The following is a 57,671-nucleotide window of genomic DNA, read 5'->3' on the forward strand; positions in this document are numbered from 1 at the left end:
TTCCCGAGCAACAGCTCACCTTCGAACGACACATCACTTCCCCTCGGACCGCGCCTCCAACTGAAACCACCGCCAACCGATGCCGCTCCCAACTGCCCTCCGCAAGCCACACATTCGCGGACCCATCAAAACCACGCCCACCCTCACCGCAGTACGGCGGCCGTCGCCGCATGCGTCAGAACCAGTTCAAGAGGACCAACCTTGACCACCACCCCCGCACCCGACGGCCGTCCCGACACTCGCGCGCGATGCTCCGCCGACCCGCACCTGTCCCAGCAGGAGCTGCTTGCGCCTCCGACCGCATTGGCTCCTCGCGGGATGGGGCTTGTGCCCGCCCAGGCAGGCACTTCCCTAGAACAGGGCGGCACGCGACTGGCAGGCGACTCATCTCAGAGAGGCCGCGCGCCCCAGAGCGGCGATACACGTCAGGGATGCGACGCACCCAAGGGAGGGGACACTCCGCAGGAACCGGCGTCGGCGCAGGGAGCTGCCGATGCACAGGCCCTGATGTGTACGCCGATGCAGGCAGGCGCTCCGGACATCGAGCGGCTGCCTGGCGCTGCCGCCTCAGACCTCTTGGAGCACCCCGACCCACACACCGCAGCCCAGGCCGCGGCCGTGGAGAACTTGCTCCGCTGCTGGGTTCGCGAGACCAACGTCCCGGCACCCGACAACGGCATCCTCCGCATCCCCTTGCCCGCCACAGGTACGACCCTGCTGATCCCGGTCCACTACTGGTCCCCGTCGGGATGGCACCGCTTCGGCCTCCCACACCTGGCCGACGCCCCGGCTCCGTCCCCACCGACTGACGCGGTCACCCTTGCTGCCCTCCTCACCAGGGAGGCGCTGGCGCAAAGCAACCCCGCCGTCATGGTTTCGGTCGCCGACCCGTCGGCTGGGAGCAGCACCTCGACGAGCCCTGGGTGCGTAGCGGCTCGCCCGATTTCCGCGGGCGTTCGCCCTTCGCCGGCATGCGACCCATCGATTGCCTCTTCGCCGACGTCGGATACGTCGACTGCCTCGACTGACGCGACGCGACCTCCCCGGACCGCGTCTGCTCCTCGCCCCGGGGCGTCCCCAGACTCCGCGTTCGTTGCCTCCTCTGTCGCCAGGGCTTCCTGCTCCGACCCTGCCTGCTCCGGTTCTGACCTCGACTCCTCCACGGTCTCCGGCGCCGCTGCCGCTACCTCCATCTCTGGCCCAGACTCGTCCTGCGTCCCTGGACCCTCCGCCTCCACGCCCCCTGCCATGCCCCCTCAGAACGCCCCGACCTCCGCCGCTCCGAGGCCGCCCGCTGCCCTGCCTTTCCCCGCCATCTCCGGGGCCACTGACCTCGTTGCCCGTGTCGCCGACTCCGTCCGACGAACCGTCACCTTCATCAGCGAGCGCCGCGCTCACCCCGCCGACGGCCCTGACATCTTCCTCGCGGCCGAGCAGGCGCTCACGCTCGGACACCCGCTCCACCCGACGCCGAAGAGCCGCGAGGGTCTCTCCGAGGCCGAAGCACAGCTGTATTCACCCGAGTTGCGCGGCTCCTTCCCGTTGCACTGGATGGCTGTCGCCCCTTCCCTGCTCGCCGCTGACTCGGCATGGACCGAGCGCGGCCGTGTCGTCCCCGCGGCTCAGCTCATGGTCCGCCTCGCCGGGCCTGAGTTGGCGTTGCCGGACGGGTTCGCGGCCCTGCCCATGCATCCTTGGCAGCTCCGAGAGATCCAGCACCGTCCCGAGACCGCGGCCTTGCTCGATGCCGGACTGCTCCGGGACCTCGGCGCCCACGGTGAACCTTGGCATCCCACCTCCTCCGTACGGACCGTCCACAGATCCGATGCCAGTGCCATGCTCAAACTCTCCCTGGGCCTGCGCATCACCAACTCCCGCCGTGAGAACCTCCGGAAGGAGCTGCACCGCGGCGTCGAGGTCCACCGGCTCCTGCGCAGCGGCCTCTCGACGCGGTGGCAGGCCGCGCACCCGGGGTTCGACATCGTTCGCGATCCGGCATGGCTCGCCGTGGACGGGCCGGACGGCGTCCCCGTGGCCGGCTTCGACGTGATGATCCGGCACAACCCGTTCAGACCTTCCGACGACGTGTCCTGCGTAGCCGGACTCGTTTCACCCCGACCTCACGCACAAGCCGGCACCGCTGCGGGCCATCACCCCTGGGACACGACGCCCCCTCGGTCCCGTCTCGCCGAGCTCGTCACGCGTCTCGCCGACCGAACGGGACGCCCTCGCGGGGCCGTCGCTGCCGAGTGGTTCCTGCGCTACCTCGAACACGTCGTCCGCCCCGTGCTGTGGCTCGATGCCGAGGCGGGCATCGCTCTGGAAGCACACCAGCAGAACACGCTGGTCCTGCTGGACGGTGACGGCTGGCCTTCGGGCGGCCGTTACCGAGACAACCAGGGCTACTACTTCCGTGAGTCCCGGCGCGCGGCACTCGACGCCCGGCTGCCCGGCATCGGCGAGCACAGCGACACCTTCGTCTCGGACGAGGTCGCCGACGAACGCTTCGCCTACTACCTCGCGATCAACAACGTGCTCGGTCTCATCGGAGCGTTCGGCTCTCAGCGTCTCGCGGATGAACAACTGTTGCTCGCAGCCTTTCGCCGCTTCCTCGGCGAGGTGGCCTCCGGCACAGCCCGTCTGCGCACATCGCTGCCTGCCCACCTCCTCGACTCACCTGTCCTGCGCTGCAAGGCCAACCTACTCACCCGGCTGCACGGCCTCGACGAACTCATCGGCCCGGTCGACACCCAGTCCGTCTACGTCACCATCGCCAACCCCCTGCATTCCTGACCATCACGGTTGCCCCTTGTCACACCGCTCCGCACTTCTGACCGCGGTCAATCACCACCGACCCCCCCCTCGCTCCCGACCATCGCTGCGGCTCTCACCAACCCCCTTCATCCCTGAGGAACATGACCCACCCCGCCTCTTGAGAGGAGCGTCGCCGTGCCTCCCACCGACGCGAGCGCCAATGCCGGCACCGCCCCCGTCACCGATATCCGCACCGCCGCGAGCCCGGGTGCTCGTGCGTGCCGTATCGAGCCGGCTGCCGGCGCGGACGCAGACAGTGAGGACACGCTGGATCTGCAGTTGCCTGACGAACTCCTCGCGCTCTTCGCGGACGACGCCGCAGTCGATGGGGAGCGGAGCCCGGGCCCCGCAGGCACGGCAGCACCTCCCGCTCTCCTCCCGATCGGCGACGATCTGCTCGACCGTGTTGCCGCCTGGGGGCCGATCAGCACACCTGCAGGAGTCCTTCACCTTGTCCCCGTGCGGATCGAACGGGACCTTCCGATCATCTACCGGTGGATGAACGACCCCGCCGTCGCCGCGTTCTGGGGGCTCGCGGGACCCCAGAACGCGATTGAAGAGCATCTGCGGTGTCAGCTTTCCGGTGATGGACGCAGCATCCCGTGCCTGGGCATGCTGGACGGCACGCCGATGAGCTACTGGGAGATCTACCGAGCCGACCTCGACCCGCTGGCCCGGTACTACGCGGCGCGGCCCCATGACACCGGAGTTCATCTCCTCATCGGTGCCGTCGGCGGCCGCGGCCGAGGACTCGGTGGAACCCTGCTCCGATCCGTCGCCGACCTCGTGCTCGACAAGCGGCCCGCCTGCGCTCGCATCGTCGCCGAACCCGACATTCGCAACACCCCTTCCGTCGCTGCCTTCCTGAGCGCCGGTTTCCGGTTCTCCGCCGAAGTCGACCTGCCCGCCAAGCGGGCCGCCCTCATGGTCAGAGACCGGAGCCTGCGCCACCTGCTGTGACGCCGTGTGGTGACGCCATCACATTTGGTACACCGCTCGCGCCGATCTGGTTCCCACTCCCGACGAACCGAATTCAGGCCGAGCCGATCGCTCCCATGGCCGCCTCCATTCCCCGCGGTCGTGGTGCACACGGCCGACCCGGCCGTCGCACGAAAGCCGACCGGGATCCCGCCGACAGCCACCCCGGATCACACCTGCAACCGACCCCGCCCCCTCCTCGCAGCCCGAACCACCACCGCAGATGAACAAGCCGATCAACCCCACGAGGTGCCTGGCCAGGCACCAGGACCAGCCGATCTCGACCACGCACCCATTCGTCCCAGCCAAATCCGAACCGATCGCACCCACACGCGAACCGCCTCTGACCTCAATCGAACCGATCCCATACGCACCCGAACCGATCCGATCCCCACCCGAGGAACCCCCGGTCTTGATCCCGCCCCTCGTCCCCACCGTGATCGCCCGTTTGTCAGTGCCGGGCCGTAGGGTGGTCGCGCTATGACAAAGCCCTCTCTCCCCGAACTCCTGCATGCTGCCGTCACTGCCGTCGGCGGTACGGAGCGCCCCGGCCAGGTGACCATGGCCGAATCCGTCGCGGAGGCGATCGACGGCAGCTCCCATCTGCTGGTCCAGGCCGGCACCGGCACCGGAAAGTCGCTGGGCTACCTCGTGCCCGCGCTCGCGCACGGGGAGCGCGTCGTCGTCGCGACGGCCACCCTGGCCCTGCAGCGCCAGCTCGTGGAGCGGGACCTGCCGCGCACCGTCGAGGCGCTGCACCCACTGCTGCGCCGTCGGCCCGAGTTCGCGATGCTCAAGGGCAGGTCGAACTACCTGTGCTTGCACCGCCTGCACGAGGGCGTCCCGCAGGACGAGGAGGAGGGCCTCTTCGACCAGTTCGAGGCGGCCGCACCCACCAGCAAGTTGGGGCAGGACCTGCTGCGGCTGCGTGACTGGGCGGACGAGACGGAGACGGGCGATCGTGACAACCTGACTCCCGGCGTCTCCGACCGGGCCTGGGCGCAGGTATCGGTGTCGTCCCGGGAATGCCTGGGCGCCTCGAAGTGCGCATACGGCGCCGAGTGCTTCGCCGAGATGGCCCGTGAGCGCGCCAAGCTCTCGGAGGTCGTCGTCACCAACCACGCGCTGCTCGCGATCGACGCCATCGAAGGCGCTCCGGTCCTGCCACAGCACGAGGTCCTGATCGTCGACGAGGCGCACGAACTGGTTTCCCGGGTCACCGGAGTCGCCACCGGCGAACTCACTCCCGGCCAGGTCAACCGCGCGGTGCGCCGCGCCGCGAAACTGGTCAACGAGAAGGCCGCCGACCAGCTCCAGACCGCTGCCGAGGGCTTCGAACGGCTGATGGAGCTGGCCCTGCCGGGCCGCCTGGAGGAGATTCCCGAGGACCTCGCCTACGCGCTCATGGCGCTGCGTGACGCCTGCCGAACCGTCATCTCCGGGATCGGCGCCACCCGCGACAAGTCCGTGCAGGACGAGGACGCGGTCCGCAAACAGGCGCTGGCCTCGGTCGAGACCGTGCACGACGTGGCAGAGCGGATCACCAACGGCTCCGAGTGGGACGTCGTCTGGTACGAGCGTCACGACCGCTTCGGAGCATCCCTGCGCGTGGCCCCCATGTCCGTGTCGGGCCTTCTGCGGGAGAAGCTCTTCGCGGACCGCTCGGTCGTCCTGACCTCCGCGACCTTGAAGCTGGGCGGCGACTTCAATGGCGTCGGCGCATCCCTGGGCCTCGCCCCCGAGGGCACGGAGGGTGACGACCTCCCGCAGTGGAAGGGGGTGGACGTAGGCTCGCCCTTCGAATACCGCAAGCAGGGCATCCTGTATGTCGCCAAGCACCTGTCCCGGCCCGCGCGTGACGGCGACCGCATGGACATGCTCGACGAGCTGACCGAACTGATCCAAGCGGCCGGCGGACGTACGCTCGGCCTGTTCTCCTCGATGCGGGCCGCCCAGCTGGCCGCCGAGGAACTTCGCTCCCGCATCCCCGAGTTCCCGATCCTCCTTCAGGGCGAGGAGACGCTCGGCGAGCTGATCAAGAACTTCGCGGCCGACCCGAAGACCTGCCTCTTCGGCACGCTGTCCCTGTGGCAGGGCGTCGACGTACCAGGCTCCAGCTGTCAGCTGGTCGTGATGGACAAGATCCCCTTCCCACGCCCGGACGACCCCCTGATGAGCGCCCGCCAGAAAGCGGTGGAGGACGCCGGGGGCAACGGCTTCATGGCGGTCGCCGCCACGCATGCCGCGCTGCTCATGGCCCAGGGCGCCGGCCGCCTCGTACGGGCGTCGGGGGACCGCGGCGTGGTCGCCGTACTGGACCAGCGGCTGGCCACTGCCCGGTACGGGAGCTATCTGAAGGCGTCACTGCCCGACTTCTGGTACACGACGGACCGTAATCAGGTCCGGAAGTCCCTGGCTGCGATCGATGCGGCGGCACAGAAGGCGGAGGCCGAGACGGAGGCGGAACAGCCACGGTGATGCGGGACCCCGCACAGCACAACAGCACACGGGTCCGCACAGCACAGGGCCCCGGAACCGGCGCAGGGGTCCCGGGGCCCGGTCAGGGGGCGACGCCGTTCGGCTTCGCCCGCCGCAGCCGTCACACGCGCCGCAGCACTGCCACCACCTTGCCCAGGATGGTCGCGTCGTCGCCGGGGATCGGCTCGTACGCAGAGTTGTGCGGGAGCAGCCAAACATGGCCGTCCTCGCGCTTGAAACGCTTGACCGTGGCCTCGCCGTCGAGCATCGCAGCCACGATGTCGCCGTTCTCGGCGACCGGCTGGCGCCGGACCGTGACCCAGTCGCCGTCGCAGATCGCGGCCTCGATCATCGAGTCACCGACGACCTTCAGGACGAACAGCTCGCCGTCGCCGACCAGCTGCCGGGGGAGAGGGAAGACGTCCTCGACCGACTCCTCCGCGAGGATCGGGCCACCGGCTGCGATGCGGCCGACCAGCGGGACGTACGACGCGGCGGGCTTGCCGGTGGTGTCCGTGGGCTGCACGGCGGCCTGGTCGGAGCCGCGCACCTCGTATGCGCGCGGTCGGTGCGGGTCGCGGCGGAGGAAGCCCTTGCGCTCCAGTGCCATCAGCTGGTGTGCGACCGAGGACGTGCTGGACAGGCCGACAGCCTGGCCGATCTCCCGCATCGACGGCGGATAGCCACGCCGCTGCACAGAATCCCTGATGACCTCGATCACGCGGCGCTGCCGGTCGGTGAGCCCCGAGCTGTCCGCCCGGATGCCCGGAGGTCGGCCCGGGAGGGATCGCTTGTGTCCCTCGGGATTCATGGCTTCGTTCATCGCATGCACCGGCTCGAGTCGGCCCTGGGAGCGGTCCTGGGCAGTGATGGTGGCACTGTCTGCGGTGGTGGTCACGTCGGCCCCTCTCGATGGTCTCCCTGCAGCACAACGGTAGTTGCTTTCGAAAGGTTGCGCCAAACACACGTTCGAGTGAAAAATCGCGAATCCCCAGACATGATCATGTGTCTGGGTGTATGGCTGACGCGCTGCCCGGCGGGCAAAAGGGCCCATTGTTGTACTCTTCACCGCCGGGGTGACGACCTCGTGGGTTGTCGCCTCAGTCTGCCATCCGGCATCAGCTCAAGCCGTGACCGACCCCCATCTGTGCGGGAGTCCCACGTCCCCTCCGTGTGGCGCTCACGGTATCTCCGTATGTGCCGCAGCGATACGGCTGTGCGTTCCGGTGTGCGGCGCGCCGGTGCGGCGGTACGGCACATGTCCATGCGGGCGCGACACGCGCGTACAGCCTGGGTGTATGAGCCAATCCCCACATGTAGTGGTTGGATTGCGGCAGCAGCCCAGAAGTTGTGGTCCCCCCGGTCTTCGGACGCTCGGAGATCGCCTATGCTTGGGGCTGCTTCGAGGGGCCCATGAGGCCCAGCGAGGCTATTGAGTCTGCTGTGAGGAGGGTTGGGACGGATGCACTGCCCCTTCTGCAGGCACCCCGACAGTCGCGTCGTCGACAGCCGTACGACCGACGACGGCACGTCGATCCGCAGGCGCCGCCAGTGTCCTGATTGCTCCCGTCGTTTTACGACCGTGGAGACATGCTCGCTGATGGTGATCAAGCGGTCCGGAGTCACCGAGCCATTCAGCCGTACCAAGGTCATCAACGGCGTGCGCAAGGCATGCCAGGGGCGACCTGTCACCGAGGACGCGCTCGCGCAGCTCGGCCAGCGCGTCGAGGAGGCGGTGCGGGCCACGGGAAGCGCCGAGCTGACCACCCACGACGTGGGGCTGGCCATACTCGGCCCGTTGCAGGAGCTCGACCTCGTCGCCTATCTGCGATTCGCCTCCGTCTACCGGGCGTTCGACTCGCTCGAGGACTTCGAGGCTGCGATCGCGGAACTGAGGGAGGCGACGGGACACCCCGCCGCGGACGACGACGACCGCGAAGACGACGCAGGCGCAGTTGCGGGGGGCCAGGAAGACGACCGCGGGTCCGGAGGGTCTGTACAGGTCCCCGTGCCCGCCAACGCCGCCGACTGAGGGCGGGCCGGATCCGGTCATCGGACTTCGGATCCGGCTGAGAAGCGGCGGCAGAAGACCTGTTGCGGGTGGCGATCAGAGGGTGCCCGCAGCACCAGACAGAACACGTGCCACGGGGAACATCGGGGCACTTCAGGGCGTTTTAGCCCGTACAGGGAGGCGGCATGACAGAGACGGCGAGCGGTCCGGCACGGAGTTCCCGCGCCAAGGGCACCAAGGCGACCAAGGGACTGCGTATCGAGCGCATCCACACCACCCCCGGCGTGCACCCGTACGACGAGGTGGCCTGGGAGCGCCGTGACGTCGTCATGACCAACTGGCGCGACGGCTCGGTCAACTTTGAGCAGCGCGGCGTCGAGTTCCCCGACTTCTGGTCGGTGAACGCGGTCAACATCGTCACCAGCAAGTACTTCCGCGGTGCCGTCGGCACCCCACAGCGCGAGGTGAGCCTCAAGCAGCTCATCGACCGCATCGTGAAGACGTATCGGAAGGCCGGCGAGGACTACAAGTACTTCGCCTCGCCCGCCGACGCCGAGATCTTCGAGCACGAGCTGGCCTACGCCCTCCTGCACCAGATCTTCAGCTTCAACAGCCCTGTCTGGTTCAACGTGGGCACCCCGCAGCCCCAGCAGGTCTCCGCCTGCTTCATCCTGGCCGTCGACGACTCCATGGAGTCGATCCTCGACTGGTACAAGGAAGAGGGCATGATCTTCAAGGGCGGCTCCGGTGCCGGCCTGAACCTCTCCCGGATCCGCTCCTCCAAGGAGCTGCTGTCGTCCGGAGGTAACGCCTCCGGTCCGGTCTCCTTCATGCGCGGTGCCGACGCCTCCGCAGGAACGATCAAGTCGGGCGGTGCCACCCGTCGTGCCGCCAAGATGGTCATCCTCGACGTCGACCACCCCGACATCGAGGACTTCATCGAGACCAAGGTGAAGGAAGAGGAGAAGATCCGCGCGCTGCGTGACGCGGGCTTCGACATGGACCTGGGCGGCGACGACATCACGTCCGTCCAGTACCAGAACGCCAACAACTCGGTCCGCGTGAACGACGAGTTCATGAAGGCGGTCGAGTCCGGCGGCAAGTTCGGTCTGCGCGCGCGGATGACCGGCGAGGTCATCGAAGAGGTCGACGCCAAGGCGCTGTTCCGCAAGATGGCCGAGGCTGCCTGGGCCTGCGCCGACCCGGGCATCCAGTACGACGACACCATCAACCACTGGCACACCTGCCCGGAGTCCGGCCGTATCAACGGCTCGAACCCCTGCAGCGAGTACATGCACCTGGACAACACGTCCTGCAACCTCGCCTCGCTGAACCTGATGAAGTTCCTGAAGGACGACGGCAAGGGCAACCAGTCCTTCGACGTCGAGCGCTTCGCGAAGGTCGTCGAGCTCGTCATCACCGCGATGGACATCTCCATCTGCTTCGCCGACTTCCCGACGCAGAAGATCGGCGAGAACACGCGCGCGTTCCGCCAGCTCGGCATCGGCTACGCCAACCTCGGCGCCCTGCTGATGGCGACCGGCCACGCCTACGACTCCGACGGCGGCCGTGCCCTCGCCGGTGCCATCACCTCCCTGATGACCGGCACGTCGTACAGGCGTTCCGCCGAACTCGCCGCGGTCGTCGGCGCGTACGACGGCTACGCCCGCAACGCCCAGCCGCACCTGCGCGTCATGAAGCAGCACGCCGACGCCAACGGCGTGGCCGTCCGCATGGACGACCTGGACACGCCGATCTGGGCCGCCGCCACGGAGGCCTGGCAGGACGTGCTGCGTCTCGGTGAGAAGAACGGTTTCCGTAACTCCCAGGCGTCCGTCATCGCCCCGACCGGCACCATCGGTCTCGCGATGTCCTGCGACACCACCGGCCTCGAGCCCGACCTCGCCCTGGTCAAGTTCAAGAAGCTGGTCGGCGGCGGCTCGATGCAGATCGTCAACGGCACCGTTCCGCAGGCCCTGCGCCGCCTCGGCTACCAGGAGGAGCAGATCGAGGCGATCGTCGCCCACATCGCCGAGCACGGCAATGTCGTCGACGCCCCCGGCCTCAAGCACGAGCACTACGAGGTGTTCGACTGCGCCATGGGCGAGCGCTCCATCTCCGCGATGGGCCACGTCCGCATGATGGCCGCGATCCAGCCGTGGATCTCCGGCGCCCTGTCCAAGACGGTCAACATGCCGGAGTCGGCGACCGTCGAGGAGGTCGAGGAGATCTACTTCGAGGCCTGGAAGCTGGGCGTCAAGGCGCTCGCGATCTACCGCGACAACTGCAAGGTCGGCCAGCCCCTCTCCGCCAAGACCAAGGAGAAGGAGAAGGCCGAGATCACGGACAAGGCCGAGGCCACCATCCGTGAGACGGTCGAGAAGGTCGTCGAGTACCGTCCGGTCCGCAAGCGTCTCCCGAAGGGGCGTCCCGGCATCACCACGTCCTTCACCGTCGGTGGCGCCGAGGGCTACATGACCGCCAACTCCTACCCGGACGACGGGCTCGGCGAGGTCTTCCTGAAGATGTCCAAGCAGGGCTCGACCCTCGCGGGCATGATGGACGCCTTCTCGATCGCCGTCTCGGTGGGTCTGCAGTACGGCGTGCCGTTGGAGACGTACGTCTCGAAGTTCACGAACATGCGCTTCGAGCCGGCCGGCATGACGGACGACCCGGACGTGCGGATGGCGCAGTCGATCGTCGACTACATCTTCCGCCGCCTGGCGCTCGACTTCCTGCCCTTCGAGACGCGTTCCGCGCTCGGCATCCACTCCGCCGAGGAGCGTCAGCGTCACCTGGAGACCGGTTCGTACGAGCCGTCCGACGACGAGGTCGACGTCGAGGGCCTGGCCCAGTCCGCGCCGCGCGCCCAGGAGCTGAAGGCCGTCGCCACTCCGAAGGCCGAGGCCGGGACGGCCAAGCCCGCCCCGCAGCAGGCCCACACCAGCGCGGAGCTGGTGGAGATGCAGCTGGGTATCCAGGCCGACGCTCCGCTGTGCTTCTCCTGCGGTACGAAGATGCAGCGGGCCGGTTCCTGCTACATCTGCGAGGGCTGCGGCTCGACCAGCGGCTGCAGCTGAAAATGAGCGGAATTGCGTTGGCTGCAACACTCGACGTGATCCGCTAAGCACTGACGACAGAAGGGGGCGCCAGCCCTGTGGCTGGCGCCCCGCTGTAGTCGTAGCCGCCCAGCACACCGTGTGGCGGGGTGCCGGACATCCTCAGGAGCTTCCAGCTGCGATCGCTGCTGGAGAAAGACGAACGCCCGGCCCTGCAGGGGGCCAGGCGATCGATTGCAGTGAAGAACGTGGTGTTCCGCACGGCCTAGGAACCTGCATGACATCACGTTCCGAGCTGCGATGCAAAAGCAACTCGGAAGGAGGAATGATCATGCCGAAGAATCCGCGTCAGACGAGCAAGGCGGCGGCCTCAGCCGCAGCCAAGGTGCTCGCCAGCTCGAAGTCGAGTAAGGCGGCGAAGTCTGCTGCAGCCAGCGCGCTGTCGCAGACGCCGTCGAGCAAGAGTAAGAAGAAGTGACCCTGACTGCCCCGGGCCTGCACCTGGGGCAGTCGCCCTTGACCGTGGTCAGGCACCTTGGCGTAACCAATTCAACGATGTTGCGTTGAATGCAACGTGAGTCGAGCAGTGGATTTGCCTGGTGCTGCGCACCTGGTTCTCGCTGACGGGGTCGTTCATCTCGATCCCGAACCGGCCGTCTTTGAGGCCATGTTGGAGGGGTGGGCTCGCCAGCAGCGCACCCGTTTCCTGGATGAGAAGGCGACGATCAAGCCGCGAGTGTCGCTGGTCCGGCGCTTCGCGGAGTTCTCCAACCAGTACCCGTGGCAGTGGGCGCCGGTGGAGGTGGAGGCGTTCTTCGATCATCTCAGGAGCCGGAACCCGCGGCTCGCTGTGTCGACGGCGCGGAACTATCAGAACGCCCTGCGGCTTTTCTGCGAGTACACCACTGATGCGCGCTATGGCTGGCCGCGTACCTGCACTGATCGCTTCGGGCAGGTGCCCGTACAGATCTTGCACGAGTGGAACACCGTTGTGCACACCAGCGAATACGAGGGCCGATCCGGTCGTCGACGGCTGACATACGACGAAGTGCAGGCGCTGTTCGACGCAGCGGATGCTCGGGTGGAGGAGATCCGCTGCCGGGGGCGCAAGGGTTCGCTGGCCGCTTTGCGCGACGCAATGCTTCTCAAGACTGTGTACGCCTATGGCCTGCGCCGTCGGGAGGCATGTGGCCTGGATCTTGCTGATCTACGTAGAAACCCGAAGGCACCGGACTGCGGGCGATTTGGTGCTCTGTTCGTTCGACACGGCAAGGCCTCCAAGGGTGGGCCGCCCAAGCGGCGCAACGTGCTTACCGTCCCGGAGATGGACTGGGTCGTGGACGTGCTGAACCAGTACATCGACGAGGTCCGTCCGGCTTTCGAGTCGGCCAAGCATCCCGCGCTCTGGGTCACCGAGCGGCGGGGCCGGATATCTCCCCGCCGCCTCGACGAGGCCTTCGACACCGCTCGCCGATCGGCGGACCTGCCCGACGAACTCGACTTGCACTCCTTGCGGCACAGCTACGTGACGCACTTGATCGAGTTCGACTACCCCGAACGCTTCGTCCAGGACCAGGTCGGTCACGCCTACGCAAGCACCACGGCGATCTACACCGGTGTCTCCGACGACTACCGCAACCGGCTCTTGCAGCGCGTCCTGAAGGAGCGTCACGCAGACCTATGGGAGGGATCACCGTGATCCGGAAGATGGGGATCACTTGGCAGCTGCGGATGCGAATGGCCGAGAAGCGCATGTTCCAGACCTCGGACCTGGTGCCCTTGCTGGCCGAACGCGGCATTCACCTGTCGCGGGAACAAGTCTTCCGCCTGGTGACTCAGACGCCACAAAGGCTGTCGATGGACACCCTCGCAGCGCTCTGCGACATTCTCGACTGTCGTCCTAACGACTTGATCGACATCAAAGTCGTCAATGCCGAGGTCCGGAAGGCGGGTGGGGGCGACGCCTCAGTCGTTCCGCGCGTCCGGCGCAGTACGGTCCGCCGACCCGACCTGACGTGAAAGAGCCCAAGGCGGAGGCGGCACGCACCATTGTGCTCGCACACCTGACAGAGGTGGTCGGCGAGCTGACGTCAGACAACGCGATCCAGGCCACCGATGAAGCACGGATTCGCGGCCGCTCCTGGAACCTGCTTGAAGAGCACTTCCAGCAGTACCCCGACGCCCTGCAGCAGCCGGGAGCCGACTTCCCGATTGCCTTGGTGCGGCTTGCCCACACATTGATCGACAGGGGGCACGCCGACGTCGCGCCGCCGGCTTGCGCTGGCTGCGGCAAAGTCACGGTCCACCTGGATCACCGGATCCCGGTGGGGCGTGCTTGCTCCAACTGCTCGGGAAAGCAGCGACGGGAGGTCTGCATCCGTTGTCAGCGCGTGGCGCGGATCAACGTCCGCCGCCCGGAGGGCCCCCTCTGCGGCTCCTGCTACGGCAAGGAAGTGACTGCGGAGTGCGGCGGCTGCGGCCGAGTACGGCGCCCCGCAGCCCGCCTGGCAGATGGAACCGTCCGCTGTCAGGGGTGCGCTACCCGGCCGAATCGGCTCTGCAGCAACTGCGGAAAGCAGGCTCCTGCGCAGGCGTTCACAGATGCGGGCCCGGTCTGCCGCCAGTGCTATCAACAGCCTGAGAGGGCCTGCGGAAAATGCGGTTCCATCAGCCGCATCATGCAGCGGGCCAGAAGCGAGCAACCCGATCTTTGCGCGCGCTGTTACCGGCCGCAGACCGCGGTCTGCGCGACCTGCGGTTGCCACCGCCCCTGCGACCGGATTGCAACTGGAATGCCGATCTGCCAGGGATGCCGACCTCGGCTCCGTCGGCCTTGCTCCCGTTGCTCGAGGTCACGACCGGTCCAGGCGGAGTGGCCCATGGGGCCGGTCTGTCGGACGTGCTACGAATACGTTCGCTCCCACCCAGTCTCCTGCACTGCTTGCGGCGAACGGCGCCCGCTCATCGGGCTCAACCCTGCGGACGAGGGGCTCTGCGGTCCCTGCGTGGGAGTCGATCTGACCTACACGTGTCGGAAGTGCGGCCGTAGTGGGGATCTCTACCAGGCAGGATGCTGTTCTCGGTGCGTCCTGACCGAGCGCCTCACTAATCTCCTCAGTGCCGACGACGGCACCATCCATCCCCATCTTGAGCTGGTGAGGCAGGCACTCTGCGCGGCCGACCGGCCGCGCAGCCTTTTCAGCTGGCTCGACCGCAGCAAAGCTCCCCGCCTGCTGGTGGAGTTGGCCGCAAGCGGCGAGCCCATCACCCATGAGCGCCTGGACGCATTCCCCGTCACACATGCGACGCACTACGCTCGCGAACTCCTGGTCACCGCCGGTGTCCTACCGCTCCGCGACGAATACCTTGAGCGGCAGCCAGTCTGGGTCGAACAACTGCTGGCTACCGCTCCCGAGCACCACCGGAAGACCGCGGCTCCGTTCGCCCATTGGTTCCTCCTGCGTCGTCTCAGGCAAGTTCACCACCGGCGCGGAGGAAAACGTGTCCAGGGCGGCACGGAGAGCATCCTCCGCTCACGTCTTCGACGCACGCTGGAACTGCTGACCTGGCTCGACCAGCAGGGCATTACCCTAAGTGAGTTCAGGCAGCCTGACCTCGACCGATGGCTGGACGAGGGAACTAGCACCCGACAGAACATCCGGGCCTTCATCGTCTGGGCCAGCAAGCACAACCTCATCGGCGACCTTAAGGTCCCACTGCCCGGCAGAGCCCATCCCGTCACCTTCATCGAAGACGCCGAGCGGGTGGCCCAGTTACGCCGATGCATCGATGACGAAGGACTTCCCCTCTGGGTGCGGGTCGCAGGCGCACTCATGCTGCTGTTCGGTCTTCAGGGATCAAGGGTTCTGCAGCTCACCAAGGACGACATCGTCGACGATGGAACGTCGCTTCAGATTGACCTCAGCGGCCGACGGCTACACCTGCCGCCGAAACTGGCGCACCTCGTCCGACGCCTGCGTGATCAATCCGCGACTCGCTGGCGGTTGAACCAACTTGCGGACACACGCCCCTGGCTCATGCCTGGGCAGAGCCCAACGCGCCCCTTGCGCGTGGAATACCTCAGCCTGAAGTTCCGCGAGTACGGTTTCAACGGGCTTGGCGGTCGCAACACCGCACGCCTCGCTCTGGCCGCGAACTTGCCGGCATCCGTCCTCGCGGACCTCACCGGCACCAGCGTCGACAACGCCGTCCGGTGGTCGAACTTCGCCAAGCGCGACTGGACCGACTACGTCGCTGCTCGCAAACGGGACACACGGAACTGATCAACGGCCACCCCGGAATACCGCACGCCCAGAACAAGTGGCCTGCGCCAGTACGCCGCGGGGCTCGGCCCCGAACGTCGGGTAGCCCTTGAGGGGTCCTGACGAAAGTCACGCGAGAGGGGCGCCGACCACATGTCGGCGCCCCTCTTCGGCGTATGTCCCCGCGAGCCTGCGAAACGACCGTCAGGGCTGGCGGGTCCTGCCCATGGTCGCCGTGAACGTCGCCGGGTCCTCCTCGAAACCGCGGATGCCGGGGTGGAAGTCCCACGTGCTCGATCCTTCGCGTACGAACTCCGCGACCGTGGCTGCCGTCGAGCCGAGGACACCGCCGAAGTCGTCCTCGGCCATCACGGTGTAGCCCTCGCGGATGCGCAGGGCCGGCTTGACGACGCTGACGAAGGTGCGCGTCGCGGGGCGCTGCTGGATCACGACTCCGACCAACACGCGCGCGTACCGGCTGTCGAGCCGGTCGAGCTCCACGGTCAGGACCTCGTCCCAGCCGAAACCCTTGCCGTCCTTGCTGTCCCGGTTGAGATAGATGGTGCCGTCGGGAGAACGGCTGTCGAAGTGCACCACATAGGCGGGATCACCGTACGGATCGCTCGCCAGGTACGTCGCGGCGACCAGGTCCAGATCGGTGGGCGGCTGCCCAGCCGGACTCGGGTCCCACTTGACTGAGATTTCGACCTTCCGGATCCCCTTGTTGATGGCGTTCACCAGGCTTCCCCTTCCCCGTTGCGCGTATGCCCTCTGCCCGAACTGCCCAGCAGACAAGGCCGGTTGTCCATCCTGCCACGCGCGCGGGAGCGTGCGCCGGGGAGCTCTCCTGCCGAGCGTGACCGACGCCACGCTTCGTGGCCTTACCATGGCGCGGTGCTGGTCAAGTGGATTCGCTGCACCGTGGTGGACCGCCGCGGCTTCGAGCGGGGGCAGCGAAAATGGGCGGGGCTTCTGGGGGAGCCGGGGTTTCGGGGGCAGGGGGGTGGCTGGAGCCGGGGGCGGCAGGGAGTGGTGCACATCTTCTCGTTCTGGGAGAGCCGTTCCTTCTACGACTCCTTCATGGCCCGCTCCCACGACAGGCTGGCGGCTGCCCAGTCCGGGACCTATAAGGACATACAGGTCAAGCTCTTCGACTACCGCTTCGACGTGAAGACCGGCTTCGAGCCGCGCTTCACCGATGCGGACCTCGTCCGAGTGGCGCACTGCCGTGTCCACGAGGACCGCGCCGAACACTTCACGCTCATGCAGGAAAAGGTCTGGAATCCCGCGATGGCCGGCTCCCCGGGCATGATCCGCGGACTGTTCGGCGAGGCGCCGGGCCACGAGTTCCTGGTGCTGTCCATGTGGCGGTCGGCTGCCGAGCACGGTAAGTACCGCACGGAACGCGTGGAGCGACTGGCACTGCGAGCCCAGACGGAGGCGGACGTCGCGGCCCTTACGGGTGACATCGTGGAGCTCGAACCGACCTGGACGGTTTGAATTCCGGACTCGCCAATCGGGCGCTTAGCGCGGCCCGTGGTGCAGGAAATGTGTGACCTACGCCGTATGGGGCCCGTACGAGTGCTCTATGAGTCGTCACTCGATCTAGGGTCTTGGCATGGCACGACCACGGCGCATCGTCCTTGTCCGGCACGGCGAGTCAACGGGCAATGTTGATGACAGCGTGTACGAGCGTGAACCCGACCACGCCCTGGCCCTGACCGAGCGGGGCCGGCGGCAGGCAGAGGAGACGGGTAAACAACTGCGGGAGGTGTTCGGACGCGAGCGCGTCAGCGTGTACGTCTCGCCCTACCGTCGTACGCACGAAACGCTGCGCGCCTTCCACCTGGATCCCGAGCTCATACGGGTGCGTGAGGAGCCCCGCCTGCGTGAGCAGGACTGGGGGAACTGGCAGGACCGCGACGACGTTCGCCTCCAGAAGTCCTACCGGGACGCCTACGGCCACTTCTTCTACCGCTTCGCCCAGGGCGAGTCCGGCGCCGACGTGTACGACCGGGTCGGCAACTTCCTGGAGAGCCTGTACCGCAGTTTCGAGGCCCCGGATCACCCGCCCAACGTGCTGCTCGTGACGCACGGCCTGGCCATGCGGCTGTTCTGCATGCGCTGGTTCCACTGGACCGTCGCGGAATTCGAGTCGCTGTCGAACCCGGGGAACGCGGAGATGCGGATGCTCGTTCTCGGGGACGACGGCAAGTACACGCTTGACCGGCCTTTCGACCGCTGGCGAGATCCGGAACCGTACGGGATCACCGGATAGAGTGGCAGGGCGATGACCGCTGACTCCTCTCCCGAAGGGCGCCTCGAGCGCGCCCTCGCCAGCCTGCGCGGACTCGCGGTGGGGGACGCGCTGGGCTCGCAGTTCTTCGTGCCGGCGAACTATCCGCTACTGAAGCGTCGCGAGCTGCCGTCCGGCCCCTGGCAATGGACGGACGACACGGAGATGGCCTGTTCCGTGGTCGCAGTCCTGGCCGTCCACCACCGCATCGACCAGGACGTTCTGGCTCGCTCTTTCGCCGAGCACCACGACTTCGACCGCGGCTACGGCCCTGCGGTCAACCGGCTGCTGCGCCTGATCCGGGAGGGTGGCGACTGGCGCGAGCTCTCGGCCGCGCTCTTCAACGGACAGGGGTCCTGGGGCAACGGCGCCGCGATGCGGATCGCGCCCCTCGGTGCCTGGTACGCGGACGATCCGGAGCAGGCGACCCACCAGGCCGAGATCTCGGCCTATCCCACACATCAACACCGCGAGGCCGTCGTCGGCGCCATGGCCGTCGCCGCGGCTGCCGCGCTGGCCGCCGCCCCCGGTGGCCCGCCGAACCCTGAATCGCTCCTCGACGACGTCGTCGCTCTCGTCCCGAAGAGCGCGGTCGGCGCGGGCCTGCGACGCGCCCGGGACATGCTCGACTACGGCGACGCGGGAACCGTCGCGGCCGTTCTGGGCTGCGGGCGGCGCACGACGGCCCACGACACGGTGCCCTTCGCGCTCTGGTCGGCCGCGCGTGCTCTCGGTGACTACGAGCGGGCATTCTGGACGACCGCGCAGGTCGGCGGGGACGTGGACACCACGTGCGCCATCGTGGGCGGGGTGATCGGCTCCGGGAAGGCCGGGTCGGTGCCGGTTGAGTGGGTGGAGCGGACCGAGGCACTCCCGCAGTGGGTGCCGACGTCTGCGTAGCGCTGGTGCTCTGCCCTGACGGATTCCCCTGTGCTGCCGGGATCTCGGCGCTGCCACGCTGCCAGAGTCGTCAATAACTTTCTGTGCGTGACGGGAACTCTGTGTGACTGCCAGTCCGTTGTCGTGGCAGTTGGCGTGTGACCGCTGGGTCGCGCATACAGGTGACGCACGTGGGGCGCAGGGGGTGGAGCCATGGGATTCGTGGCATTGCTGGACGTGTCGGCCGTGTTGGCCGAGCCGTTCCTCGTGGCCATTGGCGCGCCGGGCTCGTTTCGGCTGTCCTCTGCCACCGGAGCCTGCCCGACGTCGGTCTCCGTGAGGGCGATGCGGGCGGCCGGCTCATCGTCCTCGCCATCGGTCCCCCGGACGCGAGCCGGCCACCCGCGGCCTCTCGCGGGCCCGGCCGGTTCAGCCGGCCATCGGACCCGACGTCCCGGCGAGGGCATCCAGATCGCTCTTGCGGACCCGGATCACGAACCACGCCGTGGCCAGGGCGAGTACGGCCATCGCGGCAGCCGCCACAAAGCCCGTCGAGATGCCTTGCGTGAGCACCTCGTGACCCCATGGGCCGGGCAGCTGCTGGGTCTTGGCGAACTCCGCCTTCTGCTCGGCAGATCCCTCCGCCATGAACTTCGGCAGCTGCTTCTCCGCCTCGTCCTTGCTTGCCGAGCCGAACACCGTCGTCAGGATGGACAGGCCGAGCGAACCACCCACCTGCTGCGTGGCGTTGAGCAGCCCGGACGCGGCACCGGCCTCGTGCTGGGCAACGCCGGAGACCGCGGTGACCGTCAGCGTCACGAAGTTCAGGCCCATGCCGAAGCCGAACACCAGCATCGGTCCGAGCACTCCGCCGACGTACGAGCTGTCAGCGCTGATCAGAGTCTGCCAGGCCAGCCCGATCGCCGTGAGCGCCGAGCCCACGAGCATGAACGGTTTGGGGCCGAGTACCGGCAGGAAGCGCTGCGACAGGCCCGCGCCGAGCGCGATCACGACCGTCACCGGCAGGAAGGCGAGACCGGCCTCGATCGGGCTGTACTGCAGCACGTTCTGCACGAACAGCACGATGTAGAAGAACATCCCGAACATCGCCGCAGCCAAGCTGAGCATGATCACATACGTGCCCGAGCGGTTGCGGTCGGCGAACATCCTGAGCGGGGTTATGGGTTCCTTGGCTCGCGACTCGATGAACGCGAAGGCCAGCAGCAGGACCACCGCGGCGCCGAAGGACCCGATGGTCAGGTTGTCCCGCCAGCCCTCGTCCGCCGCGCGGATGAAGCCGTAGACCAGGGACGCCATGCCTGCCGTCGAGGTCAGTGCGCCGGCGATGTCGAAGCGGCCGCTGTGTCGTTCGGATTCGCTGATGTACAGCGGTGCGAGCACGGCGATCACGATGCCGATCGGCACGTTGACGAAGAGCACCCACCGCCAGTCGAGCCACTCGGTGAGCATGCCGCCCGCGAGCAGACCGATGGCGCCACCGCCTGCGGATACGGCGGCGAAGACGCCGAACGCTCGGTTGCGCTCAGGGCCTTCGGGGAACGTGGTGGTGATGAGCGCCAGCGAAGTGGGCGAAGCGATCGCGCCACCCACGCCCTGGAGCACGCGCGCGGCCAGCAACTGCCAGGGCTCCTGGGCGAGTCCGCCGAGCAGCGAGGCGAGAGTGAACAGCAGGATGCCGGCCATGAACACCCGGCGGCGGCCCAGAATGTCACCGGCGCGGCCGCCAAGCAGCAGCAGACCGCCGAAGGTGAGTGTGTAGGCGCTGACGACCCAGGTGAGGTCGGTGGTGCTGAACTGGAGCGCGTCTTGAATGTGCGGGAGTGCAATGTTCACAATCGTCGCGTCGAGCACCACCATGAGTTGGCAGGCCGCGATGACGGTGAGTGCGATGCCGGGATGCCCCTCCCGGCGGGCCGCACCTGGTTTCTGGTCCTTGATCAACTGAGAGGTTGTCACTATGGGTCCCCCACAAGTGCCTTAGTGAACGCTGGCGTTCACTGTCGCGTCAACCGTAGTGAGTCCCCAGTAGTGAACGCAAGCGTTCACTGATGTAGTCATCGCGCGGAGTATCCCCCGCAGTTGCCGCGCGTTGCCCCGTGTCCCCGGAATCCCCGCTTCCCTTGCTTGTTGGAGACGCTCAGATGGTTACCTCGCGCTGGACGGCCGCCCCCGCTCAGACGGCCTCCCTCCGCCGGCGCGGCGTCGTGCTCGAACGCGCGATCCTCGATGCCGCGCTGGAACAGCTCAGTACGGTCGGCTGGAACGGCCTCACCATGGAGGGCGTCGCCGCCGGCGCCCAGACCGGCAAGGCCGCCGTCTACCGCCGCTGGCCGTCCAAGGAGGACCTCGTCGCCGATGCGCTGCGGGCCGGACTGCCGCGCTTCGAGTCGGCTCCCGATCTGGGAAGCGTGCGCGAGGATCTGCTCGAGCTGTGCCGGCAGGCGCGAGACGCGATGTTCTCGCGCCCCGGTTTCGCCTTGCGGTCGGTTATTCACGAATGCGACAGCCTTCAGGCTGAACGCTTCCATGGAGTGATCTTCGACGGCGTCGTGGAGCCGACCATCAGGTTGCTCCGTGAGGTCATCACTCGTGGGATTGAGCGGGGAGAGGTGCGGGCCGACGCGGCGAACGGCTATGTCTTCGACGCCATTCCGGCGATGATGATGTACCGATCAAAAATGTGCGCGAGCGAATGGGATGATCGTGATCTGGAGGAGATGATCGACCAGTTGATGGTTCCCCTGCTCCGTCCGACGGGTCTCTGAACCGTCGTTCCACCGGGCTGGAGGTTGCTTCGGTGAACCAGGGTGTCGAAGCAGGTTCTGGGCGGCGTACGCTAAGGGCGCCATGCCGTACGAACCGCCTACTCACACCGTCGAGCGCTCCCTCCGAGCCACGACCGGAGCGAAGATCATTGCCGGTGTCGACGAGGTGGGGCGCGGTGCCTGGGCCGGCCCTGTCACCGTCTGCGCGGCGATCACCGGACTGCGCCGGCCCCCCACGGGTCTCACCGACTCCAAGCTGCTCACTGTCAAACGGCGCACCGAGCTCGCCGAGCAGCTGCGGACGTGGGTGACGTCGTACGCCCTCGGGCACGCCTCTCCGGAGGAGATCGACGACCTGGGGATGACGGCGGCGCTGCGGCTCGCGGCGGTGCGTGCCCTGGAGACCTTGCCGGTCCGCCCTGACGCCGTGATCCTCGATGGGAAGCACGACTATCTCGGGACTCCCTGGAAGGTCCGTACGGTGATCAAGGGCGACCGGTCGTGTGTGGCGGTCGCGGCGGCCTCGGTGATCGCCAAGGTTCAGCGCGACAAAATGATGGCCGAACTGGGTATCGACCATGCAGACTTCGGTTTTGCGGACAACGCCGGGTATCCGTCGCCCGTCCACAAGGCCGCACTGGCGGAGCGGGGACCCACCCCGTACCACCGGTTGTCGTGGGCGTATCTTGATGCGCTGCCCCAGTGGCGGCACCTCAAGAAGGTCCGCACTTGGGTGGAAGGAAGCGTTCCGGAGATCGAGGGGCAGCTCGGCTTCGATTTCTGACGATTCCACTCGCACTCGTGTGCCACCCGCCGATGCGAGCCGCACCAGCGTTTGATAAACATCAGCTCATGCCTCTCATTCCCGAGGAGCCTCAGATTCACGAGAGTGCCCAGGGTCCCCGCGCCACTCCGGCCAGCGGCCGCACCGCGCCGACCCCCCGCCCCGTACCCGGCCCCCGCTCCGCGGCTCCGTCGCGTCCCGGCCGACCCGGTCCCCCGCGGCCGGCGCCGCCGGTGCAACGTGCTCCACGTGACGTGGCCGTGGCCAAGCCCGGACCGTCGAGCCCGGCTGCCCCTGCCGCCTCCGCCCAGGCTGCGGCGACCCCGCAGATCCAGCTGATCCCGGCCTCGCCCGAGGGAGCGCTCGACGCTGCCGAGGAAGCCGTCGATCTGCTCCTGGAGTCCGGTCGTGCTCCCGGCGACGTGCTGGTGATCACTACGGGTGAACAGCACCCGTGGGCCGCCCACGAGCTTTCCTTCGGAGAAAGCTCCTACTGGGCGCAGCATGACGCGGGTGACGACGTCTTCTACGTCGATGCATCCGTTGCGGGCCGTGCCGCGGCGCGTCCCGTGGTCGTGGTCGCCGTGAACGGCGGCCCGGACACCGCTGCCGCCACCGCCCTGCCTCAGGCCCTCGGCCAGGCAGGCGCCCTGCTGATCGTCTGCGGCGACCCGCAGCGCATCAACTCGGTGCTGGGCGCGGGCGTCTGAGCCGGTGCCGGCTCGTGCGGGGGGACACTTCGCAGGACACCGGGGGACAGGACGCCGCTGAGGTGGCGTCTGCACGGCGAGGCTTTCGGCATGCGCGGACGCGTGGAGCGCTCGCCGTGCGCAGGCCCCATTGGTTCGCGGTGCACCCCGTTGGTTCGGGGTGCAGTTCACGTCGTACGGATGAGTCGTCGTGGGGCGTCGAGCCGGGTGGGCAGCGCGATTTGCCTGGCGCACGACGCTGCGGAGGTGTCTGCGAGGGAACACCCGGACCAGTTCATCGAGTGAGCTGATCCGCCCCGCCCCGCCCCGGCCCGGCCGCTGCCCTCGTCTCTGCCGGCGGCGGCTCGGCGGTGCTCGGGGTGGACTTGGGCGTCGTGGACCTGGGCGTCGTACTTGGGCCGTCATATCGCGTACGCAGTACGGCGCGACCGCGGGGTCTGCCGAGAACCTCTGTCGGTGCCCTCAGCGAGCCGCCGCGCGCCGCAGGACCTCCGAGGCCGCGCCGCCGGTGCGGGGCAGCGGGAGTGGTGACTCGGACGTGGCGAAGGGCTCCGGTGAGGAGTCGGCGTTGGGTCGGCGGCCGCCGCGACCCTCACCGAGGACCTGCCAGCCGTCGCGGGTCAGCGTGATGTACGCCCCGCAGCGCAGGCCGTGCAGGGTGCAGGCGTCACGCAAGCCCCACATCCACGCGCCGTCCTCCTCCGTCCAACGGGCGTCGCCCTCGCGGCAGTAGAGCAGTACCGCGGTGCGTACCGGGGTTCGGCGCCTCAGGTCGTGCGGGATGACGCGGCGCAACTGGGAGAGCAGCGCATTGCGGAACATCCAGCCGTCGGCCGGAGCCGGGCGGCGGGTGAAGGAGGCGCTCGCCCGCAGCCGCTCCTCCGCGTCGAGCACGGCTACGATCGCGGTCGCCGGCTTTGGGCGGTGCCGTGAGTGCAGACCGCTGACGACCTCGCGGGGATTGCGCAGCAGCGGGATTCCCGCGGCAGCCCACTCCGCGGGTTCGAGCATGCGGGCCAGGGGGTTGGCGGATGCGGCGGGCAGGTCGGCTGACGTCGACATGGATGCCGCGGAGGACGGAGCGAATCCGAAGGTCACGGTCCTCCCTTCGGCTACGCGCCCACACTGCGGGCGAGGTCGGATTCGGGGGAACGCACACCGCAGCAGAGCCCTACCGGATCACGGACGAGCCGTGCGGGGAGCGGACTTCAATTCTTCCTGCCGAACCTGGATGCGGCAACGAGCAATTGGGGCCACCGACCGATATCTGGTGGTGCGCGGGTTATATCCCTACCCACTGCGTCACTGTGCGACGCCTGGGCCGACCGTGCACAACCAGGTCGCACGGCATTGACCCACAGGGGACCGGACCGCGGACCGGTGCGTACCGGTGTCGGGCCGGGATTCGTGCAGCACGGATGTCCTGGACGGGCGTCTCGTGCGGCACGTGCGCGACAGGCATGCGATCGGCACTGCACTGCCAGGACCCATCAGCCCTGCACGGCCAGGACCAGCGGCATCACCCCCTGCGCACCGGCGCGTCGGAGCATCCGGGCCGCGACCGCCAATGTCCAGCCGGTCTCGGTGAAGTCGTCCACCAGCAGCACTGGGCCCTGGACCTCGGCGAGAGCCGAAGCCAGGGTGGGCGGAATGGTCAGTGCGCCGTCGAGTGCTTTGAGGCGCTGGGCGCTATTGCTCCGCGAGGCCTGGGGCGCCTCCCCGGTGTACTGCAGGGACCCAAGTAGCGGGAGCCTGCCCACCTCTGAGATGCGCGCGCCCAGTGAGTTGATCAGTTGCGGACGCGTGCGTGAGGCGACCGTGACGACACCGACCGGGCGCGGTGGGGCGTCCTGAGCCCCGGAAGCCCAACCGCTCGGTCCCTTGGCCCAGTCGACCAGTACACCCACGACCGCCTTGGCCACGTCGTCGGGCACGGGCCCGTCCGGGGCGTGGGGCGCGAGCATCGGTCGCAGCCGGTTGCCCCAGCCGATGTCCGACAGTCGTCCCAAAGCCCGCCCCGGCGCAGCCTGTTCACCGGCTGGGATACGTCCCTTGAGGTCGACGCCGATCGCCGGCAGACCGGTCGGCCACATGCGGCGCGGCTCGACCTCTACTCCGGCCCGACCGAGGTCGACGCGCGCGGCGTCCAAGGCGACCGTGGACATATCGGCAGTGAAGCGCGCCCCCGCGCAGTTGTCGCAGCGACCGCAGGCCTTGGCCCCCTCGTCGTCGAGCTGACGCTGCAGGAACTCCATCCGGCAGCCCGTCGTCGAGGCGTACTCGCGCATCGCCTGCTGCTCGGCCTTGCGTTGCTGGGCAACCCAGTCGTACCGCTCGGCCTCGTACGTCCATGGCTGTCCGGTGGCGATCCAACCGCCCTTCACCCGCCGGACCGCCCCGTCCACGTCGAGGACCTTGAGCATCGTCTCCAGGCGAGAGCGGCGAAGCTCCACCAAGGGTTCCAGGGCGGGCAGCGACAGTGGCCTGTCCGCCCGCGCGAGGACGTCGAGAGCGCGGCGCACCAGGTCCTCCGAGGGGAAGGCGAGCGAAGCGAAGTACTGCCAGATCGCCTCGTCCTCCTGGCCTGGAAGGAGGAGCACCTCGGCGTGCTCGACGCCGCGTCCGGCGCGGCCGACCTGCTGGTAGTAGGCGATGGGGGAGGAGGGCGAGCCGAGGTGCACCACGAAGCCGAGATCGGGCTTGTCGAAGCCCATGCCGAGCGCGGAGGTGGCGACCAGGGCCTTGACCTTGTTGCCGAGCAGGTCCTCCTCGGCCTGCTGACGGTCGGCGTTCTCCGTCTTGCCGGTGTAGGAGGCGACCGTGTGACCGCGATGCCGCAGGAAAGCCGTGACCTCCTCGGCGGCAGCCACCGTGAGCGTGTAGATGATCCCCGAGCCCGGCAGGTCATCGAGGTGGTCGGCGAGCCATGCCATCCGGTGCGCGGCGTCCGGCAGTCGCAGCACACTCAGACTCAGGCTGTCCCGGTCCAGTGGACCGCGCAGCACGAGGGCGTCCGAAGTGCCCCCGGTACCGAGTTGCTCGGCGACATCGGCAGTCACGCGCGCGTTGGCGGTGGCGGTCGTCGCGAGCACGGGCACTCCGGGCGGAAGATCGGCGAGCATGGTGCGCAGCCGCCGGTAGTCGGGTCGGAAGTCGTGGCCCCAGTCCGAGATGCAGTGCGCCTCGTCCACGACGAGAAGTCCGGTCGCCGCGGCCAGCTTGGGCAGAACCTGATCGCGGAAGTCCGGGTTGTTGAGGCGTTCCGGGGAGACCAGCAGCACATCGACGTCGCCCGCGGCGATCTCGTCCTGAATGGTGTCCCATTCCTCGGTGTTGGAGGAGTTGATGGTCCGCGCGTGGATCCCAGCGCGGGCAGCGGCCTCGACCTGGTTGCGCATCAGCGCGAGCAACGGGGAGACGATCACGGTCGGTCCGCTGCCACGGGCCCGCAGCAGCGACGTGGCCACGAAGTAGACCGCGGACTTGCCCCATCCCGTGCGCTGCACGACCAGGGCTCGGCGTCTGTCGGCGACCAGTGCCTCGATCGCCCGCCACTGGTCCTCACGCAGCCGGGCCGCGCCGGTGTCGTCCCCGACGAGGCGTGCGAGGACCGTGTCGGCGGCCACCCGGAGATCCGCGTTGCTCGTGTGCTCCATGCGTCCCATACAACAGGACGGCACTGACAAAGGGGGGCCGGGCGGGACCGGACACCGATTTTCGGGCCGGGCGGTGTGGGGCGGACGCGACGTTGCGAGGTCGTGGTGTTGGTGTGCGGGGCGCCGGGCCCAGCCATCGCGGGATTGCAGTTGCCCCCTGCCGGGCCGGGGCAGGAGAGGGACCGGCCCTCGACGCAGACTGTGTTGTCGTGTCCCTGGTCGGAGTTATCCACAGGGCGAAGCGGAGCCTCGCGATCCGCGAGATCGTCTGCGCATGACGAATCACAGCGAAGTGACGGGATCCCCCGAAAACGACGGCACGGCGGGCAGCGAACGGCACCTCGCCCCGCGGGCAACCGATCCGAACGACGTGCCTGACGTGCCTGACGTGCCTGACGTGCCTGACGTGCCTGACGTACGTGACGTGCACGACGCTCCTGACATGCGCGATGTGCCTGAGGTACACGACGTGCGGCGTGGGCATGAGCCGCAGGCTGGGCATGACAAGCACCCAGGACGCGCGCAACAAGCGGACCAATCCGACTGCACCGCATACGAAGGGCAGCTGGCCGAGCACCAGGTCACCCTGCGCACCCCGGCCGAACTGGCCGACGCGTTGCCGTATCTGCTCGGGTACCGCCCCGAGGACAGCATCGTGCTCGTCGCCCTGCACGACAGGGGTGGCCGCGGCCGGTTCGGCGGCCGGGCACGGCTCGGCATTCCTGCGAGCGCGGACGATTGGGACTCCGCGGTCAGGCAGCTGGCCCACGGACTGGTGAGGGGCAGCGAGCGCAGGGGAGCCCGAGCCGAGCAGATGGTCGCCTTCCTCTGCCAGGAACCGGCAAAGGGCGAAACGGGCCGACAGGTCATGGAACGGCTGCGGCCACTGGCCCAGAAGATGCGCGTCGCCTGCGGCAGCCTCGACGTCCCGGTGATCGAGGCCCTGTGCATCTCTGAGGGTCGCTTCTGGTCGTATTGCTGCGACAGGGAGGAGTGCTGTCCGCCCGAGGGCCGGCCGATGGGCCTACCCGGGACATCCGTGTTGGCTGCCGCGGCCACGTACGCCGGATTGCAGGTGCGCGGCACACTGCGCGAATTGCAGGCGAGGCTGTTGCCCTGGGAGACCGCCGCAGCCCTGGAGCAGGAGATCGCCCTGGACACCGTCGGCGTGGCGCTCGTCCCCAGGATCCTCGACGACGCGGCACGCGCGGGTGTGGCGGAGGAGACGCTGGAGCTCGCCGAGCGGCTCCTGAGTCGATTCGCCGCGGCCCCGCCCGTGTCCGGAACGCTCACCGCGGATCTCCGCGACGACGAACTGCTCGGACACGACGAAGCCGCGAGGCTCATTCTGGGCCTGCAGGACCGCTCGACCCGCGACCGCGCGGCCGAGTGGATGGAGGGCGACGAGGCCGGTCCCGCCCTCCGGCTCTGGCGAGCGCTGGCCCGCCGCTGTGTCGGTCCGTACCGCGAGTACGCAGCCCCGCCCCTCACCCTCGCCGGGTGGGTGGCCTGGTCCGCCGGCGACGATCTGGAGGCCCGAGAAGCCCTTGCCATGGCACTCGGCGCCGACACCGACTACCTCTTCGCCCGCCTGCTGCACCAGGCCTGCAACGAGGGTCTGGACCCGGAGTCGATCCGCCGTTGCCTGCGCGCCGAACGCGTGGGCCGCGAGCGGACGGGTGCCGGGCGGCTCGACGGGCCGGAGGATGCCGAAGAGCCTGTGCGAGGCGCGGCAGTTGAGCCCAAGCCGACGTCTGGCGCGGGTGGTCGCTGCCGGTCTCGGCGTGTTGCGGGCTCGGTCGGCGGTTTCCCGCGCTCCACACGGGTCGCTGGGCGAGAGCGGGCTACGAGCGTCTCGCGCCCGCGTACCTCGGCGGGGACGCATCCCGGTGCCTCGCGGCCGGGCGACACGGCTGCGCGTACCTCGAAGCACGCAGCTGCGCGCACGCCGAAGAGCGCGGCTCCGCCTACCTCGAAGAGCACGGCTCCGCGCACCTCAAAGAAGGGAACTGCGCGTCGGAGCGGGCCCCGTCCGGACGGTGTGCGTTCCGGGAACGCCGGCGCCGAGGGGGACGCGTGAGCTGTTACGGGCAGAGCACTGACCGATGGTGTCGAGGCGGCGGCCGTCGCGCGCAGGGCACTGATCGATGCTGCGGGGGTGAGGGTGGTCGCGGCGCGAGGCGCGGGCGACCAGGGAGTGGTGTCCGTGATGCGGGTATCTGTGATCCGCTCCTTGAACCAGATTTCCACGATCCGCTCCGTGATCCGAGTCGCCGCAAACAGCAGAGGTCGGTCGAAGGCTTATCTCGAGGTCGGCACCGACCTCGTGGGCGCTTCGGCACCGCAGAGGACCTCAGCCTGCCTGGTGAACGAGGTGAACCAGGCGACCATTCAGCGCGGTTACCCCATCACGGGCGTGACCCCGAGGAGTTCCTCCCCGTTCACCTGAGTGGCGGAACGCCTGGACTGGCCGTGCCGCCGCACCGCCCCTGTCACTCCGGGTCCCCCAGCCGGCGCCGCACACGCCCGAGGCGCAACGAGCGCAGAGGAAGCCGCCCCATGCCACAGCCGCCCCCCGCCTCCCCGGCCGCAGACGATCGCTGGACAGCCGGCGGGCCGGTGCCGTCCCCCAGGCTGGATACGGAGCTGTCTCCCCGCGGTGCCGGCGCGGGGCGGGACGCGTCCCTGTTTCCGAGCGATGCCACTGACCGCTCCCCGCAGGTCGGCGATGGCTGGTCCCGGCAGGCCAACGACGGCTGGTCTCCCTCGGTCTCGGTGGACCAGGGCCGACCCTCTACCCGACACGCGGACCAAAGCCCTGCTCCGGTATGGCGGCCGTCGGCAAGCCAGGACAGTCGTCCCTACCTGTGGGAAGGACGAGCCGGGCTCCCCGTGCAGCCGACGAGACCGACAAGGCAGAGCCCTGCGCTCCCGTTACCCGCCAGCCCGGTTCCGACGTCGCCGCTACCCTCCGACGGTGCACGACGCTCCAACCCGCCTCAAGACACTCCGTCGTCGGCTCAGCCACCGACCGCTCGCCGGTCGGCCGAACTGCCCCCCACTCACGACGCCATGATCTGCGTGGCCCTCCCGGGCCTCGCCATCTCCACGGACCAGGGGCAGTTGACGGGCCGGGGACTCGAGGGGTTCTACCGCGCGGGCCGGCGCGTGCTCTCACGCTGCCAGGTCCGTGTGGCCGGGCGTGAACCGCTTCCGATCCAAGCCCGCATGACGGGCGCCGACTGTGCCCGCTTCGTGGGCACACTGCGTACTTCCCCGCAGGCAGGCCCGGACCCGGACGTCGTCGTCGTGCGAAGCCGTCACGCGGACGGAACCGAGCGGATCACGCTGCACAGTGCGGCCGTCCGCCCGTTGCGTGTGCCGGTCGAGGTCGCGCTGGGTACGGATTTGGCCGACCTCGGCGCGATCGCGTGCGGCAGCGCGGGACCGGAAGTGCCCGCCACGGTCCACGATTCGGGCCTGCGCTGGTCGTCCGCCCATGGGAACTCGACCGTGACGGCCGACCCGTCGCCCGCCGACGCGCTGGCCTCCGCGGGGCTGCTGCGCTGGGAGCTCACGCTGCCCCCGGGCGGCAGCGTGAGCATCGAGCTGAGGGTGCGTCTGGACGGGGCGGGCCCCGTGCGGGCAGTGGGCCGAGCGGCGACGAGCCCGTTGGCTCCCGCGCGGGCGGACGGTGACGATCCCAGGGTGGCGGTCCTGCTGCGGACGAGCATCGAGGACCTCCAGGCCCTCCTGCTGCGGGATCCCACGCTTCCCGCGGACACACATCTGGCAGCTGGGGTGCCCTGGCGCTGCGGCCTGGCCCCGGCCGAGGCCCTTGCCGCGGCCCGGCTGACCCTGCCCCTGGGCACCCGGCTCGCCGTGGGCACGCTGCGCACCCTCGCTCGCACCCAACTCCGGGGCCGGGGACCGCAGTCCGGCATGATCCCCGGTCCGATACGGGACGCGGGCCCGCATCTGCCACCGGGTTGCACAGGCACCGAGGCCACGCTGCTCTTCCCCGCGCTGCTCGCGGAGGCCCGGCGCTGGGGGATGCCCGAACCCGAGGCCGAGGAACTCCTCCCGGCGGCGGAGCGGTGTCTGACCTGGCTGCGGACCACTGCGGGCGACGGTACGTATCTGAGGGACCCGCACCCCGGCGGACCCGTCCGCTGCGAGACCCAGGCCCATGCCCATCGTGCGGCACTGCTCGGCGCCGATCTCCTCGACGCCTGCGGCAGACCGGGTGGCGACGAACTGCGGCAGTGGGCCCGGGCGCTGCGGACGACGTTCCGTGCGGACTTCTGGATCGACGACGTGGGCGGCGGTCGACCCGCGGCTGCCCGAGCGCCGGACGGACGCCACGTGCCGCATCTGGGCGCCGCCGCCGTACATCTCCTCGACACCGGCCTGCTGGGTGGAGGAGAGCAGGCTCCCGGTCTGCTCGACAAGGTGCAGACCGAACAACTAGCCCGGCTGCTCGGCGGGCCGGCCATGGACTCGGGGTGGGGCCTTCGCGGGCTGAGTGCGAAGGAGGCGGGACACAACCCTTTCGGTCACCGCAGTGGAGCCGTGAGGGTCCACGAGACGGCGCTCGCCGTCGCGGGCCTGGCCGCGGCCGACTACGAGAAGGAGGCGAGCGGGCTGCTGCGGGGCCTACTGGGGGCGGCAGAGGCGTTCGGCCACCGGCTGCCCGAGATGTACGCGGGGGAGCGGCGCACCGACTCAAGCGCTCCCCTCCCGCATCCGGCGGCCTGCCGCCCCGCGGCCACGGCAGCGGCAGCAGGGGTGCTGCTGTTGACCACGCTCGCGGGCATCCGCCCGGACGCCCTCGCGGGGACGGTCACGCTGCGGCCCCTGCGTAGTGCGCCGCTGGGCGAGATCGTCCTGACGGGCCTTCGAGTCGCCGGCGCCCCCTTCTCCGTACGCGTCAGCCGACTGGGTCTCGCCATGGTCGAGGAGGCGGCCGACGGCCTGCAATTGCGAGCGTGACCTCGTACGACGCCACACGGCACGACATGGGAGCGGTGTGGTGAGGCTCAGATCGGGCCGAATTGGATCAGCCATCGACGGGGCTGACGAAGGGAGTGTTTATCGTCAAGCAGACGACTATGATCGCCGCATGCCCTACGACCCGTCAGCCTTTCCGCCCTTTGCCGTCACCGTGGACCTGGTCGTGCTGACCGTGCGCCGCCATGCTCTGTGCGCGCTGGCGGTGCGCAGGGGCGAACCGCCGTTCCAAGGGCGCTGGGCGCTGCCCGGTGGGTTCGTACGGGCCGACGAGGATCTGTCGCAGGCCGCAGCGCGGGAGCTGGCCGAGGAGACCGGGCTGCGCGCCCATGACCCTGCCGTTCCGGTGCAGGACAACGGCGCACACCTGGAGCAGCTGGCGACATACGGCGACCCCAAGCGCGACCCCCGGATGCGCGTGGTCAGCGTTGCCCACCTCGCGCTGGCCCCTGATCTGCCCGCACCCCGCGCGGGAGGCGATGCCAGTAACGCGCGCTGGGCGCCGGTCGAGGAGTTGCTGCAGCAGGGCGGTTACGGCCGTGACGGCGAACCGGTCGCGCCGCTCGCCTTCGACCACGCGCAGATCCTGGCCGACGGGGTGGAGCGCGCCCGCTCCAAGATCGAGTACTCGTCGCTGGCCACGGCCTTCTGCCCCACCGAGTTCACCGTCGGTGAGCTGCGCCGTGTCTACGAGGCCGTGTGGGGTGTCGCGCTCGACCCGCGCAACTTCCACCGCAAGGTGACGGGCACGCCGGGCTTCCTCGTCCCCACCGGAGGCACCACCACACGCCAGGGCGGCCGCCCCGCCCAGCTCTTCCGGGCCGGCGGAGCCACGCTGCTCAACCCCCCGATGCTGCGCCCGGAGGTCTGACGCGAGAGTCCCGACCGGGATGCCGAGCCGGGATGCCGGGCGGGACCGGACGGTACCGGACGGCACCGACCGAGCTCAGGGACACAGGGCGAACAGGGGGCCGAGCGGGCCGATCTGCGCCGGGAGTAGGCCGTGCGCTGCCCGAAAAAACGGACATAGCGCGCTATCTTGCTTCGAGTGATCCAGGCCATCGGACTGACCAGCAACCCTCGCAAGGAGCTTCCTCCCGCCGTCGACGACGTTTCCTTCGAGGCGCGCGCAGGACGTGTCACAGCGCTGCTCGGGGCGCCGGGAGCAGGCAAGACAACGGCGCTCAGACTCATGCTCGAACTCCAACAGGGCCGTGGGATCACCTACTTCAGAGGGCGTCCCCTGCATCGCATCGCCCATCCGTCGCGCGAGGTCGGTGTGCTCCTCGGAGAGGTTCCCGGGCACCCGGCCCGCACCGTCCGCGGTCATCTGCGCATGCTGTGCGCCGCCGCGGGCGTTCCGGCCCGGCGCGCCGACGAGGTCCTGGAGGTAGTCGGCCTCGTCAGCCTGCGCGACGAACGCCTGGACACCCTCTCGCGGGGCATGGACCGCCGCCTCGGTCTGGCCTGTGTGCTGCTGGCCGACCCGCACACACTCGTGCTCGACGACCCCGCGGACGGACTCTCGACCCGCGAGTGCCAATGGCTGTACGGCATGCTGCGCGCGCACGCGGCTCAGGGCGGCACGGTCCTGCTGACCACGGCTGACCCCAAGGCGGCCGCGCGCACCGCCGACCGGGTCGTCACCCTGGAGCAGGGCAGACTCGTCGCCGACCTGGAGGCCGCCGAGTTCTCCCGCACCCGGCTGCGCCCCCGGGTCGCCGTGCGCACTCCGCACGCCTCCCGCCTCGCCGCCCTGCTCGCCAAAGAGGCACGCACCGCGCAGCGCTCGATCGAGGTCGTACGCGAGAACGGCAACCGCCTCTCGGTGTACGGCAGTACCTGTGCCGACGTCGGCGAGACCGCGTTCCGCCATGGCATCCTCGTGCACCAACTCGCCGACGAGATCGGGGACATGGGGCCCGGAGCCCAGGAAAACATCACAACAGAGCTGCGATCCGACCAGGTGCGGCAGACACCGGGCGGCGAGTTGCCCGCAGCCCGTGGTGGTCGTGAGCACGCAGGCGTGACGCCCTCAGAGCCGGACGGCGGGCCGGCTCCGGCCGACGATCGCTCAGCGGAGCCCGAGGCACCGCCGACGGCGGACGGAGACCCGGTCACGGACGCTGGGCAGGAGGCCTCCGCAGAGGCTCCACAAGCGCCCATGGACGAGCCGCGACCCGCCGACGCACTCGCGGACGAGCGGCCTCCCGCCCAAGCCGCCGGTACGCGCGCGGCGACCTGCGCTGTCGATGCCCTCCCCGATCTCCCGCCCCCCATCTCCGTCCGCCCCGCCCCCAGCCCCCTCCGCCCCCTCCGCTACGAACTCCGGCGCGCCGCCGGCGTCGGCACCGGGTTCCTCACCGGCGCCGCCGTGCTGGTGGTGTCCGCCGTCGCCGCCGTACTGCTGGCCCGTGTCGGACACACTCCGCAGCCGCGCCTGCTGGCCGCGTGGCCGCGAGAGCTGCCGCTGCCGCCCGCGGCGCTGGGTGCCGGACTGCTCGGCGCGATCGCGTTCGGCGACGAGTTCCGCCACCCCGCCCTGGCCGCGGATCGCGGCACCGTCCCCCGTCGGCTGGGGCTGCTGCTCGCGAAACTCCTCGTCGCCTCCGCCACCGCGCTGGTGCTGGCCTTCCTCACCGTCGGCTGCAATGCCGAAGTGCTCTATCTCGTCTACGGACGGGAGCTCGCGGAAGTTCCCGCCGACTGGCTTGCGCTGAGCGCGAGTTGGACCGGGCTCGTGGTCGGGTGTGCCTGGGCCGGCGTGCTGGCCGCGGGCCTCTTCCGGTCGACCACGGCCGGGCTCGCGGCGGTGGTCGCCGTACCCATCGTCGTCGTACCCCTCGTACAAAAGGCGCTGGAGGGACCGTCTGTGCGGACGGCGGCCGGTTTTCCCCTTCGGCTGCGTGAGGTGCTCCTGTCGCAGTGGCCGTTCGGGGGAGAGCGCTATGTGGCCGCCGTCGCGCGTGTGATCGCCCAACCCGTCGGCGGCGCACTGACGTTGTCGCTGACCGCGCTGCTCTGCGCCTACCTGCTCACGACCCTGCGGAGCAGGGTCCGATGACGACCGCCCATGAGCTTCCCGGTCCCGTCCTGTGCACAACTCCCCGGGGAGAGCCCATTTCTTTCCGATAAGGCGTCAATTGCGACGGGGTGAGCGATCACCCTTTCGTGTGCTTTTCACCAAAGACCTCAAGGGAGTTGGGGACGGCGCCGACAAAGGATCCGTGAGTACCCTTGCGCACACCATGATGACCGCCGCCCGCGCCGCCGACTCCGGTCTCGCCGGCCCGGGCGATCTCGACCGCTACCCCTACGCCGAGGCCCCCGTCGCCGACCGCGTCGGAGCCTCCGCCTGGGAGGCCGCGGACCCGGAGCTGGGCCGTGTCGGCCGGCGCGCCGCGGGCAGCCGCGGACGCGGGCTGCACGGCCAACTCGTCCAACAGCTCGGCCAGATGATCGTCTCCGGCGACCTGGGCGCCGACCGTCCGCTGGTGCCCGAGGAGATCGGCCAGCGCTTCGAGGTCTCCCGCACCGTCGTCCGCGAGTCGCTCCGCGTCCTGGAGGCCAAGGGCCTGGTCAGTGCCCGCCCGAACGTCGGCACGCGCGTGCGCCCCGTCAGTGACTGGAACCTCCTCGACCCGGACATCATCGAGTGGCGGGCCTTCGGGCCGCAGCGCGACGACCAGCGCCGGGAGCTGAGCGAGCTGCGCTGGACGATCGAGCCGCTCGCCGCCCGCCTCGCCGCCGGGCACGGGCGGGACGACGTCCAGCAGCGGCTCGCCGACATGGTCGAGATCATGAGCCACGCGATGGGACAGGGCGACGTCCTCACCTTCTCCCGCGCCGACACCGAGTTCCACGCGTTGCTCATCCAGGTCGCGGGCAACCGCATGCTGGAGCACCTGTCAGGGATCGTCTCGGCCGCGCTCCAGGTCTCCGGCGGCCCCGTCACGGGCTGTGACCGGCCGAACGAGACCTCGCTGGCCCAGCACAGCAGGATCGTCGACGCCCTGGCCACCGGCGACGGCGCAGCCGCCGAAACGGCCATGCGTCACCTGCTCACCGTCCACCCGGAGGTGGAGCGCGTGGTGCCCGCACCCCGCGAGCACTGACCGCGCACCCGGGTCGCGCGGCTGAGGGTGCCTCCCCCTCCTGTGGCATCTCTCGGTCTGCGCACCCCCTCCCGTCGGACCCGCAGGATCCAGCACGGATCCTGCGGGTCCGACGGTGCAATGGGGCGGCCGAATCGCCGTAGGGTGCGTCATCCAAGCTGCGGGTGACCCCTTATGTCACCATCTGTCCACTTTTGATCGATTATGGGATGTGACTCGGGCCACGCAGATTGGGCGTAACGCTCGGGGGAGCAGCGCGATGACCTAAGAGGTGACAGCCGAGGAGGGAATACGGACGCCGCTCAAGGCGCTGTGCATCTTCCCGGCCCCCGCCCGCACCGTCGGCCCAATCCCCAGGTCGGTGGTCGGCTCCTGTCCGCCGTGGACGGGGCCGGAAGCCGTTTTCCAACGTTCCGAGAGGTTGTTCGTGTCGGCCAGCACATCCCGTACGCTCCCGCCGGAGATCGCCGAGTCCGTCTCTGTCATGGCTCTCATTGAGCGGGGAAAGGCTGAGGGGCAGATCGCCGGCGACGATGTGCGTCGGGCCTTCGAAGCTGACCAGATCCCGGCCACTCAGTGGAAGAACGTACTGCGCAGCCTCAACCAGATCCTCGAGGAAGAGGGTGTGACGCTGATGGTCAGTGCCGCGGAGCCCAAGCGCACCCGAAAGAGCGTCGCAGCGAAGAGTCCGGCCAAGCGCACCGCCACCAAGACGGTCGCGGCGAAGACGGTGACCGCCAAGAAGGCCACCGCCACCGCCACACCGGCGGCGCCCGCCGCCGACTCCGCCGTCGAGGACGAGGCCCCCGCGAAGAAGGCCGCTGCCAAGAAGGCGACCGCCAAGAAGGCGACCGCGAAGAAGACGGTCGCCAAGAAGACGGCGGCCAAGAAGACCACCGCCAAGAAGGACGACGTCGAGCTGATCGAGGACGAGGTCCTCGAGGACGCCAAGCCCGGCGAGGAGCCCGAGGGCACCGAGAGCGCCGGCTTCGTGCTCTCCGACGAGGACGAGGACGACGCGCCTGCCCAGCAGGTCGCGGCCGCCGGTGCCACCGCCGACCCGGTCAAGGACTACCTGAAGCAGATCGGCAAGGTCCCCCTCCTCAACGCCGAGCAGGAGGTCGAACTCGCCAAGCGCATCGAGGCGGGCCTCTTCGCCGAGGACAAGCTGTCCAACGCCGACAAGCTCGCCCCCAAGCTCAAGCGTGAGCTGGAGATCATCGCCGAGGACGGCCGCCGCGCCAAGAACCACCTCCTGGAGGCCAACCTCCGTCTGGTGGTCTCCCTGGCCAAGCGCTACACCGGCCGCGGCATGCTCTTCCTGGACCTCATCCAGGAGGGCAACCTCGGTCTGATCCGCGCGGTCGAGAAGTTCGACTACACCAAGGGCTACAAGTTCTCCACGTACGCCACCTGGTGGATCCGTCAGGCGATCACCCGCGCCATGGCCGACCAGGCCCGCACCATCCGTATCCCGGTGCACATGGTCGAGGTCATCAACAAGCTCGCGCGCGTGCAGCGCCAGATGCTCCAGGACCTGGGCCGCGAGCCCACCCCGGAGGAGCTGGCCAAGGAACTCGACATGACCCCCGAGAAGGTCATCGAGGTCCAGAAGTACGGCCGCGAGCCCATCTCGCTGCACACCCCGCTGGGCGAGGACGGCGACAGCGAGTTCGGTGACCTCATCGAGGACTCCGAGGCCGTCGTCCCGGCCGACGCGGTCAGCTTCACGCTCCTGCAGGAGCAGCTGCACTCCGTCCTCGACACCCTGTCCGAGCGCGAGGCGGGTGTCGTCTCCATGCGCTTCGGTCTCACCGACGGACAGCCGAAGACCCTCGACGAGATCGGCAAGGTGTACGGCGTCACGCGCGAGCGCATCCGTCAGATCGAGTCCAAGACGATGTCGAAGCTGCGCCACCCGTCGCGGTCCCAGGTGCTGCGCGACTACCTCGACTAGTCGCCCTCGTACGACACGAAAGGCCCGGTCTCCCGAGTGGGGACCGGGCCTTCGCGCTGTCGCGCGGGTGCGGGGTGCGGCGGTCTGGATCACTCTGGGTTTCCCATGACCACCCGAGAGTGAGGAGCGTCATGCGTCGTCCCTTTACCCGGGCGCTGACCCGGCCGCTTGCCATGGCGGCTGTGGCAGCCGCCATACCGTTGGTGTCTGCTACCCCTGTGGCTGCCGACAGTATTGTCGTCGGCGGGTTTCCGGTCGATGTGTCCCAGAGTCCGTGGACCGTGGCGCTGTCCAGCCGTGACCGGTTCGGGGGTACGCGGGCGGGCCAGTTCTGCGTCGGTGCGGCGGTCAGCCGGACCACCGTGCTCACGGCGGCTCACTGCATGAGCGAGGAGGTCCTCGGCTCGTCGCCGGACGGGGTGCGCGACCTCAGCGTCATCGCCGGCCGTACGGATCTGCTGTCGAACCGGGGTCAGGAGATCCGCGTCCGCGACACCTGGGTGAACCCGGCCTACGACAGTGTGACCAACGCGGGGGACTTCGCCGTGGTCACCCTCGCCCAGCCGCTTCCCGTGAGCGCGGTCATCAGGATGGCGCGCATCGGCGATCCCGCCTATGTCCCGGGCACTTCGGCCCTGGTCTACGGGTGGGGCGACCTCACGGGCGCGGGCGACTATGCGCGCAGCCTGCGGGCAGCACGTGTGCATGTACTGCCCGATGTCCTGTGCAGGGCGGCGTATCCGGGCGGGGGCAGCGGCAGGTACCAGGCCGACAGCATGGTCTGCGCCGGGGAACAGCTGGGAGGCCGGGACGCCTGCCAGGGAGACAGCGGAGGGCCGCTGGTCGCTCAGGGGAAGCTGATCGGGCTCGTGTCCTGGGGGAGCGGCTGCGGTCGTGCGGGTACTCCTGGCGTCTACACGCGTGTGTCCGACATAGTGCGGTCCCTGAGGTGGCGCGCAGCCGAGGCACGCGACCACCGATCGGCCGCGTGACGGGGGCCCTGAGGGTCCGCAGCGCATCAGCCTGAGGGCCCGCAGGACATCAGGAGGACCGCAGGATATGAGCGCGGGCGGCCGCCCCTGCTGTCAGGGGCGGCCGCCCGTCAACCGGCCTGTGCCGGAGCTGGCTCGTCGTTAATGCGAGGTTCAGCGCTCTTCTTCGGACGCCGATGCGGGAACGGACGTCAGCCGCTCCGTCTCGTCCTGTATCTCAGCGGCGATCTTCTTGAGTTCCGGCTCGAACTTGCGGCCGTGGTGGGCGCAGAAGAGCAGTTCTCCGCCGCTGAGCAGGACAACGCGCACGTACGCCTGTGCGCCGCAGCGGTCGCAGCGGTCAGCGGCCGTCAGCGGGCTCGCGGGGGTCAGAACAGTAGTCACGTCGCCTCTTCTCTAGCTCGACGAGCTGTCGTACCAGGGTCAACATCCAACCAGCCCCAAAACGTTCCCGCTCGTGGCTTCACCCAGAGTGAAATTTTTTCGGGGGCGGCCGGCTGCTGCCGGCTTGGCGGCGAATGTGCCGTATTGCGTCGGTGTCTTGCTTACGGTTTCGCGCTGTCGGTCAAGGTCGGTCCTCCCGGCTGGCTTGCCGGTTTGTTCATGAGGACGTGCCCGGAGCCTAAATGGTTCATGCCTGGAAGGGAACGTGATATGTACTTCACCCCTTCGAGGGATCGAACACGCATGCGACGCTGGACTAGTCTGTGTTCCACACGAGGGTGGCGTTACAACGGCTCTACCAGGCCTCGGTACCCTCTTGACGGCGACCGAAGCCGCGCCCTTACCCACTGGGGCCCCATATGAAATTCAGCGAGGAGCGAACCGCGTGACCGCCGAGACGTCCGTGCCGTCCACAGCGCTGCTGGCAGGAGCAGACCGGGACGGGTCCAACTACACCGCGCGGCACCTGCTCGTCCTCGAGGGGCTCGAGGCCGTACGCAAGCGCCCGGGCATGTACATCGGGTCGACCGACAGCCGCGGTCTGATGCACTGCCTGTGGGAGATCATCGACAACTCCGTCGACGAAGCTCTCGGCGGGTACTGCGACCACATCGAGGTGATCCTCCACGACGACGCGTCCGTGGAGGTCCGGGACAACGGCCGGGGCATCCCGGTCGACGTCGAGCCCAAGACCGGCCTGTCCGGCGTCGAGGTCGTCATGACCAAGCTGCACGCCGGCGGAAAGTTCGGCGGCGGTTCGTACGCCGCATCCGGCGGCCTGCACGGCGTGGGCGCCTCCGTGGTGAACGCCCTGTCCGCGCGGCTGGACGTCGAGGTGGACCGGAGCGGCCACACCCACGCCATCAGCTTCCGGCGCGGTGTCCCCGGAGCCTTCGCCGCCGACGGCCCGAATGCCAAGTTCGAGGCCAAGGGCGGCCTGCGCAAGACCAAGAAGATCCCCAAGGCCCGCAACGGCACGCGCGTGCGGTACTGGGCCGACCGCCAGATCTTCCTCAAGGACGCCAAGCTCTCCCTGGAGAACCTGCATCAGCGCGCCCGCCAGACCGCGTTCCTGGTGCCCGGCCTGACCATCGTCGTCCGCGACGAGTTCGGCCTCGGCGAGGGTGGCAGCAAGGGCGAGGAGTCCTTCCGCTTCGACGGCGGCATCAGCGAGTTCTGCGAGTACCTGGCGACCGACAAGCCGGTCAACGACGTCCTCCGCTTCTCGGGGCAGGGCACCTTCAAGGAGACCGTCCCGGTACTGGACGAGCACGGTCAGATGACCCCCACCCAGGTCACCCGTGAGCTCGACGTCGACGTCGCGATGCGGTGGGGCACGGGGTACGACACGACCCTGAAGTCGTTCGTGAACATCATCGCCACCCCCAAGGGCGGCACCCACGTCGCGGGCTTCGAGACCGCGGTCACCAGCACCATGAACGAGGTGCTGCGGGCCAAGAAGCTGCTGCGCGTCGCCGAGGACGACATCGTCAAGGACGACGCCCTGGAGGGCCTCACCGCGGTCGTCACCGTCCGCCTGGCCGAGCCGCAGTTCGAGGGCCAGACCAAGGAGGTCCTGGGCACCTCGGCGGCCCGGCGCATCGTGAGCACCGTGATCTCCAAGGAGCTCAAGGCGTTCCTGACGTCCACGAAGCGGGACGCCGCGGCTCAGGCCCGAGTCGTCATGGAGAAGGCGGTCGCCGCCGCCCGTACGCGTATCGCGGCCCGCCAGCACAAGGACGCGCAGCGCCGGAAGACGGCACTGGAGTCCTCGTCGCTGCCCGCCAAGCTCGCCGACTGCCGCAGCGACGACGTCGACCGCAGCGAGCTGTTCATCGTCGAGGGAGACTCCGCGCTCGGCACCGCCAAGCTCGCCCGGAACTCCGAGTTCCAGGCGCTGCTGCCGATCCGCGGCAAGATCCTCAACGTCCAGAAGTCGTCCGTGACCGACATGCTCAAGAACGCCGAGTGCGGCGCGATCATCCAGGTCATAGGAGCGGGGTCCGGCCGGACCTTCGACATCGACGCGGCGCGCTACGGCAAGATCATCATGATGACCGACGCCGACGTGGACGGCTCCCACATCCGGACCCTGCTGCTGACGCTGTTCCAGCGCTACATGCGGCCGATGATCGAGGCGGGGCGGGTGTTCGCGGCGGTGCCGCCGCTGCACCGTATCGAGCTCATCCAGCCCAAGAAGGGTCAGGACAAGTACGTGTACACGTACTCGGACCGCGAGCTGCGCGACAAGCTCATGGAGTTCCAGAGCAAGGGCATCCGGTACAAGGACTCCATCCAGCGGTACAAGGGTCTCGGTGAGATGGACGCCGACCAGCTGGCCGAGACGACGATGGATCCGCGGCACCGGACCCTGCGCCGGATCAGCCTGACCGACCTGGAGGCCGCCGAGCGGGTCTTCGATCTGCTGATGGGCAATGACGTGGCGCCGCGCAAGGAGTTCATCTCCAGCTCGGCGGCGACGTTGGATCGGTCTCGTATCGACGCGTAGCCGCTGTGCTGGGCTTGGGCCGTAGTTTCGGCCTCGGCTTCGCCTTCGGCCACTGAATTGGGTTCCCACCCGCACCGTCCGTGCGGCTTCGTCGTCGGGTGCGGGTGGCCCCTCATGGACGTACTCGCCGTTGGCGGCTTGCGGCTGGTAGGTCATATGCCGTTTCGGCGGGTGAATCACCTGATGGGGTGAAGCGCGCGGAGAAGCGGAGTCGGCGGTCTTTCCGTTCTGTCCATGCTTGGGCATGTACTCAAGCGACGATCGTCCCCGCGACGCCAGCAGTGCGCGGTACGACGATCCCTGGTACGACGCGCTCGCCTCCGGGTGGGGGGAGGCGGACGTCACGGATGCTCCCGACGCCGCTCCGCGGACAGCGGCCGACGTGTACCTCGAGGTACAGCGCAGCGCGGCCTTCCAGGAAGTCCGCAGCCGCTACCGGAGGTTCGTGGTGCCGGCGGTCGCTGTGTTCCTCGCTTGGTACGTGGCGTACGTCGTGGCCGCCACGACCGCGCCCGGGCTGATGGCGCGGCCCGTGGTGGGCGCCGTGAACGTGGCGATGCTCGCCGGGCTCGGACAGTTCCTCACCACGTTCCTGCTCACCTGGGCCTACGCCCGTCATGCCCGGCTGCGCCGGGACCGGGCGGCGCTCGAACTGCGCTGGGACACCCAGGAGTTGACGCGCGTCGCAAAGGGCGGTGCCTCGTGACGGGTGACCATCAGACTCTGGCGCTGCTCCTGTTCGGCGTGTTCGTCGCGATCACACTGACGATCACGACGTGGGTGAGCCGTAACCGGCGTGGTTCGGCGGAGGAGTTCTATGCGGGCGGCCGGCTCTTCTCGCCCATGGAGAATGGTTTTGCCATCGCCGGTGACTACATGTCGGCAGCCTCCTTCCTCGGCATCTCCGGGCTCATCGCCCTCTTCGGCTATGACGGGCTGCTGTACTCGGTGGGCTTCCTCGTGGCCTGGCTGGTGGTGCTGCTCCTCGTCGCCGAACTGGTGCGCAACTGCGGGCGGTTCACGCTCGCCGACGTGGTCGCCGCGCGGACGAGGGAGCGCCCCGTGCGGATCGCTCTGGGAACTTCCTCGGTCACCGTGTCCGTTCTGTATCTGGTGGCGCAAATGGTGGGCGCGGGCACCCTGGTCGCACTGCTGCTCGGGGGCGAGGGCGAGGCGACGCAGGCCTGGACCGTCATCGGCGTCGGTGCGCTCATGGTGATCTATGTGTCATGGGGAGGGATGCGAGCCACCACCTGGATCCAGATCGTCAAGTCGGTCCTGCTGCTCGGCGGCACCGTCGCATTGACCGTGCTCGTCCTGGTGCGCTTCCACGGCGACTTCGACCGGCTGCTGCTCACGGCGGCCGAGCGCAGTGGTCACGGCAACGCGTTCCTGGCACCCGGGCTGAAGTACGGCGCGGACTGGACGGCCCGGTTCGACTTCATCAGCCTCGGACTCGCACTGGTGCTGGGGACCGCCGGGCTGCCGCACATCCTGTCCCGCTTCTACACCGTGCCGACCGCTCGCGCGGCCCGGCGCTCGGTGGTCTGGGCGATCGGGCTCATCGGCGGCTTCTACCTGATGACGATCGTCCTGGGCTTCGGCGCGGCCGCGATCGTCGGGCCCGAGACCGTGCGGGGGTCGAACGCGGCCGGGAACACTGCGGTTCCGCTGCTCGCGCTCGATCTCGGCGGCGGCGCAAATTCCACGGGAGGAACGGTTCTCTTCGCCGTGGTCGCCGCCATCGCCTTCGCCACGATCCTCGCGGTGGTCGCGGGCATCACGCTGTCCTCCTCGGCCTCCGTAGCCCACGACCTGTATGCCTCACTGCGCCGTCGGCGCGCCAAGCCCCGCAGCGAGGTGGCCGTGGCGCGCGTAGCCGCCGTCGGTATCGGCGTGGTCGCGATCGCCCTCGGATTGCTGGCCCGCGACCTCAACGTCGCCTTCCTGGTCGGCCTCGCCTTCGCCGTCGCCGCGTCCGCCAATCTGCCGGTGCTGCTGTACTCACTGTTCTGGCGTGACTTCACCACGCGCGGCGCCGTATGGGCCGTGTACGGGGGCCTGGTCCCCGCCGTGGTGCTCGTGGTGCTGTCACCGGTGGTGTCGGGCAGCCCCGAATCGCTGTTCCCCGGCGTCGACTTCCAGTACTTCCCCTTGCAGAACCCCGGCCTCGTCTCCATCCCGCTGGGCTTCGTCGCGGGCTGGCTCGGGACGGTCACCTCGGCCGAGATGCCGGACGAGGCCAAGCACGCGGAGACCGAGGTGCGGTCGCTGACGGGGGCGGGGGCGGTTTAGGGCGGGGCCGCCTTCACCGCCGTACCCGCGCAAGGCACTTGGCGGTCGGCTGATATTTGCGCGGCCGGCATCCGTATGAAGGAGTGGCACGGTTCCTTCCCCCGCCCCCACGGGCCGTGCCTCAGGCGCGGGTCGCCCACACGTAACGGTGTTCCGGGCGGCCCGCGTCGCCGTACTTGAGGGTGAGGCGGGCCCGTCCCGTGCGTTCCAGGAGCTTGAGGTAGCGCTGGGCGGTCTGGCGGCTCACCCCGGTCCGCTCGGCGATCTCCTGGGCCGACAGAGGGCCTTCGGCGTTCATCAGGGACTGGCGTACGAGTTCCGCGGTGGTGGGGGAGTGGCCCTTGGGCAGGTCGGGCTCCGACGACGCGGACAGGGCGCCGAAGATGCGGTCCACCTCGGCCTGCTCCGCCTCGCCGCCGCCGTCGAGAGTGCGGCGCAGCTCCGCATACGCCTCCAGCTTGGCGCGCAGCCCCGCGAAGGCGAACGGCTTGACCAGGTACTGCAGCGCCCCGTGCCGCATCGCCGCCTGCACCGTCGACACGTCCCGGGCCGCCGTCACCATGATCACGTCGGTCTGGAGGCCGCGTCGGCGCATCTCCTGGACGACCGACAGGCCCGTCCCGTCGGGCAGATAGTGATCCATGAGGACCAGGTCCAGCCGGGGCAGCTCCTCCACCTGGCGAAGTGCCTCGGCCGCGCTGTGCGCCTCGCCTGCGACATGGAAGCCCGGCACCTTCTCGACGTAGGCGGAGTTGACGCGCGCGACGCGTGTGTCGTCGTCCACGACCAGGACCTCGATCATCGCGACTCCTCCTCGGCGGTGCTCTGCGCGGCTGACGGCAAGCTGAGGGCCGGTTCCAGCTCGGGCTCGGCCAGCGCCTCGGGCAGGACCACGGTGAACTCCGCGCCTCCGCCTGCTGCTTCGTCCACCGTCGCGCTGCCACCCTGCCGTTCGGCGAGCCTGCGCACCAGGGAGAGCCCGATGCCGCGCTCGCGGTGGGCCGGTGGCGTCTTGGTGGACCACCCCTCGGTGAAGATCAACTCGCGGTGCTCCTCGGGGATTCCCGGCCCTGTGTCGCGCACCCTGAGGGTCGAGGTACGCCCCTCGGCACGCAATTCGACCTCCACGCGCGCGTGCGGCGTGCCCGCGACGGCGTCCAGCGCGTTGTCCACCAGATTGCCGACGATCGTGACGAGCCCTCGGGGGTCGACCAGCCGGTCCGGCAGCCGGGTACGGTCCGACAGGTGCAGTGCGACGCCGCGCTCGGCCGCCACGGTCGCCTTGCCGACCAGGAGGGCGGCGAGCAGCGGGTCCTGGATCTTCTCGGCGACCTGCTCCGCGGTGGCCCGGTGGTCGCCGACCACCTCGCCCACGAACTCCACGGCGTCGTCGTACATCTCCAGTTCGAGCAGCCCGAGGAGCGTGTGCATCCGGTTGGCGTGCTCGTGGTCCTGGGCGCGCAGGGCGTCGATCAGGCCGCGTGTGGAGTCGAGCTCCCGGCCGAGCTGCTCCAGCTCGGTGCGGTCGCGCAGGGTCGCTACGGCGCCGCCGTCGTCGGTGGGCATGCGATTGGCGACCAGGACGCGCTGGCCGCGGACCGTGAGCAGGTCGGTTCCCGTCACCCGGCCGGCCAGCACGTCGGTCGTACGGCCCTCGCCGAGCGCCTCGTCGAGGGACCGGCCGACGGCCTCGTCACCGATGCCCAGCAGGCGCTGAGCCTCGTCGTTGAGCAGACGGATCCGGCCGCCGCGGTCCAGGGCGACGACGCCCTCCCGGATACCGTGCAGCATGGCCTCGCGCTCCGCGAGCAGCGCCGAGATGTCCGAGAATGCCAGGTCCCGGGTCTGCCGCTGGACCCGGCGGGAGATGAGCCAGGCGGCCAGCGCGCCGACCGCCAGGGCACCGCCCGCGTACGCGAGCAGCCCGGGGATCGCGTGCAGCAGCCGGGCCCGCACGCTGTCGTACGCGATACCGACCGAGACCGCCCCGACGATCTTGCCGTCACCGTCGCGCAGCGGCACCTTGCCGCGGGCACTGCGACCCAGGGTGCCGTCGTCGATCTGCATGACCTCATGGCCGGCGAGGGCCTGACCGGGGTCGGTCGAGACGATCCTGCCGATCTCGCCCGGGGTGGGGTGGGACCAGCGCACCCCACCCCGGTTCATCACGACGACGTACTCGGCCTTGGTGGCCTTGCGGATCCGCTCCGCCTCGCGCTGGACCGGCCCGTCGGCCGTCGCACGCGTGCTCACCAGGTCCTCGGCGATCTGCGGCTGGGCCGCGGTGGTCTGTGCGATCGACAGCGCACGGCGCATCGCCTGATCGTCCAGTTGGTCGCTGAGCGGAGCGAGGAACAGCCCGGTCGCGAGCACCGCGACTCCCGCGGCGATCGCCACCTGCATCAGGAGCACCTGCGCGAACATCCGCCGGGGCAGACCGAGGCGCAGGCGACGTGCGGGGGGAGTGGGGCTCATACCCATGACGGTACGTGGGCGGGCGGGAAGTCCCGTAGTGGGGTGTGACGTGGATCTCTTGATCACTCTCGGGCAGTCAGTACAGGTCGGTCCACAGTCGGTCCACGTGGGGTGATCCGGTGTACTTGATCAACTCGCGAGTGCCGTCGTCATCGTGAGCTCGCGCACCGCCACCACGTCCATCCGCGCGGGCGAGCCGAGTACCGACGCCCCACAGCTCTCGGAGCGAGGCGGCAGGGACGCGCCCTGCGCCACGACGACCCGCCAGTGGCGCCCGTCCACATGGGCGACCGTCACTTCCCATCGCGGGGCCGTGCCGTCCGTCCGTACGACGCTGAGTGCTTCCGCGGCGTACTCGCCCGCAGCCGAGCGCACGGCCAGCTCGGCTGCCTGGCCCGGCCGCTCCCATGCGGAGTTCCCGCGGCACCCATCGACGATGATCTGTCCCTCCTGGACGCCGTGCAGGACCTCCTTGACGGCGTGGGCCTGCGCCCGGCCGTAGGCGTAGCCGTACGGCAGCACCAGCAACGTCGGTGAGAATCGATGTCCACCCAGATGAGTGACCTCCCAGATGCCCTCCACGCCGGAGGAGGCGAGCTCGGCTGCGAGGGGGCGGCCGAGTAGTGCGCAGCAGCGGTCCCGCTTGCCGTTGGTGCAGACCAGGGCGAGCGGCTCGCCGGTGTGGCGCCGCCCCTGGAGTACCGAGTCGAAGGTGTGGTGGTCACCCATGCCGAGGGCGGCGAAGTCCAGGTCGAGCAACTGCTCCGGGTCGTGCGTCGTGGCTGCGTGCAGCCAGACGTTTCCGGGCACGGTGTGGGCTGCGTAGACCTGGCGCTCGGCGGTGGCGCCGCAGTCGGCGTGCCGGCCGGGACGGCGGATCAGGGCGACACGTACGCCCGTGCCCTTCGCGGCCGCCTCCAGGGCGCGGCCCAGCGCGGGATCCAGGTGGCTCTGCGTGAGCGCCTTGGCACCCCACGGACCGGGCTGCTCCAGCAGCAGCCAGGTCGTCGCGGTCGCCGCGGTCCCCGCGATGGGCTCGTCGAGGTCCTGCGAGACGGTTGAGCACGTACTCACAGAGGTGAGCCTAACCTGACTTGGGTCGGGGCGACTTCCTGAGGGGGTGCGGCCCGCTCCAGCGAGGGCTGTGGGTGCTGCTGGAGCAGGCAAGAACAGCACGGTCGTCGGCGTCGGACGCAAGGGCGACAAGGGCCGAGTCGACCAGTTCGCCTACAAGGGTCAGATCGGCGGCGCGGTATGTGGGGCCGGGGGCGTCGGAGAAGGTGCCGATGACTGCCTGACGCAAGCCCTGACATACGTGTGGCCTGGTGCCGTTCTGGCGCCAGGCCTCATCGGGTGGAGATCGAGCAGTGACGGGGTGCCGGCTGCTCGCCGGGTCGGTTGCCCGGCTCGCTCAACGGTTGCGCGCGGCCGGGGAGCGTTGACGGTACGGGTCTGGGGTGGACGCGTGCTCGTGCGGTGGTCTCAGGCGTCGGGGATGTCTGCCTTGGCGCGGATGAGAGTCTCCCGGCTGACGATGACGATGCGCTCGTAGTCTGCGCGGGCGGCATCGGCGGGCAGTTCCGGGTCAAGCGCCTCGGTGGCCTCGGTGCCGATGACGGCGAAGTTGCCGTCGCTGAGTTCGAACACGTCCGGGCAGGTAGCTCCTGAACTACTGCCTCGGGCGCTGGGAGGCACACCGATGCGGCGCACGATCTTCAAAGGTACCGGTCCTTACGAACAAAAGGGTCTGGGCATACTGGGTGGGGAGCAGGTTACTGGTGATCCTGAGTCCCTGTGGCTGGACGGCAAGAAAATCACTCAGTCGCGCCCCTATCGGTTCGCTGTTGACCGTCCCGGCGTTGCGGGCCCCGCCAGCCGGTCGGCGGCCACCGACGACGCACCCCCCGTCCGTGGCGGATTCGTCGAGGCCCCGGACCATACCGTCCACCATGTGACTCAGTCGGGCTGCCAGCATGTGGCCCAGTCCGGCCTCCACCGATGACTCGTCCAGGCCGGCGAGCACGGTCGCACTCCGGCCGCCATGCCAAATGCCTCAAGGACGACGGCGGCCCGTTGTTCTAGGGGTTTTCCTGGCGATCATGAGCGGCCAGATGACGAGTGCTGCGGCGGTGACGGTGCCGAGGTAGACGTAGGCGCGTTTGTCGATCTGGTCGCGACCGCGCGGGACTGTTTCAGCTTGTTGATCGCCCGCTCGACCGTGTTGCGCTTGGCGTACCGCTCTTTGTCGAAGCCGGGTGGCCGGCCACCGGTGCTCGCGCGCCGCAGACGTCCGGCCGTTTGGTCGGCTTTCTCCGGGATGACGTGCCGGATCCTGCGTCCACACAGGTAGGCGCGGGTGCGACGGTTGCTGTAGCCCTGGGCGGCGCTGACGCTGTCGGGTGTCATGCGAGGCCGGCCGGTGGCCAGGCGGGGCACCCGGATCCGCTCCATGACAGCCTCGAACCGGGTGCAGTCGGCCCGCTGACCGGGCGTCAGGACGAGCGAGAGCCCTTCGCCCTTGAACAGCAGCACCGGCGCCGCGCAGTGTCCCCCAGTGCAGCGGCAGCCGCCCGCAGGTGCGCCTTTCGCCCTTGAACAGCAGGCCCGCAGCCTGCCCGCAGCCGCGCGATGTCCGCAACCCCGGGCCCAGTGGCGCCCGCAGGAGCGCGCGCACCACCGACAGATGCGTCACAAGTGCGCGTTTTACTCGTTCGGGTCCCAGTCTGCGAGCTGCTCCATCGGCTCGGTGTCGCCGGTGGTCTCCAGGCCGTCGAGCGGGACGCGATCGTAGAAGTAGAGGACCAGTTCGCTCGCTGCGCCTCGCATCGCCATGTCGCCCGGCTCCGCGTCGGCGGCGAGGTCGTCGCAGCGGACGCCGTCGGCGTTGAGGGTCAGGCGCCAGGAGCGGCCCTCGGTCGTGTGCAGGTCGATGGTTGCCGGCTTGAACGGCCAGGGGACGGTCGTCGCCGAGACGGTCGTCAGGAACTCGTCGACGCCCTCGACCGCGACGTCCGTCGGCAGCGGCTGTGCGGCGCCCTGGGTGAGCTGGGCGTCGTAGGTGTGGACGGCGATCTCCTGGATCTGGTGCCGGGCCACGGCTCCGCTGGTCTCCGGGGCCTGCGAGCGGCCCCACCAGGTCCAGCAGCCGCGGTCCGGGCCGGCCTCGCGTATCGCGTCGAGCATGAGCTCGGTCGACTCGGCGAGCCAGGCGTCCAGGGCTTCGCGGTCGCGGGGCGCGGTCGGGGCGCCCTTCGGGTCCGTCCTCGCCGGGGGCTCAGCGCCCGGGCCCGCCGCGACGATGGCGGCCTGGCGGCGGCGGCCGTCACCGAGGTGCTGCGCCAGTTCGCGCAGCGTCCAGTCCGGGCAGGTCGGGACCTGGACGTCAAGGTCGGGGGCGGACGCGATCGCAGCGCGGAACGCGGCCGAGCGGTCTTCGATCAGCCGCAGGACCTCGGGGAACTCCAAGATGTTTTGCACGGCGGTTGTGTATCACGGCGCTCCGGCCGCCGGGTAGCGAATTTGTCGGACGAACGCGTCGACGGCCGGGCGGAGCGCCGGCGCCGAAGCCGCCCTGAAAATCCGCGCACTGCTCGCCAACGGCGACTTCGACCGCTACTGGACCTACCATCTGGGCCAAGAGCACCAGCGCAACCACCAGGCCCGCTACCAACTCGCTGCTTGCCCTACGAAGTCACTCCCAGCAATCCGCACCCCTGGCCGATGCATGGTCTGGCGATCAGGTGAGCCGCTGATAGGACTGTGGGGCATAGGGGTGATCTGACGGATGCTCAGTGGGAGCGGCTTGCAGGCCGAGGCGGACGCGGCCGGGGACATCGACTGGGACGTGTCCGTGGACTCCACCTCCGTGCGCGCTCACCAGCACGCGGCCGGTGCCCGACACTCGCCGCCCCCGCGCGTCAAAGGGGGCTCCTCCCAGGCAGTCAGGACTGCTCGGACCCGGACGGAACTGCTCGCCTGCTGGCGGAGGTGGCGCGGGAGGTGAGGCGCTCGGCCGCTCACGCGGGGGCTTCACCACAAAAGTCCACCTGAGCGCGGACTGCCACTGCTGGGTCCTCTCGCTCGTCCTGACGCCCGGTCAGCGGGCCGACTGAACCCGGTTCGAGACTGTCATGGAGCGGATCCGGGTGCCCCGCCTGGCCACCGGCCGGCCTCGCATGACACCCGACAGCGTCAGCGCCGCCCAGGGCCACAGCAACCGTCGCACCCGCGCCTACCTGCGTGGACGCAGGATCCGGCACGTCATCCCGGAGAAAGCCGACCAAACGGCCGGACGTCTGCGGCGCGCGAGCACCGGTGGCCGGCCACCCGGCTTCGACACAGAGCGGTACGCCAAGCGCAACACTGTCGAGCGGGCGATCAACAAGCTGAAACAGTCCCGCGCGGTCGCGACCAGATCGACAAACGCGCCTACGTCTACCTCGGCACCGTCACCGCCGCAGCACTCGTCATCTGGCCGCTCATGATCGCCAGGACAACCCCTAGCCTCCTGAAAAGGCGTGTACTGCTACGCCGAGAACCGGGAAGAGCCCCGGCCTCCCGTCGGCCATCACCCGACGGACCGCGAGGACGAGGCTCTGGAGGAAGTAGTGCCGTGCCGTCGCTTCCTCGGCGTCAAAGGCTGCGTCAGTCCGTCGGCGGATCGCCGACGACCCACCACTCGTCCGTGTCGGACTCGTCGAGGTCCCGGACGAGACCGTCGACCATGCGTCCCAGTTGGGCTTCCACCGACGACTCGTCCAGGCTGGCGCGCATGTGCCTCGACGCCTCCCAGTACTCCCGGAAGACCGGACTCTGGAAGAACTCCCGCAGACGCGTGTACAGCTCCTCGCGATCCAGAAGTTCTGCCTGGTAGAGGTGGTAGAGGTGGACGTACCAAGCGTTGGCATAGAAGAACTGGCGGCGCCTCTCCGCCGGGATGCTCTGGTCGTAGGTGTCGATCACCGCGGCCAGGGAGGGATCGTCGATCGCCCTTGCCAGTAACTCCCAGTGCATGCGCTGCTGATGGGCCAGAGCCGTTCGCCGGATCGCCAGCTCCTCGAGTTCCAGCCGCTGCTCGTGCAGACGGGCCTTCTCCGACCGCCATTGACGCGCTGCCAGCGTCACGGTGGCGGTCGCGGCCAAGAGAGCGAGCGTGGCGGAACCCAGCCTCCTTGCAGAACACTTCCGTGTGGCCATGTCAACTACCCCCGATCAGGCGGCCGTCCGCCGGTCGTCGGGGTGCGGGTCGACTGGAGGGGACCGGCGAGCGGTGGGCGGCGCTTGCCGTCTCCCAGAGTGCCGAGCGGCTCTGATCGGCGGGGAGGCGGAGAGGAGGCGCACGGAGGGAAGCGAGGGTCGCACACTCCGGCGCCATGCCCAACGTCTGCCCGGCAAGTGCTGCTAACAATCGTTCACTTCGCGGTGTTTCTTCCGGCTCGTATCCTGTATCGGCATTCAATCCTCGTACGTGCGCCGCCCCGCGAGCCGGTGCACCCGTCGGCGTGAGAAAGGTCGCACGTTGAGCCAGCCGAGCCCCGGTCCGCAGCAGATTCCGGTCGTCGTACTCGCCGGATTCCTCGGTTCCGGCAAGACGACTCTGCTCAACCACCTCCTCCATCGCAGCGGCGGCACGCGCATCGGCGCCATCGTCAACGACTTCGGAGCCATCGAGATCGACGCCATGGCCGTCGCCGGCGCGCTCGGCGACTCCACCGTCTCCCTCGGCAACGGCTGCCTGTGCTGTGCGGTCGACGCCAGTGAGCTGGACGTCTACCTGGAGCGGCTCGCCCGGCCGGCCACCGGCATCGACGTCATCGTCATCGAGGCCAGCGGGCTCGCCGAGCCCCAGGAGCTCGTGCGCATGGTGCTCGCCAGTGAACATCCGGGCATCGTGTACGGCGGGCTCGTCGAGGTCGTCGACGCCGCCGAGTTCGACGGCACGCGCGCGAAGCACCCCGAGATCGACCGGCACCTCGCCCTCGCCGACCTCGTCGTGGTCAACAAGCTCGACCGGGCGGCGGACGGTGAGCGCGTCCTCGGGCTGGTCCGCGACCTCACCGACCGCGCCGCCGTCGTCCCCGCCACCTACGGCCGTATCGACCCGGAATTCCTCTTCGACTGCAGGCCCAGCGAGGAGCGCATCGGGCAGTTGTCCTTCGACGACCTGCACGAGCACGACGAGGACCACAGCGGCCATCTGCACGTCGGCTACGACAGCATGTCGTTCGTCTCCGAAGTCCCGCTCGACCCGCGTCAGTTGATGGGGTTCCTGGACAGCAGGCCGGAGGGGCTGTACAGGATCAAGGGGTACGTCGACTTCGGCCCGCACGACGCCGCGAACCGCTATGCCGTGCACGCCGTCGGGCGGTTCCTGCGCTTCTACCCGGAGCCGTGGGGTGCCGGGGACGCGCGCCTGACCCAGCTCGTCCTCATCGGCTCCGACATCGATGCCGCGTCCCTGGCCAAGGAACTCGAGTCGTGCAAGAGCGGCGCCCCACACGCCGACGAGCACGGCATGTGGGGCGTCCTGCGCTACGTACGAGACCCTGAGGAGCAGGACCCGGGCGACCCGCAGGCTTAGACCGGCCCCGCCACCACCGCGACCGTCTTCGGCAGCGACACGCCCGAGCCGTCGCGGCGCGGGTCCATCTCCGGCAGCTCGGCCGGAGTGCCGTTCTTCTGCGCTGCCCGTGCCGGGGCGGCGCCCGCCCAGGCCACGGACAGGCAGTCCTCGCCCTTCAGGAACCGCTGGCAGCGGACGCCGCCGGTGGCGCGGCCCTTGCGGGGGTACTGGTCGAACGGGGTCAGCTTGGCCGTCGTCTGGACCGAGTCGTCCAGCGTGCCGCGCGAGCCCGCGACCGTGAAGACGACCGCGTCGACCGCCGGGTCCACCGCTGTGAAGGAGATGACCTTCGCACCCTCCGCGAGCTTGATGCCCGCCATGCCGCCGGCGGCGCGGCCCTGCGGGCGGACCTGCGCGGCCTGGTAGCGCAGCAGCTGTGCGTCGTCCGTGATGAAGACCAGGTCCTCCTCACCGGTGCGCAGCTCGACCGCGCCGACGATCCGGTCGCCCTCCTTGAGGGTGATGACCTCCAACTCGTCCTTGTTGGTGGGGTAGTCGGGTACCACGCGCTTGACGACGCCCTGTTCCGTGCCGAGCGCCAGGCCCGGGGAGGACTCGTCGAGCGTGGTCAGACAGACCAGGGTCTCGTCGCCTTCCAGGGAGACGAACTCCGACAGCGGCGCGCCGCCCGCGAGGTTCGGCCTGGCCGCCGTCTCCGGCAGCTGCGGCAGGTCGATGACGTTGATCCGCAGCAGACGGCCCGAGGACGTCACCGCACCCACCTCGCCGCGGGCCGTGGCCGGCACCGCCGAGATGATCACGTCGTGCTTGGAGCGCTTCGCGTCCCCGTCCTCCGCGAAGGGGTCGCCGTTCGCCGTACGGGCCAGCAGACCCGTCGAGGACAGCAGCACCCGGCACGGGTCGTCCGCCACCTGAAGCGGCACCGCCGAGACCGTGGTGCCCGCCGACTCCAGCAGGACCGTACGCCGCTCGGTGCCGAACTTCTTGGCCACCGCGGCCAGTTCGGAGGAGACCAGCTTGCGCAGCTCCGCGTCCGAGTCGAGGATCCGGGTCAGCTCCGCGATCTCCGCGTTGAGCTTGTCCTTCTCCGCCTCCAGCTCGATACGGTCGAACTTGGTGAGGCGGCGCAGCGGCGTGTCCAGGATGTACTGCGTCTGGATCTCGCTCAGCGAGAAGCGCTCCATCAGGCGCTCCTTGGCCTGCGCGGAGTTGTCGCTGGACCGGATCAGGCGGATGACCTCGTCGATGTCCAGCAGCGCGGTGAGCAGACCCTCGACCAGGTGCAGTCGATCGCGCTTCTTGCCGCGGCGGAACTCGCTGCGGCGCCGTACGACCTCGAAGCGGTGGTCGAGGTAGACCTCCAGGAGCTCCTTGAGGCCCAGGGTGAGGGGCTGGCCGTCGACCAGCGCGACGTTGTTGATGCCGAAGGACTCCTCCATCGGCGTCAGCTTGTAGAGCTGCTCCAGGACCGCCTCGGGCACGAAGCCGTTCTTGATCTCGATGACCAGGCGCAGACCGTGCGCCCGGTCGGTGAGGTCCTTGACGTCGGCGATGCCCTGGATCTTCTTCGCGCCGACCAGGTCCTTGATCTTGGCGATGACCTTCTCCGGGCCGACCGTGAAGGGCAGCTCGGTGATGACGAGGCCCTTGCGGCGGGCGGTCACCGTCTCCACGGACACGGTGGCGCGGATCTTGAAGGTGCCGCGGCCCGTCTCGTAGGCGTCCCGGATGCCGGAGAGGCCGACGATACGGCCGCCGGTGGGCAGGTCGGGGCCCGGGACGTGCCTCATCAGGGCGTCCAGATCCGCGTTCGGGTAGCGGATCAGGTGGCGGGCGGCCGCGATGACCTCGGCGAGGTTGTGCGGCGGCATGTTGGTGGCCATGCCGACCGCGATGCCCGACGCGCCGTTGACCAGGAGGTTCGGGAAGGCGGCGGGCAGCGCCACCGGCTCCTGCTCCTGGCCGTCGTAGTTGGGGGTGAAGTCGACGGTGTCCTCGTCGATGGACTCCGTCATCAGGCTCGCGGGCTCGGCGGCGCGGCACTCGGTGTACCGCATGGCGGCCGGCGGGTCGTCGTTGCCCAGCGAGCCGAAGTTGCCGTGGCCGTCGACCAGCGGGACGCGCATCGAGAAGGGCTGGGCCATGCGCACCAGGGCGTCGTAGATCGACGCGTCGCCGTGCGGGTGCAACTTACCCATGACCTCGCCGACGACGCGGGCGCACTTCACATAGCCGCGGTCGGGGCGCAGGCCCATCTCGTTCATCTGGTAGACGATGCGACGGTGCACCGGCTTGAGGCCGTCGCGGGCGTCCGGCAGGGCGCGCGAGTAGATGACCGAGTACGCGTACTCGAGGAAGGAGCCCTGCATCTCGTCGACGACGTCGATGTCGAGGATCTTCTCCTCGTACGAGTCGTCGGGCGGCGGGGTCTTCGTGCTGCGGCGGGCCATCGCTGCCGGCTCCTCTGGTTCTGGTCGCTCGAGCGTTTGCGGGATCTGACGCGGACCATTGTGGACCGCGGCACTGACAACCACCGACCAGGACCCGATGTTGGGCTCCCGCCCGGCGTCCCAGAAGTGTCGCCGACGCCCGGACCTCCCTGCGACCGAGGGGCGGGGCGGAGTACCAACCGCCCTGGTCGGGGCCGCGCTTGCGGGAAGGCAAGCGCGCGCCGCGAGCCCGTTCACTCGCCGGAGTGATCGGCGGGCACCGTCCGAGGCCGTGCGGCAGCAGGCAGGTGAGAGGGGACGGCGAGCTTGCGCCCGGGTGCTGTCCTGTTCGGCGGACCCGGCTCGCGATCACCGCCGTACGGACACGGCGTTCTGACCGGGAACTTCGCCGACCCTTCGGACGCTGCATACAGTGGCAGGAGCTGAGTACGAACTGCTCGACACAACGCAGTGCACGCGACCGGAAGGACACCTTGCCCATGGGTCACACGGCCACACCGGAGGCACAATCCGGCGGCCTCACCGCGACGGAGCACCGCCTGGCCAACGGCCTGCGCGTGGTGCTCTCCGAGGACCACCTCACGCCGGTCGCCGCGGTCTGCCTCTGGTACGACGTCGGCTCCCGCCACGAGGTCAAGGGCCGTACCGGACTCGCCCACCTCTTCGAGCACCTGATGTTCCAGGGCTCGAGCAGCGTGAAGGGCACGGGCCACTTCGAGCTCGTCCAGGGCGCGGGCGGCTCGCCGAACGGCACCACCAGCTTCGAGCGCACCAACTACTTCGAGACCATGCCCGCCCACCAGCTGGAGCTCGCGCTGTGGCTGGAGGCCGACCGCATGGGCAGCCTCCTGGTCGCGCTCGACGAGGAGGGCCTGGAGAACCAGCGCGACGTCGTGAAGAACGAGCGCCGCCAGCGCTACGACAACGTCCCGTACGGCACGGCGTTCGAGAAGCTCACCGCCCTGTCGTACCCGGACGGGCACCCGTACCACCACACGCCGATCGGCTCGATGGCCGACCTGGACGCGGCCAGCCTGGAGGACGCCCGCGCGTTCTTCCGCACCTACTACGCGCCGAACAACGCCGTCCTGTCCGTCGTCGGCGACATCGACCCGGAGCAGACGCTCGCCTGGGTCGAGAAGTACTTCGGCACCATCCCGGCCCACGACGGCAAGCCCGAGCCGCGCGACGGCTCGCTGCCGGAGATCATCGGCGAGCAGCTGCGCGAGGTCGTCGAGGAGAACGTCCCCGCGCGCGCGATGATGGCCGCCTACCGGCTCCCGACGGACGGCACGCGCGAGTGCGACGCGGCCGACCTGGCGCTGACCGTCCTCGGCGGCGGCGAGTCCTCCCGCCTGTACAACCGGCTGGTCCGCCGCGACCGTACGGCCGTGGCGGCCGGGTTCGGCCTGCTGCGCCTGGCCGGGGCGCCCTCCCTGGGCTGGCTGGACGTGAAGACCTCCGGCGAGGTCGAGGTGCCCGTCATCGAGGCGGCCGTGGACGAGGAGCTCGCCCGCTTCGCGGCGGAGGGCCCCACCGCCGAGGAGATGGAGCGCGCGCAGGCCCAGCTGGAGCGCGAGTGGCTGGACCGGCTCGGCACCGTCGCGGGCCGCGCCGACGAACTGTGCCGGTACGCCGTCCTGTTCGGCGACCCGCAGCTTGCCTTCACCGCCGTGCAGCGCGTCCTCGACGTCACCGCCGAGGAGGTCCAGGAGGTCGCCAAGGCCCGCCTGCGCCCCGACAACCGCGCGGTGCTCGTGTACGAGCCGACCGCAGCCGAGGCCGACGACCTCGAGGCCGCCGAGACCACCGACGAGAACGAGGAGTCGGCGCAGTGACCGAGCTCGCCAGCATGGAGTTCCACCCGCAGCCCCAGGCCGGTGAGGCGCGGCCCTGGGCGTTCCCGGCGCCCGAGCGCGGCAAGCTGGACAACGGCCTGACGGTCCTGCGCTGCCACCGCCCCGGCCAGCAGGTCGTCGCCGTCGAGGTGCTCCTGGACACGCCCCTGGAGGCCGAGCCGAAGGGCCTCGACGGCATCGCCACGATCATGGCGCGCGCCCTGTCCGAGGGCACCGACAAGCACACCGCCGAGGAGTTCGCCGCCGAGCTGGAGCGCTGCGGCGCCACG

At 69.3% G+C, this 57,671-nt stretch carries 43 protein-coding genes and 1 pseudogene (1 of these 44 cut by a window edge); 28 read left to right on the forward strand and 16 right to left on the reverse strand.

The window, feature by feature from the left end:
- Positions 1-519: 519 nt before the first annotated feature.
- The 3 genes from EHO50_RS16170 to EHO50_RS16180 all read left to right on the forward strand — a co-directional run bounded on the left by EHO50_RS16170 (position 520) and on the right by EHO50_RS16180 (position 6,270).
- The gene (locus tag EHO50_RS16170; RefSeq protein WP_246101187.1) at positions 520-2,793 is read left to right on the forward strand and encodes an IucA/IucC family protein; all 2,274 of its coding nucleotides are present in this window, start codon (positions 520-522) and stop codon (positions 2,791-2,793) included.
- Positions 2,794-2,949: 156 nt separating this feature from the next.
- On the forward strand, positions 2,950-3,774 hold the full coding sequence (locus EHO50_RS16175; RefSeq protein WP_128430849.1) for a GNAT family N-acetyltransferase: 825 nt from the start codon (positions 2,950-2,952) through the stop codon (positions 3,772-3,774).
- Between the two features lie 498 nt (positions 3,775-4,272).
- A complete protein-coding gene (locus EHO50_RS16180) occupies positions 4,273-6,270 on the forward strand; it encodes an ATP-dependent DNA helicase (protein ID WP_128430850.1) in 1,998 nt (665 codons plus the stop codon).
- Between the two features lie 121 nt (positions 6,271-6,391).
- Here the strand turns inward: EHO50_RS16180 and lexA are convergent, their stop codons facing one another.
- Positions 6,392-7,168 (reverse strand): transcriptional repressor LexA, encoded by a 777-nt coding sequence (gene lexA / locus EHO50_RS16185; protein WP_128430851.1) that lies wholly within the window; start codon positions 7,166-7,168, stop codon positions 6,392-6,394.
- A 564-nt stretch (positions 7,169-7,732) separates the two neighbouring features.
- Between lexA and nrdR the strand changes: the two genes are divergently transcribed.
- The 5 genes from nrdR to EHO50_RS16205 all read left to right on the forward strand — a co-directional run bounded on the left by nrdR (position 7,733) and on the right by EHO50_RS16205 (position 13,359).
- On the forward strand, positions 7,733-8,302 hold the full coding sequence (gene nrdR / locus EHO50_RS16190) for a transcriptional regulator NrdR (RefSeq protein WP_128430852.1): 570 nt from the start codon (positions 7,733-7,735) through the stop codon (positions 8,300-8,302).
- 164 nt (positions 8,303-8,466) lie between these two features.
- A complete protein-coding gene (locus tag EHO50_RS16195; protein ID WP_128430853.1) occupies positions 8,467-11,361 on the forward strand; it encodes a vitamin B12-dependent ribonucleotide reductase in 2,895 nt (964 codons plus the stop codon).
- Positions 11,362-11,671: 310 nt separating this feature from the next.
- Positions 11,672-11,818, forward strand: coding sequence for a hypothetical protein (locus EHO50_RS44025; protein WP_164904864.1), 147 nt, complete (start codon positions 11,672-11,674; stop codon positions 11,816-11,818).
- 96 nt (positions 11,819-11,914) lie between these two features.
- Positions 11,915-13,039, forward strand: coding sequence for a tyrosine-type recombinase/integrase (locus tag EHO50_RS16200; RefSeq protein WP_128430854.1), 1,125 nt, complete (start codon positions 11,915-11,917; stop codon positions 13,037-13,039).
- Positions 13,021-13,359, forward strand: coding sequence for a helix-turn-helix domain-containing protein (locus EHO50_RS16205; protein WP_425472191.1), 339 nt, complete (start codon positions 13,021-13,023; stop codon positions 13,357-13,359). The genes EHO50_RS16200 and EHO50_RS16205 overlap by 19 nt, the downstream gene beginning before the upstream one ends.
- Positions 13,360-13,430: 71 nt before the next feature.
- On the opposite strand, the gene EHO50_RS45065 is transcribed toward EHO50_RS16205, so the two are convergent.
- Entirely contained in the window at positions 13,431-13,655 is a 225-nt protein-coding gene (locus EHO50_RS45065) for a hypothetical protein (RefSeq protein ID WP_246101188.1), read from the reverse strand.
- Between the two features lie 840 nt (positions 13,656-14,495).
- On the opposite strand from EHO50_RS45065, the gene EHO50_RS45070 reads away from it, so the two are divergent.
- A complete protein-coding gene (locus tag EHO50_RS45070) occupies positions 14,496-15,623 on the forward strand; it encodes a hypothetical protein (RefSeq protein ID WP_246101189.1) in 1,128 nt (375 codons plus the stop codon).
- A gap of 183 nt (positions 15,624-15,806) precedes the next feature.
- On the opposite strand, the gene EHO50_RS16215 is transcribed toward EHO50_RS45070, so the two are convergent.
- On the reverse strand, positions 15,807-16,340 hold the full coding sequence (locus EHO50_RS16215; RefSeq protein ID WP_128430856.1) for a TerD family protein: 534 nt from the start codon (positions 16,338-16,340) through the stop codon (positions 15,807-15,809).
- A 156-nt stretch (positions 16,341-16,496) separates the two neighbouring features.
- Between EHO50_RS16215 and EHO50_RS16220 the strand changes: the two genes are divergently transcribed.
- The 3 genes from EHO50_RS16220 (at position 16,497) to EHO50_RS16230 (ending at position 18,798) form a co-directional block, all read left to right on the forward strand.
- A complete protein-coding gene (locus tag EHO50_RS16220) occupies positions 16,497-17,102 on the forward strand; it encodes a YdbC family protein (RefSeq protein WP_128430857.1) in 606 nt (201 codons plus the stop codon).
- A gap of 118 nt (positions 17,103-17,220) precedes the next feature.
- Positions 17,221-17,880, forward strand: coding sequence for a histidine phosphatase family protein (locus EHO50_RS16225; protein WP_128430858.1), 660 nt, complete (start codon positions 17,221-17,223; stop codon positions 17,878-17,880).
- A gap of 12 nt (positions 17,881-17,892) precedes the next feature.
- Positions 17,893-18,798 (forward strand): ADP-ribosylglycohydrolase family protein, encoded by a 906-nt coding sequence (locus tag EHO50_RS16230; protein ID WP_128430859.1) that lies wholly within the window; start codon positions 17,893-17,895, stop codon positions 18,796-18,798.
- Between the two features lie 408 nt (positions 18,799-19,206).
- Here the strand turns inward: EHO50_RS16230 and EHO50_RS16235 are convergent, their stop codons facing one another.
- The gene (locus tag EHO50_RS16235) at positions 19,207-20,754 is read right to left on the reverse strand and encodes an MFS transporter (RefSeq protein WP_128430860.1); all 1,548 of its coding nucleotides are present in this window, start codon (positions 20,752-20,754) and stop codon (positions 19,207-19,209) included.
- Positions 20,755-20,939: 185 nt separating this feature from the next.
- On the opposite strand from EHO50_RS16235, the gene EHO50_RS16240 reads away from it, so the two are divergent.
- The 3 genes from EHO50_RS16240 to EHO50_RS16250 all read left to right on the forward strand — a co-directional run bounded on the left by EHO50_RS16240 (position 20,940) and on the right by EHO50_RS16250 (position 23,057).
- Entirely contained in the window at positions 20,940-21,563 is a 624-nt protein-coding gene (locus EHO50_RS16240; RefSeq protein ID WP_128430861.1) for a TetR/AcrR family transcriptional regulator, read from the forward strand.
- An 82-nt stretch (positions 21,564-21,645) separates the two neighbouring features.
- Complete coding sequence (locus EHO50_RS16245; protein WP_128430862.1) at positions 21,646-22,347, forward strand: ribonuclease HII; 702 nt, start codon at positions 21,646-21,648, stop codon at positions 22,345-22,347.
- Positions 22,348-22,415: 68 nt separating this feature from the next.
- On the forward strand, positions 22,416-23,057 hold the full coding sequence (locus EHO50_RS16250) for a hypothetical protein (protein WP_128430863.1): 642 nt from the start codon (positions 22,416-22,418) through the stop codon (positions 23,055-23,057).
- Between the two features lie 462 nt (positions 23,058-23,519).
- On the opposite strand, the gene EHO50_RS16255 is transcribed toward EHO50_RS16250, so the two are convergent.
- Positions 23,520-24,155: a hypothetical protein gene (locus EHO50_RS16255; RefSeq protein WP_128430864.1), complete on the reverse strand. Its 636-nt coding sequence runs from the start codon at positions 24,153-24,155 to the stop codon at positions 23,520-23,522.
- A gap of 392 nt (positions 24,156-24,547) precedes the next feature.
- Entirely contained in the window at positions 24,548-26,713 is a 2,166-nt protein-coding gene (locus EHO50_RS16260) for a RecQ family ATP-dependent DNA helicase (RefSeq protein ID WP_128430865.1), read from the reverse strand.
- A 442-nt stretch (positions 26,714-27,155) separates the two neighbouring features.
- On the opposite strand from EHO50_RS16260, the gene EHO50_RS16270 reads away from it, so the two are divergent.
- From EHO50_RS16270 to EHO50_RS16290, 5 genes are all read left to right on the forward strand, one after another.
- Positions 27,156-28,793 (forward strand): DUF4192 domain-containing protein, encoded by a 1,638-nt coding sequence (locus EHO50_RS16270; protein WP_128430867.1) that lies wholly within the window; start codon positions 27,156-27,158, stop codon positions 28,791-28,793.
- A gap of 992 nt (positions 28,794-29,785) precedes the next feature.
- Complete coding sequence (locus tag EHO50_RS16275) at positions 29,786-31,705, forward strand: glycogen debranching N-terminal domain-containing protein (RefSeq protein ID WP_128430868.1); 1,920 nt, start codon at positions 29,786-29,788, stop codon at positions 31,703-31,705.
- Between the two features lie 130 nt (positions 31,706-31,835).
- Positions 31,836-32,594, forward strand: coding sequence for an NUDIX hydrolase (locus tag EHO50_RS16280; protein ID WP_128430869.1), 759 nt, complete (start codon positions 31,836-31,838; stop codon positions 32,592-32,594).
- Positions 32,595-32,771: 177 nt separating this feature from the next.
- On the forward strand, positions 32,772-34,787 hold the full coding sequence (locus EHO50_RS16285; protein ID WP_128430870.1) for an ABC transporter ATP-binding protein: 2,016 nt from the start codon (positions 32,772-32,774) through the stop codon (positions 34,785-34,787).
- Positions 34,788-34,950: 163 nt separating this feature from the next.
- Positions 34,951-35,838 (forward strand): FadR/GntR family transcriptional regulator, encoded by an 888-nt coding sequence (locus EHO50_RS16290; RefSeq protein WP_128430871.1) that lies wholly within the window; start codon positions 34,951-34,953, stop codon positions 35,836-35,838.
- 264 nt (positions 35,839-36,102) lie between these two features.
- Here EHO50_RS16290 and EHO50_RS44030 read toward each other — a convergent pair whose 3' ends face one another.
- Positions 36,103-36,324 (reverse strand): hypothetical protein, encoded by a 222-nt coding sequence (locus EHO50_RS44030; protein WP_164904851.1) that lies wholly within the window; start codon positions 36,322-36,324, stop codon positions 36,103-36,105.
- Here EHO50_RS44030 and EHO50_RS16295 point away from each other — a divergent pair.
- Both EHO50_RS16295 and EHO50_RS16300 read left to right on the forward strand, forming a co-directional pair.
- Complete coding sequence (locus EHO50_RS16295) at positions 36,266-37,795, forward strand: RNA polymerase sigma factor (protein ID WP_128430872.1); 1,530 nt, start codon at positions 36,266-36,268, stop codon at positions 37,793-37,795. The genes EHO50_RS44030 and EHO50_RS16295 overlap by 59 nt on opposite strands.
- A gap of 131 nt (positions 37,796-37,926) precedes the next feature.
- Complete coding sequence (locus EHO50_RS16300) at positions 37,927-38,787, forward strand: S1 family peptidase (RefSeq protein WP_128430873.1); 861 nt, start codon at positions 37,927-37,929, stop codon at positions 38,785-38,787.
- A gap of 153 nt (positions 38,788-38,940) precedes the next feature.
- On the opposite strand, the gene EHO50_RS16305 is transcribed toward EHO50_RS16300, so the two are convergent.
- Entirely contained in the window at positions 38,941-39,171 is a 231-nt protein-coding gene (locus tag EHO50_RS16305; RefSeq protein WP_030945102.1) for a DUF7455 domain-containing protein, read from the reverse strand.
- A gap of 445 nt (positions 39,172-39,616) precedes the next feature.
- Here EHO50_RS16305 and EHO50_RS16310 point away from each other — a divergent pair, with 445 nt between their 5' ends.
- The 3 genes from EHO50_RS16310 to EHO50_RS16320 all read left to right on the forward strand — a co-directional run bounded on the left by EHO50_RS16310 (position 39,617) and on the right by EHO50_RS16320 (position 44,035).
- The gene (locus EHO50_RS16310; protein ID WP_128430874.1) at positions 39,617-41,740 is read left to right on the forward strand and encodes a DNA gyrase/topoisomerase IV subunit B; all 2,124 of its coding nucleotides are present in this window, start codon (positions 39,617-39,619) and stop codon (positions 41,738-41,740) included.
- Positions 41,741-41,984: 244 nt separating this feature from the next.
- Entirely contained in the window at positions 41,985-42,446 is a 462-nt protein-coding gene (locus EHO50_RS16315; protein ID WP_128430875.1) for a DUF485 domain-containing protein, read from the forward strand.
- Positions 42,443-44,035 (forward strand): solute symporter family protein, encoded by a 1,593-nt coding sequence (locus EHO50_RS16320; RefSeq protein WP_128430876.1) that lies wholly within the window; start codon positions 42,443-42,445, stop codon positions 44,033-44,035. The genes EHO50_RS16315 and EHO50_RS16320 overlap by 4 nt, the downstream gene beginning before the upstream one ends.
- A 121-nt stretch (positions 44,036-44,156) precedes the next feature.
- On the opposite strand, the gene EHO50_RS16325 is transcribed toward EHO50_RS16320, so the two are convergent.
- The 7 genes and pseudogenes from EHO50_RS16325 to EHO50_RS16370 form a co-directional block, all read right to left on the reverse strand.
- Entirely contained in the window at positions 44,157-44,837 is a 681-nt protein-coding gene (locus EHO50_RS16325; RefSeq protein WP_128430877.1) for a response regulator, read from the reverse strand.
- Positions 44,834-46,510 (reverse strand): ATP-binding protein, encoded by a 1,677-nt coding sequence (locus EHO50_RS16330; RefSeq protein ID WP_425472192.1) that lies wholly within the window; start codon positions 46,508-46,510, stop codon positions 44,834-44,836. Before EHO50_RS16330 ends, EHO50_RS16325 begins: the two co-directional genes overlap by 4 nt.
- Before the next feature lie 129 nt (positions 46,511-46,639).
- A complete protein-coding gene (locus EHO50_RS16335; RefSeq protein ID WP_128430879.1) occupies positions 46,640-47,584 on the reverse strand; it encodes a ferredoxin family protein in 945 nt (314 codons plus the stop codon).
- Positions 47,585-47,992: 408 nt separating this feature from the next.
- Positions 47,993-48,229: a hypothetical protein gene (locus EHO50_RS16340; protein WP_128430880.1), complete on the reverse strand. Its 237-nt coding sequence runs from the start codon at positions 48,227-48,229 to the stop codon at positions 47,993-47,995.
- Between the two features lie 334 nt (positions 48,230-48,563).
- Positions 48,564-49,042: pseudogene (locus EHO50_RS16350) on the reverse strand (transposase).
- Positions 49,043-49,213: 171 nt separating this feature from the next.
- Entirely contained in the window at positions 49,214-49,987 is a 774-nt protein-coding gene (locus EHO50_RS16355) for a maleylpyruvate isomerase N-terminal domain-containing protein (protein ID WP_128430883.1), read from the reverse strand.
- A gap of 1,167 nt (positions 49,988-51,154) precedes the next feature.
- Positions 51,155-51,652: a DUF6082 family protein gene (locus EHO50_RS16370; protein ID WP_246101190.1), complete on the reverse strand. Its 498-nt coding sequence runs from the start codon at positions 51,650-51,652 to the stop codon at positions 51,155-51,157.
- A gap of 376 nt (positions 51,653-52,028) precedes the next feature.
- Here EHO50_RS16370 and EHO50_RS16375 point away from each other — a divergent pair, with 376 nt between their 5' ends.
- Positions 52,029-53,090, forward strand: coding sequence for a CobW family GTP-binding protein (locus EHO50_RS16375; protein WP_128430886.1), 1,062 nt, complete (start codon positions 52,029-52,031; stop codon positions 53,088-53,090).
- Here EHO50_RS16375 and EHO50_RS16380 read toward each other — a convergent pair.
- Complete coding sequence (locus EHO50_RS16380; protein ID WP_128430887.1) at positions 53,087-55,543, reverse strand: DNA gyrase/topoisomerase IV subunit A; 2,457 nt, start codon at positions 55,541-55,543, stop codon at positions 53,087-53,089. The genes EHO50_RS16375 and EHO50_RS16380 overlap by 4 nt on opposite strands.
- Positions 55,544-56,022: 479 nt before the next feature.
- Between EHO50_RS16380 and EHO50_RS16385 the strand changes: the two genes are divergently transcribed.
- A complete protein-coding gene (locus EHO50_RS16385; protein ID WP_128430888.1) occupies positions 56,023-57,381 on the forward strand; it encodes a M16 family metallopeptidase in 1,359 nt (452 codons plus the stop codon).
- Positions 57,378-57,671, forward strand: the start of a protein-coding gene (locus EHO50_RS16390) for a M16 family metallopeptidase (protein WP_128430889.1). 1,095 nt of this gene lie beyond the right edge of the window; the window shows 294 of its 1,389 coding nt (coding positions 1-294); the start codon lies at positions 57,378-57,380; its stop codon lies off the right edge, out of view. Before EHO50_RS16385 ends, EHO50_RS16390 begins: the two co-directional genes overlap by 4 nt.

Origin of the sequence: Streptomyces cyaneus, from assembly GCF_004028635.1 — a bacterium.
Lineage (GTDB): Bacteria > Actinomycetota > Actinomycetes > Streptomycetales > Streptomycetaceae > Streptomyces > Streptomyces cyaneus.

Bases quoted from the DNA above. Each gene is read 5' to 3' on its own strand.
- EHO50_RS16170 (WP_246101187.1), top strand. From the start codon at position 520: ATGCAGGCAGGCGCTCCGGACATCGAGCGGCTGCCTGGCGCTGCCGCC.
- EHO50_RS16180 (WP_128430850.1), top strand. From the start codon at position 4,273: ATGACAAAGCCCTCTCTCCCCGAACTCCTGCATGCTGCCGTCACTGCC.
- nrdR (WP_128430852.1), top strand. From the start codon at position 7,733: ATGCACTGCCCCTTCTGCAGGCACCCCGACAGTCGCGTCGTCGACAGC.
- EHO50_RS16195 (WP_128430853.1), top strand. From the start codon at position 8,467: ATGACAGAGACGGCGAGCGGTCCGGCACGGAGTTCCCGCGCCAAGGGC.
- EHO50_RS44025 (WP_164904864.1), top strand. From the start codon at position 11,672: ATGCCGAAGAATCCGCGTCAGACGAGCAAGGCGGCGGCCTCAGCCGCA.
- EHO50_RS16205 (WP_425472191.1), top strand. From the start codon at position 13,021: ATGGGAGGGATCACCGTGATCCGGAAGATGGGGATCACTTGGCAGCTG.
- EHO50_RS16225 (WP_128430858.1), top strand. From the start codon at position 17,221: ATGGCACGACCACGGCGCATCGTCCTTGTCCGGCACGGCGAGTCAACG.
- EHO50_RS16230 (WP_128430859.1), top strand. From the start codon at position 17,893: ATGACCGCTGACTCCTCTCCCGAAGGGCGCCTCGAGCGCGCCCTCGCC.
- EHO50_RS16240 (WP_128430861.1), top strand. From the start codon at position 20,940: ATGGTTACCTCGCGCTGGACGGCCGCCCCCGCTCAGACGGCCTCCCTC.
- EHO50_RS16245 (WP_128430862.1), top strand. From the start codon at position 21,646: ATGCCGTACGAACCGCCTACTCACACCGTCGAGCGCTCCCTCCGAGCC.
- EHO50_RS16250 (WP_128430863.1), top strand. From the start codon at position 22,416: ATGCCTCTCATTCCCGAGGAGCCTCAGATTCACGAGAGTGCCCAGGGT.
- EHO50_RS16260 (WP_128430865.1), bottom strand. From the start codon at position 26,713: ATGGAGCACACGAGCAACGCGGATCTCCGGGTGGCCGCCGACACGGTC.
- EHO50_RS16270 (WP_128430867.1), top strand. From the start codon at position 27,156: ATGCGCGATGTGCCTGAGGTACACGACGTGCGGCGTGGGCATGAGCCG.
- EHO50_RS16275 (WP_128430868.1), top strand. From the start codon at position 29,786: ATGATCTGCGTGGCCCTCCCGGGCCTCGCCATCTCCACGGACCAGGGG.
- EHO50_RS16280 (WP_128430869.1), top strand. From the start codon at position 31,836: ATGCCCTACGACCCGTCAGCCTTTCCGCCCTTTGCCGTCACCGTGGAC.
- EHO50_RS44030 (WP_164904851.1), bottom strand. From the start codon at position 36,324: ATGACAGAGACGGACTCGGCGATCTCCGGCGGGAGCGTACGGGATGTG.
- EHO50_RS16300 (WP_128430873.1), top strand. From the start codon at position 37,927: ATGCGTCGTCCCTTTACCCGGGCGCTGACCCGGCCGCTTGCCATGGCG.
- EHO50_RS16315 (WP_128430875.1), top strand. From the start codon at position 41,985: ATGTACTCAAGCGACGATCGTCCCCGCGACGCCAGCAGTGCGCGGTAC.
- EHO50_RS16325 (WP_128430877.1), bottom strand. From the start codon at position 44,837: ATGATCGAGGTCCTGGTCGTGGACGACGACACACGCGTCGCGCGCGTC.
- EHO50_RS16330 (WP_425472192.1), bottom strand. From the start codon at position 46,510: ATGAGCCCCACTCCCCCCGCACGTCGCCTGCGCCTCGGTCTGCCCCGG.
- EHO50_RS16380 (WP_128430887.1), bottom strand. From the start codon at position 55,543: ATGGCCCGCCGCAGCACGAAGACCCCGCCGCCCGACGACTCGTACGAG.
- EHO50_RS16385 (WP_128430888.1), top strand. From the start codon at position 56,023: ATGGGTCACACGGCCACACCGGAGGCACAATCCGGCGGCCTCACCGCG.